Here is a 57,671-nt window from a genome sequence, read left to right as displayed (position 1 = left end):
TGCCTGTAGTTCCATCAGTCCTTTTTTAGCTTTAAGATCACTTGGGTCCCTGTTTGGTCTTCGTTCAAGTTTGTAATGGACACATCCACTTTGTTTTTGTACATATCGTTAAGGATTTGGATGCGTTTTTTGATATTCCCCATCCCCTTCGATTTTTGTTTCTTTTGATTTTGGGTCTTCAGCTCCGCGGACTTTTTTCTACCGATGCCATTATCGGCAATGCTTATTTCCAACACATTGGGCGTAAGTTGTTTGAGGGCTATTTTCAGAAAGCCTTTTTCTTCCTTGTACCGCAATCCGTGCCAAATGGCATTTTCAATATAGGGTTGCAACAGCATCGGTGGTATTTGAAAGGCTTCGACATCCACTTGTTGATCCACCTCAATTTCATAATCGAACTTATCCGAAAAACGGGAATGCTCCAATTTCACATAGAGTTCCAAAAGCTCCAATTCTTTTGAAAGGGGAATAAAATCCTCCTCAGAATTTTCCAGCACACTGCGCATCAATACGGAAAACTCACTCAAAAACCGATTGGCGCTCCGTTCATCGTTCTTGGCAATATAGTTGTTCACGGAATTGAGCGCATTGAAGATGAAATGTGGGTTCATTTGGGTGCGCAAAGATTTCAACGCCAAGAGATTGTTGGCCAGCTTCTGTTGTTTGCTGCTCCGGTAGTATAAAAATGCGGTGAGTGCGGTGAGCAACATTCCAAAAATCAAGGAGTAGATAATCCATTTTTGCCGTTTGCTGGTCTCCTCAAAGAGTTGTTGCTCGGTTACGGCCAAACTATATTTGCTTTGGGAGAGTTCCCGCTCTTGTTCCAGACTTGAAATTCGGTTTTGGGTGTTGGCAATCTCCCTGTTGAATCGGGCGGCTCGTGAAATTTCCTGTTCTTTTCGTACATATAAGCTGTCCACCACGGCCACATAATCTTGATAGGACTCCAATGCCTTTGAAAAATCGCCTTTATTGCGATAGACTTCGGACAATTTTCGGGTAGCATCCTTTTGCACCAGCAAATCGTCCTCTTCATCGGCTTCCACAATACTCTTTTCCAAATAGGGTATGGCCTCATCCAACTTATCTTGGGCAATATAGGCACTCCCAATTTTGTAGTTGATGCGTTGGGACGTAATGGTGTCTGAGCCCGAAAACCCACGACGCTCCGTACTTACCTTGGCTTGGGGCAGTTGCCGCAGCTCGTTCAGGCTTTTTTTGCGCATTTGGATTTCATCTTCATACCGGTTTTTCTGATTGTAGAAATCCGCCACACGCTCACTTTCCTGAATCAAGCGTTCCGGTGCCACCTCTCTTGAAAGATCTAAGGAATTTTGATAAAAGCCCTCAGCCTCAACAATTTTGTTTTCACTGGCATAGGCATCGGCTATTTTTGAGTTTAAATCGATGACTTTGGGGGATATTTGGTTCTTTTCGGCCACTTGGAGCCCTTCTTGATAAAAATCCTGGGCCTTTCTTGGATTGGACATGCCTTTATGGGCATCGCCAAGGGCTTCATACAATTCTACCCGTTTATAGGGAACCATATTTTTTGTATCCAGCAATGGCGATAATGTAGCCTCTGCATTTTCAAATTCCCCGTTCAGCACATAGGTCTTGCCCAGTAGGAGTTTTGTGTTGTTGGATGAACGGGCCGCAAGGGCATCCTTGAAATTGGCAATGGCAAGATCATATTGATTGTGGTGCATGTAGACTTCCCCCAAAGTACTCAGGGAAGCGGAGAGTTCAGTTTTGTTGCCCAATGCCTCCAAAGGCTCCATGGAACGGGCAATAAATTCGATGCTCTTTTCCAAATCCGTCTTCTTGTAGACATTGGCGGAGTCCAAAAAACGCTGATGGTCCCTAATACTTCTTGATCTGGAACTTTCTTCTTTCTTGATGGATTCTGCCTGATTGGCAGTGGAGCGCTTGCTCTTCTCCTGCGCAACGCCTGAGTATGCCAAAATCAAAAAAAAGAATGCTATGTATTTTCCTTTAGCCATGTATTCCTTTACTACGTAGTAAACTTACTCCATCCCAAGCGTATTAAAAAATGGCATTGACCTAAAAAAGAAGCGAAAGCATCCCTTTTTTACGCTTTTACAAAACCAAATGTGCCATTCCCTCATTGGAAGTGTCCTTTCCCTCATTTTGGATTTTTATTGGAAAATGTTGCTCCTACTTTTAGGGCATCATTCTAAAAAAATTGAATCATGAACTATTTGAAACATCTATTCGGAACAGTACTTTTTTTAACCGTTGCAGGAACCTCATACGGGTGTAACCTGAAGGCCAAAGAACCTACGAACAACACTGTGATTGCAAAATCCATCGCTGAAAAACCGGCAAAGCAATATGTAAAGATTGCCTTGCTATTGGACACCAGTAACAGTATGGACGGGCTTATCAACCAAGCCAAGGCCCAACTATGGGATATTGTAAATGAATTTACCCATGCCAAATGTGGAAATGACAGCAGACCTTTGTTGCAGATTGCACTTTATGAATACGGAAACGACAATCTATCCTCCAGGGAAGGCTACATAAGACAGGTCATTGGTTTTAGTAACGATTTGGATGAGATTTCCGAGAAATTGTTTTCCCTGACCACTAATGGCGGTGAGGAATATTGTGGTGAGGTCATTCAAACCTCCTTGAAACAGTTGGATTGGGGTAAAAATGCCGATGACCTTAAAATGATTTTTATTGCAGGGAACGAACCCTTTACCCAAGGTAAGCTCAACTATAAGGATGCGGCATATAATGCCAAGGAGAAGGACGTTATTGTCAACACCATTTTCTGCGGGAACTACGAGCAGGGCATTTCAACCATGTGGAAAAATGGGGCTACATTGACCGGGGGCGATTATATGGCCATTGACCACAACAGACAGGTAGTGCATATTGCCACCCCTTATGACGATGTCATTATCCGTTTGAACGCTAAATTAAACAACACCTATGTTTCCTATGGAAGTCTGGGCAGAGAAAAAAAGGCAATGCAAAGTGCCCAGGATAGCAACGCTGCCGAAATGGAAGCTGCTGTGGCGGTAAAACGCTCAGTGAGCAAAAGTTCGCGGTTGTACAAGAATTCGCAATGGGATTTGGTGGATGCTGTTGAAGATGATGAGGAAATCCTATCAGAATTGGTAGCGGAAGATCTTCCCCAAGAACTTCAAGGGAAATCTGAAAGCGAAATCAAAAGCTATGTGAAGGCGAAAAAAGACGAGCGGGAAAAAATTCAAAAGGAAATCCAAGAGCTAAATGCCAAACGTGAGGTCTACATTGCCGAGCATCAAAAAGAAGAAAAAGGGGAATTGGAAAATGCCCTGTTGACTGCCATTAAAACACAGGCTTCCAAGAAAAATTATAAGTGGGATTAAACTTTTGATAAAAATGTCAGTTCGAGCGCAGTCGAGAACCTTTAAGACATCTCGACTGCGCTCGATGTGACATCGAACATGCCACTAGTTATTGGCAGCCGGGCAATAACAATCGTATCGCTTGCCTTGATCGCTCTGTCCAAATTCATACCCCAAAGTAATTTGATGGAATCCTCCATTGTCAAAGCGGATATCGCCAGATTGGTAGGAATAGTTATAGGAGAACAAAAATCGGTTCACATTCACGCCAATGATCGGAGTAAACAACTGCAATCGCTGTTCCCCAAAACCACCATTGGTCTGAAATTGGGCACCATCAAAACTTCTTCGGTACGACAACCCGGCCCAAACGGTCCCAAAACTTACATCTTTATAGACCTTGGCATTCAAGTCGATGGTCTTTTCCTTGGTAAAATCGGTCATTTGAAACAAGATGGAAGGCTCTATCCGGGTGCTATTTCCAAAAACATAGCCCACGGAAAGCAAGTATCTCCGTAAATTATCAAATTCTGCTGCGGTATAGAGGTCACGCCCGCTTCCCAAAATATTCAAGATGGCGGCATGGGCATAGAACTCAAAAAGATTGTACGATGCACCCAAGTCCACATTAAAGTAACTTGTGGTATTCTTTACCCCGGTAATCACGGGATCGGGTATTACCGATTGAAACTCGGTTTCATCCAAACTGCTCAATATTACCCCGGCACTCAATCCAAAGGACAACTGGTTCAGGGTCCTAAAATCCCCTGCTAATTGCAAATGGTGGGCATAGGTGGCCTTAAACCCCGTTTGGGAATGGTAGCCGTTGGCATCGTTGAAAATAATCCCCCCGACACCGCTACGCGACCCCACTCTGGAATTAATATTGAATGTTTGCAAACTGGGAGCCTCGTCCACATTGAACCACTGTTTTCGTGCGGTAAGGCGTATTTTGGTTCCCTCGGCAATTCCTGCCATGGAAGGGTAGACCAAATAGTAGTTGTCCGCCAAATAATCAAAATAAACCGGGATACCTTCTTGAGCTTTGGCTGCTAGCCCAAAAAACAGGGTGATGACGATTGAGGTTAGGTAACGTCTCATGTGACGATTTTGGGCTAAAATTGAGGTTTGAATATAATTAAACACTTAAATAACGGTTCATGGGACACATTATTATATTATTTTGCAACGCAAGCTAACTATTGGTATTTTTGCAGGAAAGATTCGCCATGAAAGAATACAACATCACCATAATTGCCACCAACAACCCAAAGATCATAAAACTGGAGGCCAACCACTTTTTGGTAAAGGGCAATTATGAGTATAAAAATATAGATGAGGCCAAAAATTCACCGTTGGCCCAACAACTGTTCTACCTTCCGTTTATAAAGACGGTTTATATCTCAGGAAACTTCATTGCGTTGGAGCGTTATGATATTGTGGAGTGGGATGATGTAAAGGATGAAGTGGCCCAGCAATTGGTGGAATACCTCAATGCCGGAGAGCCAGTGGTCCATGAGGAACTGAGCCAGAAAAAGGAACCCATTACGGTATATGCCGAGGTAACCCCCAACCCCGCAGCCATGAAATTTGTCTGCAACAAGCGCATTGTGCCCACCACGTTCGAGTTCAAAAACATTGATGAGGCCAAAGATTCCCCCTTGGCCCAGGAGCTATTTCAGTTTCCTTTTGTAAAAGAGGTGTTTTTTGATGAGAATTATGTTTCCGTCTCAAAATACGAAGTTGCCGATTGGGAGGAAATCACCATGCAACTGCGTGAGTTTATCCGGGATTTTTTGGGCGATGGCAAGGAAGTCATTTCTGCTGAGGCCATAGAAAAAACCAAAGAAAGCACCGGTAAAGGTGCTGCCCAAACCCAGTATGATGACACTTCACAACAGATCATCGATATTCTGGAGGAATACGTAAAACCGGCTGTGGCCAGTGATGGTGGAAACATCATGTTCCAATCCTATGAAGAAGAAAGCCGAACGGTAAGTGTTATCCTTCAGGGTGCCTGTAGCGGTTGCCCTTCTTCCACCTTTACCCTCAAAAATGGTATTGAGACCATGCTGAAGAATATGATGGGTGACAAAATCCGGGAAGTTGTTGCGCTCAATGGCTGATTTTTAAGTCTTTCTTATCACTATTGTGGTCAATTTTTGTTAAATTGAATAAATTTAAAAATCACTACCATGGCAGTTTTAAAAGTAATTGAAGTATTAGCAAATTCCGATAAAAGCTGGGAAGATGCAACCAAAAATGCATTGGCCCAAGCGACTAAATCGGTGAAGAATATTCGTTCCGTCTACATCAACGAGCAAAGTGCTACGGTAACGGACGGAAAAATTGACAACTACAGAGTCAATGTCAAAATTACCTTTGAGGTGCAATAACCCAAGGGCAATGTACAAGATAGCGCCCGTAATGGGCGCTTTTTTTATGTTCAAAAAAAATCTATGCTGAAAAGAATCATAATTATATTGGTTTTGCCCCTTTTCTTTTTTGGTTGTAAGCAAAAATCCGACAACGTGACCCACAAACATACCAACGCCCTCATCAACGAGACCAGTCCATATCTTTTACAACATGCCCATAATCCCGTAAACTGGGAAGCATGGCATCCCGAAGTCTTGGAACGTGCCCAAAAAGAGGACAAACCTTTGCTCATAAGCATCGGTTATGCCGCCTGCCATTGGTGCCATGTCATGGAAAAGGAATGTTTTGAGGATGAGGAAGTGGCCCAAATGATGAACGAGAACTTTATCAACATCAAAATAGATCGGGAGGAACGACCCGATGTGGACCAAATCTACATGGACGCCATCCAAATGATGTCCGGCAACGGCGGTTGGCCCCTCAACATTGTGGCGCTGCCCGATGGAAGACCGTTTTGGGGCGCCACCTATGTTCCCAAAGAGAATTGGGTGAAATCCCTTCAGCAATTGACCGAACTCTACAAAAATGACCGATCAAGGGTCACCCAATATGCCGCCGACCTGGCCAAGGGCATCCATGCCATCAATCTGGTTGAAAATTCCGCAGATTCGGATGTATACAATCTGGATCAACTGGACGCAGCAGTTGCCAATTGGTCCCTGCATTTTGACTCTTTCTTGGGCGGATACAAACGTGCTCCAAAATTTATGATGCCCAACAATTGGGATTTTCTGTTGCACTACGCCACCATGAACGACAAACCGGAACTCATGGAACAGGTGAACACCACCCTTAGAAGAATGGCCTATGGAGGTGTTTATGATCATGTGGGTGGAGGATTTTCAAGATATGCGGTGGACACCACCTGGCATGTGCCCCATTTTGAAAAAATGCTCTATGACAACGGACAATTGACGAGTTTGTACGCCAAAGCCTATGCAGTGACCAAAAATGAGATGTACAAGGAAGTGGTTGATGAGACCATTGCATTTGTGCAGGAAGAACTTTGGGATGAAAATGGGGGCTTTTATTCCTCATTGGATGCCGATAGCCTTAACGAGCAGGGCGAATTGGAAGAAGGGGCCTATTATGTCTGGACCAAAGAAGAACTGACCCAATTGCTGGGAGGTGACTATGATCTCTTCCAAGCGTATTTCAACATCAATTCCTATGGTTTATGGGAAGACGGAAATTATGTCTTGATCAAGGACAAATCTGATGAAGAAATTGCTGAAAAATTCAATATTTCGGTTTCCGAATTGAAATCCAAAATGGAAAATGCCCTGAGCATCTTAAAAGCAGAACGGGCCAAACGTTCCAAACCCCGATTGGATGATAAAATACTCACCTCTTGGAACGGATTGATGTTAAAAGGGCTTGTGGATGCCTATCGCTATTTGGGCAAAGACGAATATTTGGACATGGCGCTGAAAAATGCACGGTTTATTGAAGCGGAAATGATCAAAGATGACCATTCGCTCTTCAGGAACCATAAAGAAGGGAAAAGCAGCATCAATGCCTTTTTGGAAGATTATGCGGCTGTGATTGAGGCATATTTGGCCCTTTACGAAGTCACTTTTGATGAAAAATGGCTCGATCATTCCAAAAAACTGCTGGACTATTCCAAGGTGCATTTTATGGATAAGGAGTCGGGGATGTTCTTCTTTACTTCGGACGAGGACCATTCCTTGATCCGTAGAAGTATTGAAACCAGTGATAATGTTATCTCGGCCTCCAATTCCATCATGGCCAAAAATCTGCTCAAATTCCATAAACTATATCCAAAAGAAGGGTATGGCGACATTGCCAAACAGATGGTCATCAATGTACAAAAGGACTTTGACCGGAGTGCCCAAGGTTTTGCCAATTGGTTGCACGTGGTTTTGTACGAAAACCAAAATTTTTATGAAATAGCCTTGGTGGGCGAAAACTACAAATCCCTGGGCAAAGAAGTAGCCAAGACGTATTTGCCCAACAGCATTTTGGTCGGGTCCAAGCAAGAGGGCAACCTTGAACTATTGGAAAATAGATATGTGGATGGGGAAACCTATGCCTATGTCTGTATTGAGGGGACCTGCAAATTGCCCGTGACCACTTCCAAAGAAGTCTTACAACAAATCCAATCCTTCAACTAAAAGGTTAACATTTGTTTAAAAAGGGCATTCTTGACTATTAAAGGATTTTCATTTAAGTTACCACAAAACATTACATTTTTATGGAAGAAATAAAAAATTACCAAGAGTATATCGATAAAGGTGTTGAATGGGCCATAGGGGTTTTACCCAATCTTGTTCTGGCCATTGTCATTTTTTTCCTTGGTCTATGGATCATACGGTTTATCAATAAGCTCATAAAACGCTTTTTTGAGAAAAAAGATTATGATGAAACCTTGGAAACCTTTTTGCAGAGCTTTTTCAGTATAGCTCTAAAAGTGGTACTCTTTGTGCTTGTAGTGACCCAGCTTGGGGTAAAAACCTCATCCTTGGTTGCCATTGTGGGTGCTGCTGGTTTGGCCATTGGTTTGGCCCTACAGGGTTCTTTGGCCAATTTTGCGGGAGGGGTGCTTATCCTCATTTTTAAACCTTTTAAGGTTGGGGATTGGATATCTGCCCAAGGTGTGGACGGAACCGTTAAGGAAATTTCCATCTTCAACACCAAATTGAACACTTTTGGCAATCAAGTGGCCATTATTCCCAACGGTCAGTTGTCCAACGGCAACATTGTCAACTACAACATGGAAAATATTCGGCGGGATAAATTTGATGTGGGTATTGGCTATGGTTCAAACATTAAGGAAGCTAAAGATATTCTATTACAGATATGTGCGGATAATCCAGACATCCTTACAGAGCCGGCTCCAGAGGTTTATGTGGGCGCATTGGGCGATAGTTCCGTAAACTTGACTTTACGTTTTTGGGCCACCAACGAAGTATTCTGGCCAGCGCATTTTTATGTGATCGAACAGTCAAAATTGCGTTTTGATGCTGCAGGAATTGAGATTCCATTCCCACAACGGGTCATGCATCAAGCTCCAACCGATTAAACTTTCTTTTTGGACTGAATGACGAAATCCTTTAAATAATAAGGTTCAAAATACGCTACATTCTCAAACTGGCCCTTTTTGTACTTTTCAAAGGCAATTGGGGCCATTTCTTTTGCTGATGGCACTATGGAAGCATCAAAATGAAAATAGGGAAACCCCAAAATCTCTTTGCACTTTTCGGCTCCACTGCCCACCACATATACGTTATATTCAGAAACGTAATCCGCAAAGGAATTCTCGTCAATGACCTCTGCACGGGTTTCCCTGATTTCTTGATACTGATGATCAAACACTGCGGAATAGACCTCCATACGCCGGGCATCCAAAACAGGGATGACCAACTCTCCCTCACCCAATTGTACCTGATGGGCCATACTTTCCAAAGTTGGAACAGAAATCAAAGGCAGATCTAACGAAAAACATAAGCCCTTGGCAGCGGAAACTCCTATCCGTAATCCGGTATACGAGCCTGGTCCTTTACTGATTGCCACTGCATTCAAGTCTGAAAATGACAAAGAAGCCTCCTGCAAGGCTTCTTTGATAAATAGGTGCAATTGTTCCGAATGCGAATAGCTCATCGCATTGTTTTCTTTCAGGGAAATCACCTCATTTCCTTTGGAAATGCTTACCGAACAATTGGTCGTTGCTGTTTCTAAATTGAGTAATATGGCCATGGCGGGCACAAAGATACTAGTTTAAGGAAATAGGAAGTCCAAAGTAGAACTCCAATATCTTTAAACGGAAAATGTAATCGTACTTGGTACGGATCACATCGGCCTGCGCATTGTCTACCCTGGCTTGTGCCTGACTAAAATCAAAGGCATTCATTAAACCAACATCATAGCGTTCCTTGGCGTATTCGTAGGCCAATCTCCGTGCTTCCAATGTTTTTTCTGCAGCTTCATAGGCTTTTTCGAAGGTACTCACATCCACATAGGCTTGTTGAATGTTGGTCTCCAAATCCAGTTTGGTCTGCTCAAATTGCAATTTGGCCCTCTCCAAACTGATTTGGGAACGCTTTACATTGTTCCTTGTGCTCCATCCGTTAAAAATGGGGATATTCAATTGTGCTCCATAGGAGATACCATCAAATATCCAAAGTTGGTCAGTGAAATTAGGCGTATATGGAACTCCATTTCCACCAGGGATCTGGGTTACATCTGAATACCGTGTTCCATATTGAAAAAATGCGGAAACGGTAGGATAATAGGCTCCCCTCGCAATTTTCAGGTCTTCTTTGGCCAATTCCACGTTGGATTCCGAAAATTTGATGTCGTTTCTGAAGCTCAATGCCTTGTCAAAAATCACCTTTGCGGAGTTGTCCAAGATATCAGAAGGTGGAATCAGAAACTCCTCTTCAGCGATGTCAAAATTCTCATAATCGGTGATCTGCAGCAATTGTGCCAGGTTCACTCTGGATATCAACACCATTCCCTCACCATTTACAATCTGTTGTTGCTGAGTGGCGGCCGTGGCCTCGATTTCCAATAGATCTCCCCGTGGCACCACTCCGGATTCCACCAATTCCTTGGTCCGTTTCAGATCTTGTTCCGTGACCGCATATTGCGCCCTAAATGTTTTCAGCTGTTCTTTATTGGAAAGCACCTGCAAATAGGCATTGGCCACACTCAATCGGATGTCATCCTTTAAATCGTCCAAACGATATTGATTGGCAATGGCATTGATCTTGGCCCGATTTATCTGATGAATATTCCGCAAACCATCAAACAGGGTTACGTTGGAACTAAGTCCCATGTTAACGTTTAAGGCCGTTTGGTTTGTAGGCAAGTTGTTCGTTGGATTAATGGAGAAACCTGTATTGCTCGATACGCTTGAGTTTCCATTAAGGCCAGGCAATAGATTCCCCAAAGCATCCGATTTGTCAATCTTGGCATTTTCCAAATCCAGTTCGTATTGTTCTATGGTCAAATTGTTCTCCACTGCATATTCCACACATTCCTGTAGGGTCCATTTGCGCATTTGCGCATGGGAAAGAACTATGGTGAACAGCAATAGTAAGGTCGTTATACTACTTTTCATTCGTTTCTTGATTTGTCGTTTTTTGATTTCAGTTACTGATTGGTTCATTAGCTATTGGAATCTCCTTCACTTTTCTTCTCGAGCCTGTTCCACACCTTGATCTTGTCATCTTCATCCAAACCGGAAAGAATCTCCACATCAATACCGTCACTGATCCCCAGCTCAACATCTCTTTTTTCAAACTCATTCTCACCCACTTGTACCTCAACATAGGGTTCATCGCTATCCTTGTCAAATTGTAAAAGGGCTTCTTTGATGGACAGGACATCTTGCTTTTCTTCAAGGACTATGGAGGCATTGGCGCTATATCCGGCTCTCACATTGGTACTATCGTTTACTACAAGGTCTCCTTCAATTTTAAACTGCACTGCGCCTTCTTCTTCAACACCTTTGGGCGCAATGAATTTTAATTTGGCCGGAAACGTCACCTTATCCAATGCACCCATGCTGATGACCAAGGGCATCCCAATTTTCAGCTTACCTACCTCTGCTTCATCCACTTCACCTTCAAAGATCATTTTGTTCATATCCGCAATGGTGGCAATGGTGGTACCGTCATTGAAGTTGTTACTCTGAATTACCTGATCTCCTTCCTCAACGGGAATCTCCAATAGGGTTCCACTTACCGTGGCCCTGATATTGGTGTTTGCACTGGAAGACCCACCTGCGGAACCTTTGCGAATGATTTGGTAATCTGCTCGGGCATTCTCCAATTCTTGTACGGCTTGATCATAGGTAAGCTTTAAATTATTGAAGTCTTGACTTGAAATGACTCCCTTATCAAACAAAGCTTTGTTTCTGTCGTACTCAATTTTGGTGTTGTTCAGGGCCAATTCTGCATTTCGAACCCTTCCTGCTGCTTGGTTCAGGGACTGCTCATTGGGCACTACTTTAATGACCGCTATTAAGTCCCCTGCATTGACATCGGCTCCTTCTTCCAAATAAATTTTCTCGATGATTCCCGAAATTTGAGGTTTGATCTCTATTTCTTCCTCTGGAATTACTTTGCCCGTTACCACTACTTTATTGGTAATGTCCTTTTTTTCAACGGTTTCGGTTTCGTAAAGTTTAAGTGGAGTACTGTTCTTCTTTAAAAAGTATACCACTGCGGCCAACAACACAACGACTCCAATTGTTATCAGGCCATATTTTACGTACTTGTTCATTATTTAAATTTTGATTGTTGTTTATTTATCATTTATTCTTCTCTCAACGCTTCTATGGGACGTATACGAACTGCCCTATTTGCCGGTATCAATCCAATTAACACACTCAGTCCCACCATTAAGATGAAAGACACCAAAAATTGTGGAATGCTGATCATTGGATTCAATAAGGGCACATTTTCCTTGCCTTCCTCTCCCAAAAAGCCATTGATCATCGCCAAAAAGCCAATGGCTATGGTAAAACCAATCAGCCCGGCAAAAACGGTAATTACAATGGATTCCAAAATAATCTGTCGGCGTACAATCTTGGGTGTGGCACCCAATGCCCTGCGCACCCCAATTTCCTTGGTGCGCTCCTTAACGGTGATCAATAGGATGTTACTGATGGCAATAACCCCGGCCATCAATGTGAAAAAGCCGATAAAGAATGAGACTCCTTTCAACACTGAGGTGAAGGTGGTCACATTGTTAAATATTTCCGACATATCAAAACTGCCGATGGCCCTATCATCATCCGGATGGATATCGTATTTGGTCTTCAATAATTTTTTGATTTTTTGCTCCACTACGGGCACTTTAACACCCTCTTTTACAGCAATGGCCATCCATCCCAATCGGTCACCGGAACCAAATGCCTTTTGAAAGGTGGTAAAGGGAATAAAAACTGCATTTTCCCCATCGATATTGACATTGTCATTGGGTCTATAAATCCCAACCACCGTAAAGAAAACTCCATTGATACGAACATCCGAGCCAATGGCATTTTCTCCTTTGTCAAAGAGGAGTTCATAGGTTTCCTCACCAATAACGCAGACCTTTTTTGAGGCCTCAATATCGGTATGGTTCAAAAATCGACCTTCCACCAACTTCTTTTTGGTGACCTCATCAATAACGGGGTAATCCCCATATACCGATGAACCACTGGTTTGCCCGTTCCTATAAACGGTTGTAATACCTTGATGGGATCCCAATTCTATCCGTGGGGCCAATACCTCAATCTCGGGAATCTGTTCTTTGATGATCTCCGCATCTTCCAAATGGAATTGGATTCTTCTACCCCTTTCAAAACCTTTGTAGGGTTCTGAGGTGCTTTGGCTCCATACAAAAAGACTATTGGAGGCCGTTCCTGCAAATACATTTTGGAACATATTGGACATGCCATTGGAACTTCCCAGCAACAAAATCAATATAATCATGGCAATGACAACCCCCAACATGGTCAAAATGGTCCGAAAAACATTTTTGCCCAGGGTATTGAACACTTCACTCCATAAGTCTCTGTCAAATAACCACATGCTATTTATCGCTTAATGCTACTATTGGTTTTACGTTCGCTGCCTTTATTGAGGGTATCAGCCCCGCCAAAACCCCGGACACCACCAAAATAATGGTTGCCGTAAGCACGGTTGAGATACTTACTGATGGATTGGAAAATGCCGGCGTATCAATATTTGGGCCGATGGCCGCCAATATCAAGGAGGCGAACAACATTCCCAAAAAACCGGCCAAAACAGTGGTAAACACGGATTCCAACAATACCAGTTTTATGATTTGCCACGGCTTGGCTCCCAAGGCCTTCCGCACACCTATCTCTTTGGTCCGTTCCTTGATGATAAATACCATGATGTTACCGATACCCACCACTCCGGCCAACAGGATCAATGCGCCTACAATAATGCTCATCATGCCCATTCCCGATGTAAAATTGGAAATATCCGAAAAGAACTGTGCGTAATTGAACACGCGGACTGCCGCTTGGTCGTCAGGGGCCACTTTATGCCTTCTTTTGAGCAGGTTTTCTATCCGTTCCGAAAAATTTAAGGCCTCTGTCAAGTCAAAATTGGGATTATAGGTCAATGAAATTTGATTGACTTCATCGGTTTGTCCATAAATCCGTTGCATGGTGGTGATGGGTGCAAAAATGGTCCTTTCGGCATTGTCGTCCCTACCATCTTCCTCAAAAATGCCCACCACCTTAAAAGGCAGCCCATTGACCTCTAAAAAACTGCCCAAAGCTGAATCTTTTTTATAAAGATCCTCTACTATTCTTTTACCTATTACGGCCACCTTGGCACTTTTGTACAGATCGTTATCGTTTATATACCTGCCCTCGGTAATTTTGGTCTTGTCAATAAAAAGATGTTCTGGATTGACTGCCCGGATAGTGTAGCTCCCAGTTTCGGATTTGTATCGTGTGGAAGCCCCCTTGTTCATTATTGGGGTGATGTATTCCACATCTTTTGGAAAGCTTTTGCTTATATATTCAACATCATCGTTACGAAGCTGAATCCTCCGATCAGCCTCAAAACCGGCATAGGCTATAGAGGTGGATCCTGTACGGATAATGATGGAATTATTGGCATCATCGGCAAATTGTCCGGTAAATCCATTCTTCATGCCATTTACCGAGCCCAACAACATCACCAAGATAAAGATGGCCCAGGCCACTGAGAACCCTGTTAAAAAGGTACGCAGTTTATTGTTCTTGATGCTGTGGAAAATTTCCTGCCAAATGTCCCGATCAAACATACTGTCCTGCCCTTACTTGTTCTATTTTCTTGTCCTCCACAATAATACCGTCCTTCAGGTGCACAATACGTTTGCACATGTGGGCAATGTCCTCTTCGTGGGTCACTACCAAGATCGTATTGCCATCATCATTGATTTTTTGGATCAAATCCATGACCTCATACGATGTTGTACTGTCCAAAGCCCCTGTAGGTTCATCCGCCAAGAGCACTTTGGGTTCCGCGGCCATGGCACGCGCAATGGCCACCCGCTGCTTTTGCCCTCCGGACAATTCGCTGGGCAAATGGTTGGCCCAAGGTTTAAGGCCTACCCTATCCAAATATTGCATGGCCTTCTCCTGGCGTTCTTTGCGGGGTACTTTTTGATAGTATAGTGGAAGCGCGACGTTCTCCAGGGCACTCTTGTAATTGATCAGGTTAAAGGATTGGAAGACAAAGCCCAAAAATTTGTTTCTATACTCGGCCGCTTTGGTCTCACTCAAGTTCTTGATCGGTACACCATCCAAGGTATATTCTCCTGAATCTGCTCCGTCCAACATTCCCAATATGTTCAACAAGGTTGATTTTCCCGATCCCGAAGATCCCATTATGGCCACAAGTTCTCCATCTTCTACTGTAAAGTTTATCCCTTTTAAAACATGGAGGGAATTGCTTCCCATTTTATAGGATTTGTGAAGATCTTTGATTTCTATCATGGTTGGTACTATTAGCTATCCAATATTTAACTTCTGCATGTAAGACATACAAGTTGTTAAAATGTTACAAGATATTGTTGAAATTTTTTGTTAAATGATTACTAATTGGCAGGTTCTTCTTCAATGGCGTTCCAGACTTTCACCTTATCGTCTGGGTTTACACCTGATTTAACCTCAACGTAAATGCCATCGCTAACGCCAAGTTCCACGTCCCTGCGCTCAAACTTCTGATCGGAAGTTTCCACCTCCACAAAAGGGTCTTTGGTGTCATCATCAAATTGGATCAAGGCTTCTTTTACGGCCAAAACGCTATCGGCCCGAGCCAAAATAATGGAGGCATTGGCACTGAGGCCCGCTCTAATGAAGGTAGTATCGTGCTTGGTAAGTGTTCCTTTTATCTCAAACTGGATAGCTCCATTCTCTTCTTTTCCCTTTGGAGCGATATAATCCAAAACGGCATCAAAGACTTTGTTCTCAATGGCACCCACCGTAATTTCCAAAGGTAGATCTTCCTTTATTTTCCCCACTTCGGATTCGTCCACCTTGCCCTCAAAGATCATTTTATCCACATCGGCAATGGCGGCAATAGTGGTTCCTTCGTTAAAATTATTGGCTTCAATAACTTGGTTTCCCACCTCAACAGGCACTTCCAAGACCATTCCGCTCACGGTGGCCCTGATCATGGTATTGGCGGCATTGCTCAAACCGCTTGTGGTCCCTGTCTGGACAATATCATACCGTTTATTGGCTGCGCCATAAGCCTGTTTTGCCTGATCGTAGGTGACTTGCGCCCGTTCCAAATCGGTTTTGGAAACCACACCCTTACTGAAAAGCGTCAATTGGCGCTCATAATTTCTTTTTTGATCATCCAGATTGATCTTGGCCTCATCAATGGCATTTTTGGCATCGTTCAATGCGGATAGGTTGGGCACCACTTTTATTTTGGCCAAAAGGTCACCGGATTTCACATAATCGCCACCCTCAACAAAGATTTCCTCAATCACACCCGAAATGTTGGGCTTGATCAATACTTCTTCCAAAGGAAGGATGCTCCCCGTAGCCACTGCTTTTTTCACAATGGTTTGTTTGGAAGGCTTCTCGGTTTCATATACCACGGGGTCCTCAGCATTTTTTGAGTACAAATAGTACATGGAGCCCCCGAATACGATGACTATGAGCAACAGGATTATGATGGTTACTGATTTTTTCATGTTTGTCTATATAATTTTGATTGATTGATTTTATTCTGTTCGTAATGCTTCAATGGGACGGACCCTGATGGCGCTCTGGGCCGGGATAAATCCTGCCAAAAGCCCGGATATCATCAGAATGAGCAATGCCCCGCTCACCACTCCCACACTTACGCTGGGGTTCATGAACATATCCACAGGCCCCACACTGTCCAATAAGGAGTTGATTCCATATATCACCAAGGAACCGAAAATAATCCCCACCATCCCGGAAATGATCGTCAAAAAAATGGATTCCATAAGTATCTGTTTTTTGATGGACCATGGCTGTTCACCCAAGGCCCTGCGTATGCCAATTTCCTTGGTACGTTCCTTGACCACAATGAGCATGATGTTACTGACCCCAATGATTCCCGAGAGCAATACCATGATTCCCACAATGTAGGCCACTCCTTTCAGGGCCCCAAAAAGACTTTCCACTCGATTGTACTGCTCATACAGGTCAAAATAGCCTATGGCTCGTGTGTCCTCGGGATGCACCTTGTGCCTTTCCTTCATCACTTTAATGATCTTGTCCTTTAGTTGGGAGATGGAGCTTCCGTCTTTGGCCGTGATCGCCATCCACCCAACATTCTCACCTCTATTGAACGCTTGGGAAAATGCTGTGAAGGGCACAAAAATTTCCTTTTGTCCTTCTTCCCCTCCTCCACTATCGTTCTTTTTATAGGTCCCTATGACCATGAAATTGACCCCTTGAATCTTAATATAGGTTCCCAAAACTTCTTCATCCTTATCATAAAGGTCATTTTTGACCCCTTGGCCAATGATGGCCACTTTTCGCTTATCCTGAATGTCGTTGAAATTCAAAAATCGGCCGGATGTGACCGTCATGGGATCCTGATTGATAATTTCCGGATAATCCCCATACACATTATATGCCCCTGTACGAATACCGCGAACCACATTGTTTGTTCCCCGAAATCCCCCCAATTGGTTTCTGGGCGAGATATACCTCATATTGGGAACGTTATCCTGTATGGCCTGCACATCGCTGATCTTGAATTCAAAGCTTCTGCCCTTGGGCAGTCCTTCATAGGGTTTGGTGGTGGCCCTTGTCCACATGAACATGGTGTTGGTGGCAATGTCGCCAAAATCCTGTTTTATACCGTTTTCCAAACCTTTTCCCGCTGCTAACAGAACAATCAGGATAAAGATGCCCCAACATACCCCAAAAGCCGTGAATATGGTACGCCACACATTGCTGGTGAGCACTTCCAAAATTTCCCGCCATCTATCTCTATTGAACATGGTATCCCCTTTTCTTTTTCTTATTCATCACGTAATGACTCAATGACCTGCACTTTGGCGGCTCTCCACGCAGGCACAAATCCGGCCAAGGTTCCTGCCAAGATCAAGACCAATACCGTTGAAAAGGCCACATTAAAGTTCACGGACGGGTTCAACACATAATCCACCTCTATATGGGGGCCCACCAATTCCAATAAAGCCATACTGAAAATGAGTCCCGTAAAACCGGAAATGGCGGTCACAAAAATGGACTCGTGCAAAATCATGGCAATAATGGACCACGGTTTGGCCCCCAATGCCTTTCTGATCCCTATTTCCCTGGTGCGTTCTTTGACCACGATCAGCATAATATTGCTCACTCCCACCACTCCGGCAATAATGGTGCAAATGCCCACAAACCAGAAAAACAATTTAATATTGTTGGTCAGCCCGTAATAGCGTTTGGCCTCTTCCAAGGCACTCCAAACCTCTATGGCTCCTGTATCATCTGGAGCGATGGTATGTGCCTGTTGCAAATATTCCCTAAGATTATTCTTGAAGGTGATGGACTGTGCCACGGCCTCATCAAAATTTTCTACGGGTGGAAGCGTGTAGGACATATTATTGATGCGGTCCCCTCCATTGAAGACGCGTTGGGCCGTTGTAATGGGAATGTAAATGCGTTCCTCTTCCCGTTCTTCCATTTCCTTGAACACCCCAATGATCTTAAAGGGAATCCCAGAAATATCGATAAACTCCCCAATGGGGGAATCCACCTCATTAAAAACATCCTTTTTGATCTTATTTCCGATAATGGCCACTTTTCCTGTGGACACCTCATCTTGATAGTTGATAAATCGGCCTTCTACCATAGAGGCATTGTCAATAAACTGAAAGTCCGGGCCCACGCCCTGAACCCCATAAATCAAGGCCTCTTTACCATAGTTTACACTAACTCCCCCAACATATATTCGTGCGGATTCATATTCTATGGTTTTATTGAACATGGCACTGGCCTTTTCAAAGTTCTCGTTCGCCAACTGAATCCGTCTGCCGGGATTGAGTCCTTTATATTCCTTTGAGGTAACACCGGGCCACACCCAGACACTGGTAGAGGCGTCTTGTTTAAATTCCTGCTCAATACCGTTTCGCATACCTTGGCCAAAGCCCAATAAAATAACGAGAATGAATATTCCGGAGGCAACGGATAGTCCGGTCAAAAAAGTGCGTAGTTTGTTCTTGCGGATGGTATCAAATATTTCTTGCCATCGTTCAATATCGAACATAGGTTGATTTTTTGATTGATGAAGTACGCTTTCGTACACATATAGGACTGCACTACATCCAATTTGTTACACTTTTGGGAAAGAAATTTTCCTCAAAATTTTACCCGCGCATCCTACGATAAATAAAATAGAATAGGCCTCCCACCAAGACATAGGGTATGGCCATAAGGTACACAATACCATTGTTGATACCTTCCGCGGTACTTCCGTCTGCCTCACTTTCCACTACTGCCCGGCACATGGCACATTGGGCTTCCATGGTAAACGGAAAAACCAAGAGCAATACAACTATCCAGAAAAGTTTAGTTTTCATAGGTTATCCTATTAATAATAGGGTGAAATCATAACGTAAACGATGACCCCGGTCACCGCCACGTACAGCCATATGGGAAAGGTGTACTTGGCCCACATTCTATGGCTTTCAAAATCATCAAGATACACTTTTGAATAGGTAATCAAGACCAATGGAATTACCGATATGGAAAGTACGATATGGGTCATCAAAATAAAGTAATAGACATACTTTATATTTCCCTCACCTCCATATAGGGTGGTTTCGGAAGTCATGTGATATGCCACATACATGACCAAGAACAAGGCCGATAAAAAAATACAGGTGGTCATCAACTTTTGGTGCAACGCCCTTCTGCCATTCTTGATGGCAATGACAGCAACCACCAACAAAATGGCCGTGATACCGTTTATTGTTGCATAAATGGGCGGTAAAAAGCTCAAAGGTTCTGTATTGGGTATTTTGTAGGCAAACAACAATGCCACAACCAAAGGGATTGCCACGGATATGGCCGTGATCCACTTATTAAATTTCTTCTCTCTAATAGAAGCTTCTTCCATTATTCCGCCAGTAATTTCTTAATGTCCTCTTTTAGTATGGTTATCTGCTGCGCCTCGCCATCAGCGTTTACCCCTTGTTTTTCGGTTATGGTTCCCCGGTAGTAAATCAATGGGTTGCCATGCTCATCTTCACGGGAACGAATATACCCATTTTTATCGATCAGAGCGAACATTCCCGAGTGTTCAAAGCCTCCTGGGGCACTCTCATCTTCTTGGGCAAAGATATAGAAGCCCTCTTGCGCCAAACGATATATTTTGTCCTGATCGCCCGTCATTAAATGCCAATCCTTATCGGTAATGCCGTATTTTTCCGCATATTTTTTAAGCACCGATGGGGTATCATATCTGGGGTTGATGGTAAAGGATGCCACACCAAAATCCTCATTATCCTTAAACGTCTCCTGTAGCTCCACCAAATTCTGCGTCATAATGGGGCAAATGGTGGGGCAGGTGGTAAAGAAGAACTCAACTACATATACTTTTCCAAGGTAATCCTCATTGGTGACCAAGGTGCTGTCCTGGTTCAAAAATGAGAAAGCGGGCACTTTTCGCTTTTGCCCCTGGTTTACCACAAAACCTACGCTTTGTTGTTGTGCGCCAACGCTCATGCGGTCATTCTCCACAACGGTTCCGCTCTTGACCCTTTTGGTTATTTCATAGACTGCAAAAATCCCGAAAATCAGAATGATGGCTGACACCCAAATATAGGTGCCTTTTTTCTTGTTATTTGCTCCTGTCGGCATTGTTCTTTTTTAAGGCGAGGCGATATTCTGCCAAAATTATTTTGACATCGTCCTCCATTTTATTGTTCAGTTCTGCTACGGATGCCGTGTTGAACCCATATTTGGTCCCTTCATCTTCATCATCCTTTCTTCCCCTTAGGTTTCCGTCCTTATCAATAATAAAAACATAGGGGGTGGAAAAATTGCCATCCAGATCTAAATCTGTATTCAACCCTTTGAAAAAGGATTCTATTTGATTTTTATTTCCATAGACAAAATTCCATTTGTTGCTATTGGATAGATCATCGAGTTCTTCTTTCAAGGCTTCCACTTTGTTCTCATTTCCTTCTTGCACCACCATCAGCATTTGAAAATCATGGAACTCACTAAACCGTTTGTAGATTTTTTGGTTTAGATTGAAGGCATTGCCCTTTTTACCATCAATATCGTTCCCCAAAAAACCCAATATGGTAATCTTTCCCCTTAAAGTGGCAGAAGGATCCATTTTGGAAACATCAGGGACATTCTCGGTTAGAATGGGCAATTTTCCAAAGTTGTTGACCCCTGAGGCAAAAAACAAATAGGCCACCAAAGGGAAGATGAACAGAATTACTAAAACGAGGGTTTTTTTCATAGCATTCTAAACCTTACAAAAATAAAAAAAGACGGTTGGAAAACCGTCTTTTATTCTTGTTAATACTTTCCTAGAAGTTCCAGGCCATGAAGCCATCCTTGAAGACGTTATAAATGTAGTCTGCTTCAAAGAGCAAAATGAATATCAAATAACAGACCAAGAAAATGGGTGTCCAGACAATTGCCCTCCTCAAAGAACTTTTTTCATCTCTCAAGTGCATGAAGTCCCAAGCAATGTAATAGGCCTTTACCAAGGTTAGTATAATGAAAATCCAGTTAAGGAGCTTCATCCCAATAAAGTAATTGTGGGTCAAAACCCGTGGTTTTGTAATACCTAGTGCAACTTCAATTGCCGTTACAATGGTAAGGAAAATCAATACGCCCCATATCTTTTGGGTGTTCGACTTAAACTTTAGCAGTCCTCTAAAAATTTCAAGTTTATGATCGTGTGCCATTATATCATCAATATTTTATACCAAATAAAAGAATGTAAATACGAATACCCATACCAAATCCACAAAGTGCCAGTACAGACCAACTTTCTCCACCATTTCATAATGTCCCCTGCGCTCATAGGTGCCCAAAATGACATTGAAAAAGATAATCACATTGATCACTACTCCAGAAAATACGTGGAATCCGTGGAATCCAGTAATGAAGAAAAAGAAATCTGCAAAGAGTCTACTACCATACTCATTGTGGATGAGGTTTGCGCCTTCCACCACTTGTGTGGCATCCAATAGTTTGGTCAAGGATTCTTGTCTGTTCAATAGGGTTTTCTCACCTTCTTCGTTGATGGTTTCAGTACGGATAAGAATATTTGGAGTGGCCTTAAAGCCTTCTACCACTTCATTCAAGGAAAACGAAGTTTTGTATCCTTCCTGCTCAAACCAAATCCCTTCGCTCTTCAAATGTTTTACCCGGTCTTCAGGTAAAGTCGTGGCAAAATCGGCCAAGGCTACCCTTTCACCGGTCTCTGCATTGACAAACTGGAGAATTCGACCTCCCTTGGTCTCTACCGCTCCGTAATCTCCTTTGATAAAGGTTGCCCATTCCCATGCTTGTGATCCAACGAAAATGGCACCACCAATAATGGTAAGGAACATATACAGAATAACGCTCTTTTGTTTCATTTTATGCCCGGCATCCACGGCAAGTACCATGGTCACGGAGGACATGATCAGAATAAAGGTCATAAACGCCACATAGTACATGGGATAGTTTCCATGGAAAAAGGGCACGTGGGTAAACACCTCATCGGCAATGGGCCAAGTCTCTATAAACTTGAACCGGGAAAAGCCGTAAGACACCAAAAACCCAGAAAAGGTCAAGGCATCCGAGACTATAAAAAACCACATCATCATTTTTCCATAGCTTGCGCCCAGAGGTCTATTTCCCCCTCCCCAAACGCTGTCTTCTGTACCGGTAGTCACCGTCGTATCCATATAAAAGGTCGTTTTATTAAAACTTTCACAAATTTACACCTTTTGACGTATTCAAAAAGATAAAGTTGAATGAAAACTGATTGAACAAAGATTTATTTCACGAAATACATAAATAGTATTAAATACACCCAAAGAAAATCCAAAAAATGCCAAAACGTGGCACCCAATTCCATCCCCAACATATCGCCTGGCATATATTTTCCGCGCAGTTGCTGCACCAGTACCACCAAAAGAGTTATCAATCCGGCCACAACGTGGGCGATGTGCACCGCTGCTATCAAAAAAACATAGGACATTTTAATGCTGCTGGTGGGGCCGGTAAAATAATATCCGTTTTCCAGCATTTGGGAAAACCCATTGAACTGGAGCACTATAAAGGATATCCCCAAAACCAAGGTGGCCAACAAAAAGATGGTGCCCATTTTCTGGTCATTTCTACTGACAAATTTTTTGGCCACAAAATAGGTGACACTGCTTAAAATAATGATTGCCGTACTGATAAAAAAGGCCTGAGGCAGTTCCAAATCACTGATCCAGTCATCGCGTTTGCTGCTCACAATATAGGCGCTGGTCCAACCGGCAAACCCCATGATAAGGCTTACGATGCCAAACCATAGCATCATTTTCTTTGCCCTTCTATTCTTCTCCTCCGCTGTTCCTTGGGTTAAATCCATTTCAATTAAATAAATTTATCTACTACGTAAATTATTTGAATCAATGATATATAGGTGACACTGGCCAACATCAACCGTCTTGCGGTGCTATTGTCCCGTTTCTCATATAGTCTAAAAGCAAAAAAGAGCATCACCAGCCCGGCCAACAACACCAATATGGCCGCTGTGACGGACAGGCTCAACCTTCCCGTAATGCCAAAGACCGGCATAATGGAGATAACGATCATCCAAATGGTGTACAATATGATCTGCATGATGGTGCCTTTATCTTTTTTTCCAGTGGGCAACATTTTAAAACCTGCCTTCTTGTAATCCTCGTCCAGCATCCAGCCCAAAGCCCAAAAATGAGGGAATTGCCAAAAAAACTGAATCATAAAAAGGGTTCCGGGTTCAATACCAAAGTCATCCGTGGCGGCCACCCATCCCAACATAAAAGGAATGGCCCCGGGGAAAGCACCCACAAAAACCGCCAAAGGGGTTTTCGTCTTCAATGGCGTGTATACACTGGTATACAGAAATATGGAAATTGCCCCGAACATAGCGGTCTTTGGACTCAAGGCAAATAAGGCCACCACACCAAGGACGGTTAAAATTATGGCAATGGTCAATGCTGTTTTCACAGACATACGGCCTGAAGGAATGGGGCGATTTTTGGTGCGGTTCATCAAGGCGTCCAAGTCCTTTTCAATAATTTGATTAAAGGCATTGGAGGCTCCAACCATACAATATCCGCCAAACGTCAACAACAATAAGGATACAGCATTAATTTGATAGGCGCCCAGAAAATATCCGGCTATGGATGAAAAAACAACACTGACTGCCAGCTTGGCCTTTGTAATCTCCTTGAAATCGGAAAAAATCAAGGAAAGGGAAGTATTTTTAACGGAACCTACGGCAGATTTCATCCACAAACATAATTGGCTGGCAAAGATAACGCCAGCTTGTATCTTTTCCAACCAAATACAAGGTTTTATGACAGTTATGAAAAACCTTGGTCTAGAAAAAAAGCCCTGACGTTTCCATCAGGGCTTTCTCTATTCCCGCCTCGACAGGAATATTGGGTATTTTATTACTGAAGCTTAAATGTAATTGGAATACTGAAAGGTACTTTTACAGCTCTACCTCTTTGTTTTCCGGGAGTCATTTTAGGCAATTTTTTGATGATACGCATTGCCTCGGCTTCCAAGTTCTTGTCTGGTCCACGCATTCTAATGTTTCCGATGCTTCCATCTTTTTGGATGACAAAAATTACGTTCACCCTACCTTGAACGCCCATTTCTTGGGCAATTTCTGGATATTGGAAGTTTTTACGAATGTGCTTCTGCATCATTTCCTGGAAACATGCTTTCTTGTCGCTGGCTCCTTCGCAACCAGGGAAAACGGGTACATCCTCAATAACAGCAAATGGAACTGAAATATCTTCTTCTACCTCTTCAACTACCACTTCTTCAATTTCAACAACCTCTTCTTCTTGGCTGGTTTCGGTAGACTCGATTACGGTTTCCTCAACTTCTTCTTCATCTTCAACAACCTCAATTACCTCAGGCGCAGCAGGTGGCGGTGGTGGCGGTGGAGTCTTTATTTGTTCGGTCATTGGCACTTCTTCGTCCAATTGGTCCTCAACGTTCAGGGCAATGTCATAATCATTTGCCTTGTCATATTTTTTCCATTCCATGGCTCCATACACCAATGCCAAAACAGCAGCCAGCCCTACAACAAAATAGAGCGAACTGTTTCTTCCTACATCTGCTTTTGGATTCTTTTTTAGTTCCATCTTTTTGAATTTAGTGTTCGCTAATTTAATTATTAATTCGCTAAATAAGCAATTAAAATTTCCATTTTAACGGCCTTTCCTTGGAAAAAAGCCATCGAATAAGGCCAATTCCTACAAATGCTCCCAAAATATTTGCAAAAACATCGCCCAGTTCCGCCATGCGATCAACGGTCATGGTATACTGTAAAACCTCAATAAGTATGCCATAGACAATTGCCCCCAACAAAACATAAATAGTTGTCTTTCCCATTTTCAGATTGCCCCGGGTGCGTTCCCTTACAAAAAAACATCCCAAAAACGCAAAGACTGTATAAAATACAAAATGGGTCATTTTATCGGCGTAGGGAATATCCAGTTTTCCGGTATCCAAATCCACCTCGGAAAAAGAAAATAAGCTGAGCATTGTTATGAGCAACACCCAGCCTATAAATAATAAGGTATAACTATTTTTTTTAAGCACCTATCAATGCCTTGTAATCCTCATCGCTCATTAAATCGTCCACCTCCGAAGCATCGCTCATTTTTATCTTGATCATCCAGCCTTCGCCATAAGGGTCGGTATTCACCTTTTCCGGTTCATCTTCCAAAGATTCATTGAACTCGATAATTTCTCCACTGAGGGGCAAAAAAAGATCGGAAACGGTCTTAACGGCCTCCACGGTTCCAAAAACCTCTTCTTTATCCAAGGTCTCATCCAAAGTTTCCACCTCTACATAAACAATGTCACCCAACTCTCCCTGGGCAAAATCCGTGATTCCTACTGTGGCAATATCGCCATCTATCTTGACCCACTCATGGTCCTTTGTGTACTTAAGTTCAGCTGGTATGTTCATTTGTCAAAATTTGTAATTCGTCGATGGACAAATGTAACGGATTGCGGGTTGTATTCAAACAAACCTTTCAATTAAATCAGGGAAAAATCAAATCCCTTCTTAACTAGTTTCCGAAGTTGTACCGTATAGTGAACCCCGTATTGATAGTGGTTTGGGGAAATGCTGTGGAGACCGCAAATTTGGAAAAGGAGTGGTCGTAGAAGAAAAGTGCGTTCAAGCTTTTGCTCAGGGCATAATCTGCAGTAAACTTGACGGACATCAGTTTTTGGCCCGATGTAATCTGGTTGTTGTCAATATCCAGATTTCGTATAATGGTGATATTATCCCGTAGGGATAGATCGGCCTTTAAGTTCAAATCTCCCTTCAATCTAGTTTTTTCCCCACCAATATTGGTCACAAATTTTACATCCTTGAAGCGGTACCCCAATCCGAGTGTATATTCCTTACCATTGATCTCAGTGAGTAGGTTGTTATCAAAACTGAGGGATAGGGTCCTATCGGTACGAACCTCAGCCAAGAAGCTAAAGGAGTTGGTCATTTCAAAATCCACACGCATCAATGGATTGAACTGGTCCGTCAATACCACATTATTGATGATGTTATCCGGTAATACATCCCCTGTTTCGGGATCTGTGGTGGTATTCCGTTTTTCCAAATTCGTCTGGAAGGAGTTGATGCTATAGGCTGCTCTATATCCATGGCTCAGTGAAAAACGCTTGAATTTTTTTCTGAACCACTTGTTCTTCATCAATCCCGTGTATTTGATGTTCCAATTGGGGATGGGAATTTGCCTGAAGGCATCTAAGTTTACCCGATTCACATCCTGACCGGTGTACGCGGCAAAGAACGCTGGAAGCAGCACCTCTTGTTGGGTTTTTCCATAACGCTCGGGAAAGCCATCTTCATCCAAGGTGCCCGGGCTCTCTCCCCTATCGGAAACCAATCTATTGGCAATGGTGATCCTGTTTTGTTTGAAGGTTTCAAAAGTTTCGGAATCAAACTCATCACTCTTATTGAACACTGTTCCGATCATCAAGGTGGAAATACTAAAATTTCCAAAGGTATTGCCCAACAAGGTCTCATACTCCAATTGGCCTCCACCCAAATCATTCACCCTAAAGTTTTCTTGATAGCTATTGGTCAATTGACGGTCTGCCGTTAAGTCTATGGTGATATCCTGAGTGGGTTGGGCCGTGGCTGTTATGTTCAGTTGTTTGGTTGAATTCTGCATAAATTGCGAATTGAACTCCGGAAAAGTGGTCAACCAACCGTTTCGGGCTGCTTCGTAACGTACATCAGCCTGACTTCCAAAGACAAATCCCAAGCTTGGACGGGCTGTTCCGATAAACCCGATGGATTGGGTATATCCCGGGAGTACTTTACCTCGATTTTCACTATAATTCACATTCACCCGTTTCACCATGGTCAGAACATCTACCAAGGTGTTGAAGCCCTTGCTGGTCTTTTTGGGTGCGTTTTCATCCGTATCGCTTGCCGGATTGCCCGCTTTATCCCTACGCACTGCGGCTTGGGTTGCGGTGACCTTGCCATCCCGCTTCTTCAATCCCAAGAAATCGTAAAAGCGTTGCATGCTCAAATTGGCGGTCAAATTGTGGGTACTGGCATTTTGCACGGTATTGATTTGGGCATTGGGATCGTTAAGCGCCTCTTGAACCACTTCTGCCAAGGCATCACCACCGCGTTGCCAATCAAAATTACTGGTATAGGTGTATTGGGCATTGATGAAATCCAAGAACGGAAACTTACTGAACGGCAATTCGTAGTTCAACTGCATTTGTTGGGCATGTCTGTTGGGCTCCCCAATATCAAAGAAACCATCCCATAAATCCAATGCTTCGTTGATACCTGAATCGGGGTTATCATCCACATTAAAATAATTACGAACGATATTGTTGTTGGACGCCGTCAAATTCAAACGAAGGGATTTACTGAGACTATAATTTAAGGTATACTGCCAATTGAACAGATAATTGCGTTGTTGCAACAAAGGCAATTCCAACAAATCTGCATTATTGTCATTTGTAACCGAGCGAAATCTTTGTTGATTGAAAGAACGGATATAGTTTGCATTTAGGGACAGGCTTGTGGGCAGCGCATTAAAATTCAAATCCTTCAGCCATTTCCAATATTTGCTCATAAAAAGTGAATCCTTCTTGGCAAAAGGCGCAACGGGTGCAGGTTTAAAATTATGGTTATAGACAAATCCGGTGTTCACATTCTGATCACGGAGGTCCGCAACTTCAAAATCCCTGTGATTGGTCTCATTATAGGAGTAATTGAACGTAAAGTTTTCAACGTCAAAGAAGTTGGCTTCAGCTTCCTCCCCTCTATTTTTTCGTACTCCAATTAAGTTGATACTGGTACGCTTGGTATAATCCTCTGCCCTTTTCCTTGTTTCTTCAGCTTCTTCAGGAGTATTCGCTGCGGCTACAAGATCTTCCAATTTGAGGTCATCGTAGACAGGATCAAATTCGGGTGTGATCAAGGTTTCAGAAATTCCGTAGTTGAACGGCAACTGAAGGTTCCATTTCTTCGGAAACAATTGTCCTACGTTGACATTGGTGACCACATCATAGGAAACGGCATCCTCCCTAGATCGCTCATTGGGCATTTGGTCTATGGAACCAAACCCCGAGGTGCTCTTGCTTCCAGTTGCCGAAACATTGGCAAAGTCGGCCATGTTGGCATCCATGGCTGCAATGGCTGCCCATCCCCCGTTGTTGTCCAATCCGGCCAACCGAAGTTCGTTGAACCATACTTCCCCTCGGGCGGGCAAGTCGTCAATGTTCTTGATCCCCACCATCATTCCCCGGATACTTCCCAAGGAAGGGTTACCCCGTATTCCAATTCGGATCCTGCCCAAAGTCCTTGGTGCAAATTCATCAACGGGAATCACTTCGCCATCCACTATTTCGTAGTAGTTGATTTGATTCAGGGTCTGTTCGGCAATACCTCTTGATTTTACTTTGTTTAGGTCATCCAAAGCAATATCGATTTGGTTGACATCCGGCCAAATCTGATCCGCCGAGGTCACATTGAAAGGTGTAAACTGTAACGGCAATTCTATCTGATAGAAGTTTTCCGAAAAATCCGTCCCTATCCGAAGAAAACCGACCAAAGGGGTATCATCATCCGAATAATCCCCATTCATAATTTTTTCTGCGTGCATGAACATCTTAATCCGTTCATACTGGCGCACGTCAATGTTCACATTTTTAAAGACTCCACGGGAATCCTCAGATTCCAAGTTGTCCACCACAAAGGACAAGGATTGTTCATTCTGGCGGATAATGGTGTTATTGTTGTTCAACTGCTCCCGAACCACACCCGGAGGCAACACATAGGGTATGGGCTGTCTTCCAAAATTCTCTTCAATGTTCACCGTATTCACATCGGTTACGGTACCATCATCCGAAGGATCATTGTCCACATCGGGCTGGAGTGATCTGGCATAGGTACGCCAATCGCCCCGAACCAAATCCAAAGTGGCAAATCGCAGTACCACATCATCCGAGAATCCGGTGAGGTACATCCTCATAAAGCTGATGGACCTGAAATCGGTTATGCCACCCACTGCATCGGTAAAATCACTTAACGGAATTTTATACTGGATCCATCTTCGGTTGAGTTGGGTCCCATTGGGCAATGAGGGGGTCTGCCCTTCACGGATATCCGTCACATACTTATCATCAATGGTGGTATTGGGCTTGATCTGGATACGATACTCATAATAACTGTTTACCGTGTTCATCGTCAAATCCCGGTCAATATCCTCTACATCGGGCAAGGTGGTAGATCCCCGGTTGGTGTTGGTCACGGCAACGGGCGAGTTTCCATCCGTGTTGTTGAAATTCGAATACCGCTGCAAAATGCTGCCCTCCCTATTCAAATAATATTGGTAGTTATCCAAAGCAGGGTCTTCTGCCGGACCATTATAAATAGATTGCTCGGCAGCATCGTCCAAACCATCCAAACCTACATCCTGTAAAGTCCTATTGGCCTCATCGGCATCAAAGGCATATACCAAGGATTGGGTAGAGGGAACCTGTCCCCAAATGGTAGGTCTTGGCACTTCAGTGTTGGTACTCGCCGGCAATCCGTTTTCATACTGCTTACGACCATCCCGTAGAATGTCTTCGGAAATGTTACCCAAATTGAATACAAGCTCTCCGGCATTGGCATTCGTGGTCTGCCCGTCCACATAAGGATCAAGCACCCAAAATTGCACGAATTCCACGTTGGACTGTTCAAAATTGGTGCTGCTGAGGGGACGCATGATTCCTGCCCATTTATCGTCTGGGGTTTCCGCATCAAAACTAGGGTTGGCGTTATAGGGCCCTTTTTGGTTGGGATAATACACAATATCCAAAGTGCTCTGCACCTGGGTCTGCCCTTGGGCGATATCCGTCTCGGTGAACACCTCATCAATGAACACCCTTCGGGTGGAATTCAATGAAATATCATTATCCGATAAGCCCGAAGGTCTTTGATTGGTGTAAAAAATGGGGTCGATGGTATACCACGCCATTTTTGCCCGTTCGTAACCTACGTCAATATCCGTTCGATCTTCCAAAAACTCAACGGGTGGACTCGCCAAGGTCCATCCCAAGGAAGAGCGGATATCTATCAAAGCCTGTGCGCCTTCAAAATCATCCAAATAGGTTGTGGTTTCGCCTTGGAAATCGGCATTTTTGGGAGAGTTGGGCTTTAAAAATGCCACTTCACCCCTCAAAGATAGGTTGGAAGGAACATCGGTATCAATGTTCGGTAATTTGTTGGCCAATCGGGTCAAAAACGGAATTTCGGTACTGAAGTTTCCGTTCAGACCAAAAATGGTATTGTTCACGGGTTCTATCCCATAGTTGGATTTTTGGGTCAGGGGTCGCTCATTCAGATTGAGAAGCGTTCCACCCAACACAAAATTCTCATTAAACTTATGTTCGACATTGATTCCCGTAAATCTTCTTGTCTGTTGCCCAAAAACGGCATTGTTTTCCACCGAAATATTGATGGGCGTATTGGAAGCTTGCAAACTGGGGTCCAAAATCTGCACGGTTCCCGCTTGATAGTTCACCGTGTAATCAATCCCCTCTTGAAGTTGACGGCCACCCGCCGTTACCCTTACTGAACCTCTTGGCACATTAAAGGCCCCAATTGGAATACCGTTGTTTCCTTGGGATTTGTACCGTCCTTTTATTTGGAACCGATTCTTTTCGGCATCTTGCAAAGAAGCGGCCTTGGTTTTGGCGTACATGTTTCGGAACACATAGCGCTGCTGATTGACATTATAGCCTTGATCGTTCTCCACATCATAGGTTCCACCACCCAATTCATCGAACAAATATTCCCCAAAAGGTTCCACCTTGGTGAAGATAATTCGCCCGGATTGTGGATCTACGGTAATGCCGGGCACATAATCAAAGAAGCCATCACCACCGGGTTGCACATCATTGTAGACATTAAGGCGGTCCAAGTTGAAGACATTGATCAAAATACGGTCCTCCAACCCAGATGGCCAACCTGCATTGGGATCTACCGGCGTAATATAGTTCCTCGGCGTGGGATCGGAATAGAGAATGTTCAGTTTAAAATCCTCTTCGCTCAACTGAAATGCTCCAGTAGAGTAAATATTTTTCATCATCAAATCCCAAATGGGATCATCCACATTGGTGATGTTACTCTTCAATAATTTTAGGATCAAGGTATTGTTCTCAATAATGGGATTAACACCCCCAGAAACCGTAGTGGCATCCACGCCGCCATTGGCAAACTCCCCAACTTGGTAGACTTCTCCATTATACGTATACTGGAAAGCAACTCCCAACACCTCATCATTGCTCAACCGTTGATTCAGCGAAATATACCCCAATTGGGAATCGAATTGGTAATCACGTCCCTGTTCCAGTTTTCGGGCATTTTCCAAAATGGCATAATCAAAACCTTGGTTGACTTGGTACCCCGGAACATTGAACCCGGCTTCCACTGTTGCAATATCCCGGATAGATGGGGTCAATGCCCCAGAACCAATCTGGTTGGGGTTATAATCGTTGGCAGCATTTTGCGGAAGTCCCGTTGCAATTGCGGTTGGGTTAAAGAATCCTGCTGGATCTCCATTATTGTTCCCTATTCGGGTCTTATCCGACAATGCTTCCCCCAAATCCTGGATGGCCACCACGTTCCTCACGTTCAAGGTCTGTTGGTTACGGTTGGTCACCCAAACCTCCAATCGGGTAATCTGTATTTGACTTCTGATAAAAGGGTAGTTTTGTAAGGCATCATCATAATTGTCCCTAAAGTAGTGTGCCAAGAAAAAGTGTTTGTCCTCATCATAGTCCAATGCAGTGAGCGCAAACTCGTTCAAGGTTCCCCCGCCTTGGGCCACAACGGTATTGTTTTGGGACCGTTGCTCGGAAAAGACGGCGGTGACCGTGGTTTTTCCAAATTGCAATTGTGTTTTTACCCCAAAGAGACTTTGTGCCCCTGTAATCAGGGAACTGTTCAACGGCATGTTCACATTACCGACCTCTATTTTTCGAAGAATATCGTCCTCAGTAGGTGTGTACTCCAACTTGACCAAATTTTGGAAATCAAACGTGGCCTCCGTATCATAATTGGCGGTCACTTGGAGTCGCTCCCCCACTTTTCCCAATAAACTTAAGCTGATGCGTTGGTCAAAATCGAACGAAAGATTGGTTCGGTTTCGAGGTGACAACGCTGGATTATCATTTTTTTGCCACAGAACACCCAAATCCATGGCCACGGAACCCTGGGGAATCACTTCTATGGTATTTCCGCCAAAAATGGACTCAAAGAAGTTGCTGTTCACATAAAAATTGGGCAACAGGTTCTTTCTGGCCTCTTCACTACCTTCCTTCCGGCCAGTAAAGGCATCGATTTTTTCTTTGAAATAGGATTTCATCTGCTCCTTTTCCACCAACTCATAATACTGTTCCGGGGTAAGGATAAGTGGATAGCTCACATCGAAATCGCCAATGCTCTCTGTGTAGATGTATTGGTCGGTATCGGGGTCGTAGGTATATTTGGAAATGATGCTATCGGGGTTCTCCAATATCAAGCGTCCAAGCGCTACGCCCGTTTGCACAGAATCTTGAGCCTGCTCATTGGTGTCCTGCCCTCTCATGGTGGTCACGGTCACGAAACAAGCAAACAAGAAAATGTACTTAAAACTTGATGGTTTAAGTATTGGTTTTGCCCCTCTTTTCAAACTAGTTACAAATTTTTCAGCGCCAGTTTTATAGTGTTCTCAACGCTTAGTGAAGGGTCTTGCGAAAGCACCTTGTCAACCGCCTTTTCAGATTGTCTTCTGGTGAAACCAAGAACCTCTAAAGCAGATAACGCTTCTTCTTTACTTGTATTGTTTGATTGAGGGGAAACTTCTCCCATATCGTAGACTTTCAAAATCTTGTCCTTCAGGTCCAAGATTACACGCTGGGCCGTCTTGGCCCCTATCCCCTTGATTGCCTGAATGGAAGGCACATCGCCATTGGCAATGGCATCCCGTACTTCAGTGGGCGAAAGTGAGGACAACATGGTCCTTGCAATGCTGGAGCCAACCCCTGAAACCGAAATCAGCAACCTGAATATCTCCCGTTCCGATTTCTCTGCAAAACCGAACAGGGTATGCGAATCTTCCTTGACCAAAAGATGGGTGTACAAATGAATGTTCTCCTCGTCTTTCAACAAGGAAAAGGTATGCAGGGAAATATGAAGAAAGTATCCCACCCCATTGCATTCCACAATGGCATAGGTGGGATTCTTTTCTACTAGTTTTCCTCTTAGGTGGTTGATCATTACTCTAGCCTAAGCTTCTTTTAATATCAAATTAGGATTCCATCCGTGCCTTTCTTCGTTTTTCCCGTTCTTGGGCATCGATTACCGCCACGGCCACCATGTTCACCATTTCATCCACACTGGCGCCCAGCTGTATGATATGGGCCGCTCTGGGCAAACCTACCATAATGGGGCCTATGGAATCTGCTTCGTGCAATCCTTTGAGCAATTTATAGGTAATGTTGGCCGATTCCAAATTAGGGAAAATCAATGTGTTTACTTTCTTCCCAGAAATTTTTGAAAACGGGAAATTGTTGTTGCACAATTCCTGGCTCAATGCAAAATCAGTCTGAATTTCACCATCTACAACCAATTCGGGATTTTTCTCATGAAGGATCTTTACGGCTTCCCTTACCTTTTGGGCATGTGGGTGACCGGACGATCCAAAATTGGCATAGGACAACATGGCCATAACTGGATTGAAACCAAAGGTTTTGGCCACATTGGCGGTCATTTGGGCTATTTCAGCCAGTTCTTCTGCATTGGGATCAATATTGATGGAGGTATCCGCCAAAAAGAGGGGACCTCTTTCCGTAATCATAATGTTTACCGTGGAGGCATTTTTCACCCCTTTGGCACGGCCCAAAACCTCAAAAACAGGTCGTAATACTCTTGGGTATGCTCTTGAATACCCAGAAATCATTCCATCGGCATCCCCTTCTTTAAGCATCATGGCCCCAAAATAGTTTCGCTTGCCCATATTTACGCGGGCACTGTATTTGGTCTCTCCTTTCCGCTTTCTGGTCTCCCAAAGTTTTAAGGCGTATTTGGTCCGCAGTTCGCTGGTCTCATCCGCCCTGGGATCTATAATGGGCACCTCGGCATCAAAGTCAAGCTCTTCCTTTAATTTCTCAATGGTTTCCTTATGCCCTAAGAGTATGGGGATGGCAATGCCTTCGTCATGCACAATTTGAGCTGCTTTCAACACGTCCAACAACTCAGCTTCTGCAAAAACAATACGTTTTGGGTTGAGCTTGGCCCTATTGTGCATCAATCGAACCACTTTATTGTCGTTGCCCGATCTTTGGTAGAGTTCCTCCTCGTACTTTTCCCAATCCTGAATGGGAAATTTGGCCACACCACTTTCCATGGCGGCCTTCGCCACCGCAGGTGGAATCTTGGTGATCAACCGTGGGTCGAATGGTTTTGGGATGATATACTCTTTTCCAAAGGCCAATCGGGTGGTATCGTAGGCTATGTTCACCTGCTCGGGAACAGACTCCCGGGTCAGGTCGGCCAATGCCCTCACAGCAGCCATTTTCATTTCCTCATTAATCTTGGTGGCCCTTACATCCAGTGCTCCCCTAAAAATAAAGGGAAAACCCAGTACATTGTTCACCTGGTTGGGATGGTCGGAACGCCCTGTGGCCATAATGACATCTTTCCGGGTCTTGCAGGCCAAATTGTAGTCGATTTCCGGGTTTGGATTGGCCATGGCGAACACAATGGGGTTCTCTGCCATGGATTTGAGCATTTTCGGCGTCACGATATCGGCAATGGAAAGCCCGATGAACACATCGGCATCTTTCATGGCCTCTTCCAAGGTGTCGATCTTCCTATCGGTGGCGAACTCTTTCTTTTCCCCACTCAGGTTTTCCCGGTCACTTCGGATAACCCCTTTGCTATCCAACATGACAATATTTTCGGCCCTGGCCCCAAAGGCCTTGTATAATTTGGTACAGGAAACTGCGGCAGCACCTGCTCCACTGACCACGATCTTGACTTCTTCAATCTTTTGATCGGTCAATTCCAAAGCGTTCAACAAAGCGGCGGCGGAAATAATGGCCGTTCCGTGTTGGTCGTCGTGCATTACGGGAATGTCCAATTCCTCTTTCAGGCGGCGTTCAATCTCGAAGGCTTCCGGGGCTTTGATGTCCTCCAGATTGATTCCTCCAAAAGTTGGCGCTATGGTCTTGACCGTTTCGATGAATTTTTCAACATCCTCCGTATCCAGTTCAATATCGATTCCATCGATATCCGCAAAAATCTTGAACAAGAGGCTCTTTCCCTCCATGACCGGCTTGGAAGCCTCTGGGCCAATGTTGCCCAGTCCCAAAACTGCGGTTCCATTTGAAATTATGGCCACAATATTTCCTTTGGCCGTGTATTTATAGACATCGTCCTTGTTCTTTGCAATCTCCAGACAGGGTTCGGCTACCCCCGGAGAGTAGGCCAATGCCAAGTCTCTTTGCGTGGAATACGGTTTGGTCGGTACTATCTTTATCTTTCCTGGCTGTGGCTTAGCGTGATAAAGCAACGCTTCCCTTCTTTGTTTTTCCTTACTCATATAGTAGTTAATGAAAGGGTAAAGGTAGGGGATTCATTGGTTTTTAGGCAATACCATAGACACCAATTTTGATATTAAAGTTAAATGTGAAACAATAATGTCCGACCCCTATTGCTTTTCTACATTTTATGGTATTTCTGTATCCAATTCAGAATCTCTTTTGTCTTTTGGAAGGTTAAGACGCATGGCCAGTACTCCCGCAATGATGAAGAATACCCCTCCAAACAAAATGGCATTTATGGCGCTGTTGTTCATCCAATTCTTGATGATGGGACCAAAACTCACGGTTTGAATCAGCATGGGAATTACAATCATCATATTTACAATCCCCATGTAAACGCCTCTACGTTCCTCAGGAATCACTTTGGACACCATGGCGTAGGGAATCCCCATCATAGCGGCCCAACCTATTCCGAACAAGACCATGGGTGCCAGCAACAACCATTTGTCCGTAATAAAAGGCATCATCAGCATGGCCGCACCGGTCAGGAACAAACAGAGTACATATACCAATTTTGAACCAATCCGTGAAGCAATGGGCACCAAGGCCAAGGCCACCAACATGGTCACAAAATTGTAGGTTCCGTTCATTAAACCGGCATGACCCAATGCCTGTTCAGCCAAGGATTGAACCTGCTCCGCGAAAGACATATCTTCTGCACTGATCTGGGCTCCTTCCCTAAAGGACGACATTATGGATTCAAATCGTGCATTGTCCTCATTGGTTATGCCAAAAAGGCTACTTCGCAACATGGGTGGCATAAACTGCCAATAGACAAACAGGGCATACCATTGAAACAAATAGACTGCCGCCAATTTCCATAAAAATCCGGGCATCACCCCAATGGCTTCAGCAGCTTCCAACAAGGGGTTTAAAGTATCCCCCAGTTTTTTAATGGTGGGGTTGCCAGTATTTTTTTTGATAACTCGGTAGAGCATATACAACCATAAAAAGGCAAAAATCAATACAATGATGACCCAGAGATTGATATTGTCCCATAATTGTGGATACAAACCACCAACCAGATATCCCAATAGAAGTGGAGCGGAAAAAATAACAAAGAGCACGCTCAATATTTGTACGATGGGTGCCGGCGTGTTTTCATTGAGTCTTTTGATTTCCTCAAGCTCTTCAGGTACGGGTGGAATTTCCGGTGTTTTCCAAACGGACCACATTACGGTTCCAATGGAGGCCAAAGCTCCTAAAAAGAAAGAGTAATATACCCAAGTGGGTATGGATGATACACTCTCTGTGGAGGTATCAAAAAGCCCACCAGCCTCAGCCGGGACACTAAACCAATGTTGAAATATAAAGAGCGATAGATTGGCCAGCGTAATCCCGGCCCCAACGAAAAGACTCTGCATCTGGTAGCCAAAGGTCAATTGACTATCTGGAAGCTTATCCCCCACAAAAGCACGATACGGTTCCATGGCCGTGTTGTTGCCCGCATCCAAAATCCATAAAAGTCCCACAGCAAACCACAATTCTGGACTGAACGGAAAGGCAAAAAGGCACAAACTGGCCAAAATGGCACCGATTAAAAAGAAAGGTTTACGCCGTCCTCCCCATTTGGGCGACCAAGTTTTATCAGAAATGGCCCCAATGATAGGTTGAATGAGCAGACCCGTCACAGGACCGGCCAAATTTAACAGGGGGAGCTCATCATGATGGGCGCCTAAAAACGAAAAAATTGGGCTTACAGCGGTTTGTTGTAGCCCAAAACTGAATTGGATCCCAAAGAATCCAACGTTCATATTCCAGATTTGCCAAAAGCCCAATCTGGGTTTAGTGATCTTCATTATTGTGTGAGTTTAGTTAGTTGTCGATATAGAGACGGAATAAATACGAATTCCGCAAAAAATATGCCTTTAAGATACTATTTTTTAGTATTGACCAACAAAATTATTGCCCAATGCCTCTTATCAAGGCGGTTTTATTCTTTGATAAAATCAATATTTCGCTTGAGACCGGACAATTTGGTCCGTTTTACCGCTGATTTCTGGAACACTTTTTTGAAGACATCCTCGGTGATTTCCTCCCAGTCCTTTTTGGTAAACGACAACAGTTCAGGATTTGGGCTGAACAAGGGTTCGTTATGGGGTTTTGAAAAGCGGTTCCAAGGGCACACATCTTGGCACACATCACATCCGAACATCCACTCATCAAACTTTCCATGGAATTCTGTGGGAATCTCATTTTTCAACTCAATGGTAAAATAGGAAATACATTTACTGCCATCCACCACATACGGTTCCACAATAGCTTCGGTGGGGCAGGCATCAATACAAGCCGTGCAGGTGCCGCAATGGTCCGTGACGGGAGCATCGTACTCCAAATCCAAATCCAAAATGAGTTCTGCGATAAAATAAAAAGAGCCTACCTGCTGGGTAAGGAGGTTGCTGTGTTTGCCCATCCATCCCAGACCACTTTTGGCCGCCCAAGCTTTGTCCAAAACAGGGGCGGAGTCCACAAAGGCCCTACCATATACTTCCCCAATCTCCTCTTGGATAAAGTGCAGTAAACTTTTGAGTTTGTCCTTTATCACAAAGTGATAATCCATTCCATAGGCATATTTGGAAATTTTGTAGGAATCTGGGTTCTGTTGTTCGGAGGGATAATAATTCAGCAATAATGAAACCACGGATTTGGCCCCATCCACCAATTTGGTGGGATCTAACCGCTTGTCGAAATGGTTTTCCATGTACTGCATCTCCCCATGCCTATTTTGGTTGAGCCATTTCTCCAATCGAGGTGCTTCCTCTTCCAGGAATTGGGCCTTGGAAATGCCACAAGACAAAAAACCGAGGCGCTTGGCTTCGGTTTTAATCATGTTGGTATGCTTTTGTTTAGAACCCATCTGTCATGCTGAGCGCAGTCGAAGCGCTTACTTGTCTAAAGGTTGATATTTTGAGTGTGTTGCGTTTCTGCATTCCGATAAAATCTTCAACATATTGTAATCACCATTTATCAAAGCTAGCTTTTTTGCCCTAGTCCACCCTTTGATTTTTTTCTCAAAATAAATAGCCTGCAAAACATCATTGAACCCTTGTTGAAATTTCAACGCAACAGGCCTTTTTTTATAGGTGTAGCAGTTTTTGTTAAAACCCGATTGATGTTGTTGCAAGCGTAGCTCAATATTATTTGTTATTCCTGTGTAAAAGGAGTTATCCGTACACTTTAAAATATAGACATAATAGGTAAACACAAAATAAATTTAAGCATTTGCCCCAATAAAGGGCTTCGACTGCGCTCAGCCTGACATTGAAAATAAAAAACCGAGGCACTTGGCTTCGGTTTTTATTAGTTCCGTGTTTTTACTACGGCTGTACATTTCCCTTCCTAAGTGAGGAACTAAGTTACCATTTCAAATCTAATTTGCAGTTTTTGGACCAATCACAGAGCCGATTTCCATTATTGAGGTTACCGGAAACCCGGCTTTTTCCGCATGCTCCTTAATCAAATCTGTATCGTTGGATTGGTAAACACAGAATACTTTATCACCAGTAACATAGCTGTTTACCCACACAATTCCTTTCATTTTTTCCAAAACCGAACAGGATTTCTGGGAAATTCCCTTTAAGTCGGCTTCGGTAAATTCACCAGCTTTTGGGATATCCCTTTCTATGAGGAATGATTTCATTTCCTTGTCAGATGAAGTTTCTTGTGCACTTGCGGATACTAAACTGAAAACGGTCACCAATACTAGTACGCCTTTTGTCTTTAACTGTTTCATACTTCTTGTTTTTTAGTTATGACCCAAATCTATTGTGAATCAACAAGTAACACTTTAACAGAAAGACCTGATTTTATTACTTTTAAATCATCCCTTTAGTTTTTTTAAATAGGATAATGGTGCAATGCCAAATTGTTCTTGGAAACATTTGGTATAATACGAAGGACTGGCAAAGCCGACATCAAAAGAGGTTTGGGTCACATTTCGCTCTGTTTTGAGCAAATCCAAAGATTTGAGCAGCCGATGCTCACGTATCAATTCATTCGGTGATTTCCCAATTATTTGAGTGCATTTACGATATAATTTGGATTTACTTACCGCCATTTCAAGGCAAAAATCCTTTATGCCCCAGTTCGGGTTTTTCAAGTTGTCATACAGTAAATCCATTATGGTTTGAAGAAAGGTTTCTTCCTCTAGTTGAAGACTTTTAAAAAGCCCATCATTGTATGATTCCTTGGTGTGGTTCTTGTAAATTTCGTCAATCATCGATGCTGCCATTATTTGATTTCCCCCTGCGATACTGCATAAATATTGGGCCATTTTTATGGTTTCACCAAAAACCACTTTACTGTTGTCCACAGGCATGCCTGCCTGAACACCCTGTCTTAAATCAATCAGTTCCCCGGCAACATGCAACTCTTTTTGGATAGCCTTGGCGCACCCCACCGCTTGCGTAACCGATAAAAAGGATGTTATGAACCCATTCTCTGTAGACTCCACTTCCCTTCCTTCATATTTTTGAAGATTTTCCCTAAATATCTCATGAAATAGAGATATTAATTTCCCCGCCTTTTCCTTTCCCAACCCTTCTTGAAGCAACACTATGTTTTTGATCTGGGAAACCAAAATAATCCGAAATGCAGGATCATTAAAAATTTTGAGGTTGGGGTCGTCATTATCATAATACCCTTCAGGGTCGGTTATTCTGCCCAAGAAGGCTTCAACCACATTGCTATTGACCTTTACAATCTCATGTGGAATCAACCCATGGGCACGGTTATGCATTTCTATCACTGCTTCCTTGGTCGGTGCATCAATGAGGCAAAAAGCGGAATCCCGGTCCTCATCCACCCAATAGGTCATGCATCTACATCCATATTCATCCTGGATCAATACATCTTCCCTGTGTGCTTTTGCGGCATGCTTGGCTTCAATACCAGGTACGATATGTCGGTCCATGTAAATGGGCATAATTCTGTTTTATATTTTAAAAGAACACATAAATCTTCTCTTAAAATATAAAAATCGAATCAAAAAATATCAAAATAGATTCAAAATGAAGGGATTAGAACAACCCTCCTTGGGTTCCGCCCTTTATTCTCCCCAAATGTTTATAGGCCAATTCCGTCACTTCACGGCCCCGCGGGGTGCGCATGATAAATCCTTGCTGAATCAGAAAGGGCTCATAGACCTCCTCAATGGTTTCTGCGCTTTCGGAAACGGCAGTGGCCAAAGTGGTGATGCCCACTGGACCACCTTTGAACTTATCAATAATAGTGGTCAAAATTCTATTGTCCATTTCATCCAGACCGTAGGCATCCACATTCAAGGCCTTTAGGCCAAATTGCGAAATTTCTATATCGATGTTCCCATTTCCCTTGATCTGGGCAAAATCCCTCACCCTGCGCAGCAAAGCATTACAGATTCTTGGGGTGCCCCTACTTCGCCCTGCAATTTCTATGGCAGCATCCTGACTGATGGGCACTTTTAAAATTTCGGCACTTCGTTCCACAATGGTGGATAGCAGTTCGGTATTGTAATATTCCAACCGACTTTGGATACCAAATCTGGCCCGCATGGGAGCGGTGAGCAATCCCGATCGGGTGGTGGCCCCAATCAACGTAAAAGGACTTAGATTGATCTGCACGGTTCGGGCGTTGGGTCCCGATTCAATCATAATGTCAATCTTGTAATCCTCCATGGCCGAGTAGAGATACTCTTCCACAATGGGGCTGAGCCGATGGATTTCATCAATGAACAGAACATCCCGTTCCTCCAGATTGGTCAATAGTCCGGCCAAGTCACCGGGCTTGTCCAAGACAGGGCCTGAGGTCACTTTGATGCCGACCCCAAGTTCATTGGCCAAAATATGGGCCAAGGTGGTCTTTCCCAATCCGGGAGGGCCATGAAAAAGGGTGTGGTCCAAGGCTTCTCCCCGCAAATTGGCAGCCTCCACAAAAACCTTCAAGTTTTCCAACACCTGGGCCTGACCTGTAAAATCGTCAAATGTAATGGGCCTGAGCGCTCTTTCGATATCCAGCTCTTCTTGGGAAAAATTCTCGGCAGTTGGGTCTAAATTTTCATTCATTGCTTAACAAATATAGTTGAAAACCCCATCAGCTTGAAACCATTTTCCTTAAAATGATCTTGTGTGCACATCTTAAAAATCTAAGTCTTACCTTAGTTATATCAAAAACACTCGATCATACACAATTGTACCAGTGGCCAATTCAAATGTCACATCGAGCCTGCCTTTGTCGGCAGACAGGCGCAGTCGAGATGTCTTTGTCTGCCTTTCGACTGCGCTCAAGAGGACAAAGACAAAAATATTGACACAAACTATCAAGCCATTGGTACAATTAAGGATATACAACTAAAACATAATTGTTCACCCCAACAAAAAAACCATCATGGTCAGCATCGATTATTCGCTGGGAATTTTACAATACATCCCATTTTTCTATGTCATTTGGTCCGATGACCTGCTATCTGCCTCTGAAATTTCTGTTGTTGCAAACACTATCGACCAAGATGCCTCCTTGGACCCCAATGAAAAGGAACAGCTCTTGTTTTGGCTCAATCGCGAAAATCCTCCTACGGACGATGAGATAAAAACTTGGAAACAGACCATTGCAACCTCTGGGGTTAAACTAATTGAAAGTGATACGTATCCCTTGACATCGCTCAGCCAGCGTTTGGCCAATTTACAATCCAATGGTTTTGGCTTCAATGACCACCTAAAACACATCGAAATCAATTTAGGGATTCAACCCAACCATTACAATCATTTGTTTGAGGTTGAAGTTGTGCATGAAAAAACATCTGACCAGTATGATGCCAACGTTTTGGATAAGCTTTTGAAAGGCCCTCATGTGTTGGTGGTTGACGAATTTCGAAACTTTTTGGACCAGCCCATCTTTACATGGGACATCCGAAGAAACAAAGGGGAATTCCGGACCAAGGTTTTGGAGCAAGTGCAGGTTTTGGCCAAAAAGGGCTATGGGGCCATGGCCTATCCTCCTGAATATGGCGGCACGGGAAACATGCCTGCCTATGCGGCCATTTTTGAGCACTTGATGTTTGTTGAAGGCAGCCTTGCGGTAAAATTCGGGGTGCAGTTTGGACTTTTTGGGGGAAGCATTCAAAAATTGGGCACCAAAAGACACCACGACCAGTATCTATCCGATGCGGGCAAAACAAATCTATTAGGTTGTTTCGCCATGACGGAAACGGGACATGGTTCCAATGTAAGGGGCATCAAAACCACAGCTACGTATGATGCATCTACGGATTCCATCATTGTCCATACCCCTGGCAAAAATGACAACAAAGAGTATATCGGAAATGCGTTGCATTCCAAAATGGCCACTGTTTTTGCCCAATTGATCGTCAATGGAAAAAATGAAGGGGTACATGCCGTTTTGGTTCCTCTCCGAAATGAAAAACATGAATTGCTTGAAGGCATCACCATAGAAGACAACGGGTACAAACTCGGCCTGAATGGTGTGGACAATGGAAAAATTTGGTTCAATACGGTTTCGGTTCCGCGGGAGAATCTTTTGGACAAATATGGTGAAATCAAACCGGATGGCACTTATTTTTCGTCCATAAAAAATCCCAGTAAACGCTTTTTTACGATGCTGGGCACCTTGGTGGGCGGACGAATCTGCGTGGCCCGAGGCGCTTTGGGAGGGGCCAAGATGAGCTTGGCCATTGCGGTAAAGTATGCCCTGAACCGAAGACAATTCAATGACAGCATTAAGGTTCAGGAGGATTTGATCATGGACTATCCCACACACCAACTGCGATTGACGCCCAGAGTGGCCAGTGCCTACGTGTACCATGTTACCTTGGAGGAAATGATGAAGCGCTACAGTGATGAATCGCAACCTGACAAACGGGAGGTTGAAACCCAAGTGGCGGGGTTGAAATCGGTGATCACTTGGTTTGCGAACGAGACCATTCAAGAGTGCCGCGAAGCTTGTGGCGGGAAAGGGTACTTATTGGAAAATAGAATTGCCGACCTAAAGGGCGATGTGGATATTTTCACCACTTTTGAGGGAGACAATACCGTTTTATTACAGCTTGCTGCCAAAGGTGTCCTGTCCGATTTTAAGGCGGAGTTCAACAGTGCGGGGTTTGCCTCTGTGCTCAAATTGTTGCAAACCCAACTTTCGGATACCTTAACGACCATCAACCCCCTTTATTCCAACAAGGTGGATGCGGAGCATTTGTACAATCCAAAGTTCCACAAACACGCGTTTAATTACCGAACCCGTAGACTGACGTACACCTTGGCGATGCGCATCCGCAATTACATTAAAAAGGGTGTGCCTTCTTATCAAGCTTTTTTAAAGGTGCAGACCCATTTGTTGGCACTGGGAAAAGCATACAGTGTGGAACTGGCGTATTCAATATTCACTGAATTTTGCGCAGGTGTTTCTGATGAAGAATACAAAAGTTTATTGGAAAAGGTGGGAGCGCTTTATGCATTACATCAAATTTATTCAGATGCCCGATGGTATTTGGAACAGGGTTATATAGGCGGAACCAAATCCAAGGCTATTCGGCAACGGGTGGAGCGCTTGTCCACGGAACTACGCCCTCATATTGAGGTTCTGGTGGATGGGTTTGGCATTCCGGAGCATTGTTTGACCGCACCGATTGCAAAATAAGGTCAATCGTCCTTTTTAATCAATTGGGCGGTATCCAAAAATTCCAAAATCGTGACTTTGGGTGTGCCGTGAAGATAAACCCTAGATCTTCCTTTTGCACTCAGTTCAAAATCGCCATGGGCATAAATGTGGGCTGTTGGGTCATCTTCCAGGGTTGCTTTAACCGTTCCTGCCTCCATAGTCTCACCTTTGTATTTGGAATTCCCGATCAAACGTAACTGAATTCTGTTGGATGTCCCTTCCAGTGTAAGGGAGGCATCTCCATCCAAATCCACCAAACTGGTTTCATTAACGGCATACACATAGGCATCGGCCCTGTTTCCAATGGTAATGTTCAGGGAGTCAACATCCACATTAAAATCACCATGGCTGGTATCCTCTAAATTGATGTCCATTACGGATGCACTGGCCTTAATGTCCAATCTGGTATTGTTGAACCCATCCACAAAGAGTTCATCGCTTTGAATAACATCCATGGAACGTATGCTTCCATCTTTAAGGGTAATCGCTCTGATATCGGTGTAGTTTACGGTAATGTCGAACTGCTTTTTGGCGGTGACATCATAATACGAACTGATGACCAAAGTGCCATCCTGCACCTCAAATTTAAGGATGTCGATAAGGTTATCATCAGCCACAATCCCATAGCCTGGACCGAAGGATTTTTTGAGCACAATATCCAAGTTATCATTGAGGATAACGGCGTTGAAGGCGGGTAACTCCTCATTGACCTCGGTTACAATCCGGCTTCCTTTTATTCTAGGTTTCCGTTGCGACAAGGCGATTATGGGAACTATAAGCAGTAGTACGACAAGTATTTTTTTCACGGTTGTTTTTTTGGGGAATGGTGTTCTAAAGATATTACAAATATGCATACTCCCCCATTTCTCCATCAAATCGATTTAAGTTGAGGTGCTTTTGCCAACCTTTCGACTGCGCTCAAGGTGACAAAACTTTGATTTAATTTCACTCCGAAATTCCCAAAAACAAAAAAGCCCATCCTAAAGGATGGGCGGTATATATCTCTTAACAGACACTCATTAATGATTGAGTTCTTCTTCGTTTTCTTGTAAGGGTACATTCTGCGGCACAAAATCCTGATCGGCAATGATGTACTCACCATTTTCGTAGGTCTTACTGTAATCGTAAGCCCATCGGTATACGTGTGGAATTTCACCGGGCCAGTTGCCATGGATGTGCTCTTGTGGCGCTGTCCATTCCAATGTGTTGGAACTCCAAGGGTTCTGTGGCCCCCTCTTTCCGTAGAAAATACTGGAGATAAAGTTGTATACAAAAACCAACTGGGCCAATCCTGCGATGATGGCAAATACCGTCATCAAGACCTGAACGTTTGTCAATTCATCAAACATGGGGAAGGCCGTGTTTTGGTAGTAACGTCTTGGTACTCCCGCCATACCCACAAAGTGCATGGGGAAGAATACTCCGTAAGCACAAACTGCCGTGATCCAGAAATGGACGTACCCCAAGTTCTTGTTCATCATTCTACCTTGGAACATTTTTGGGAACCAATGGTACACCCCTGCAAAAAGTCCGTATAAGGCCGAGATACCCATTACCAAGTGGAAGTGGGCCACTACAAAATAGGTGTCGTGCACGTTGATGTCCAAGGTACTGTCACCCAAAATAATCCCTGTTAGACCTCCTGAGATAAAGGTAGATACCAAACCAATGGAGAATAACATTCCAGGATTCAATTGCAGGTTACCTTTCCACAGCGTGGTGATATAGTTGAAGGCCTTTACCGCGGATGGGATGGCGATCAACAGTGTTGTAAATGTAAATACAGAGCCCAAGAATGGGTTCATCCCGGAGATGAACATGTGGTGTCCCCATACAATAGTGGACAGGAACGCAATGGCCAAAATGGAGGCTACCATCGCCCGATAACCAAAGATGGGTTTCCGTGCATTGGTGGACATTACTTCGGAAGTAATACCCAATGCCGGTAATAATACGATGTATACTTCGGGGTGACCCAAGAACCAGAACAAGTGCTCATATAGTACGGGTGACCCTCCTTGGTAATGCAATACTTCACCTTGGATAAAGATATCGGAAAGGAAGAAAGATGTTCCAAAACTTCTGTCCATGATCAGCAACAAGGCTGCTGAAAGCAAAACAGGGAATGAAATCACACCGATAATAGCGGTTACAAAAAAGGCCCAAATGGTCAATGGTAAACGTGTCATTGACATTCCTTTTGTCCTTAGGTTGATCACCGTTACGATGTAGTTCAATGAACCCAATAAGGATGAAGCGATGAATATGGCCATGGAAACCAACCAAAGCGTCATACCAGCCCCAGAACCGGGCTGTGCCATGGGCAATGCACTCAAAGGTGGATAGATGGTCCATCCAGCTGCTGCAGGTCCTGCTTCAACAAAAAGGGAAATCACCATGATTACGGATGATACGAAGAACATCCAATAGGAAAGCATGTTCAAAAAGCCTGATGCCATATCCCTGGCGCCAATCTGCAATGGAATCAACAGGTTACTGAAGGTACCACTCAAACCTGCTGTCAATACAAAGAACACCATAATGGTTCCGTGAATGGTTACCAATGCCAGATAAATATCAGCATCCATAACCCCATCAGGAGCCCACTTTCCAAGCAAGGCTTCAAAAATGGGGAACGATTCCCCTGGCCAAGCCAATTGCATTCTAAAGAGCAATGACATAGCAATACCAATGAATCCCATGATAAGACCCGTAATGAGATACTGCTTGGATATCATCTTGTGATCCTGACTGAAGATATACTTGGTAACAAAGGTCTCCTTATGATGATGCCCGTGATCGTCGTGTCCGTGTTCGTGTGCAGTAGCTGACATAATCTTCTTCTAAATTTTGTTTTGGTTCTTTTCCTAGCCTATATTATTCAGCAGGTGCAATTGTTTCCTTGAATGATACCTGCTCTTCCATCCATTTATTAAATTCCTCCTCGGTCTCCACTATAATCTTCATTTGCATATTGTAGTGCGACTTTCCACAAATTTTGTTACAGAGGAGGACATAATCAAACTCCCAAGGTTCGGAGTTTGGTCTTCCTTCCGCTGCCCATTCGGCCCTTAGGGCATTGGTTCTTTTTACTTTGTCCACCACATCAGGGTTTAACCGCATTTCTTCTGTTGTGATTGTTGGTGTGAACGAAAACTGTGTGATCATTCCGGGAACACAGTTCATCTGCGCTCTAAAGTGGGGCATGTATGCAGAGTGCAATACATCTTGTGACCGCATTTTAAAGTTGACCTTTCTGCCCACAGGAAGGTGAAGTTCCTTTACGATGATATCGTCCGCGGCGTTGGGGTCTGATTCGTCCAAGCCCAATACATTGGCTCGGTCAATATCAATTAAACGAACGCTGGCGTCACCTAAAACATTGTCATCTCCACCATAGCGCGCGGTCCAGTTAAACTGTTGGGCATAGAGTTCCACGACCAACGGGTCATCCTCGTCATTTACATCCATGATATTGGTCCAGGTATATAGTCCCCAAAGGATCAATCCTGCCAAAACAATTACAGGAATAATGGTCCAGATAAATTCCAATCGGTCATTATCAGCAAAGAAAAGTGCTTTTTTTCCTTTCTCGCCCCTGTACTTATAGGCAAAGTAGTGCAACAAGGCTTGGGTAATGGTCTGAACAAAAAAGATAATGGCAAAAGAAACCCACATCAATTGGTCATAATCCCCACCGTGAGCCGATGAAGCTTCGGGAAGCAACATCTTGGAATATTTTGCAAAACTAAATATGGTGATTCCGTAGATAAAAATCAGGAAACCAAACATAAGATAGCCATTGTTCTTATTGTCATTGTCAGTTGCTATCTCAGCGTGCTCTGTTTTGAGTTGGGACAATTCAAAAATCTTGGTCATTTGCCAAATTGCAATCGCCACCAGTACTAAAACAGTCAAAGTTAATAATGCAGTCATCGTGTATCTATCTAAGACTTAAATCGTTTAATAATGAAAATGTCTACTTTCTTCAATAAATGGGTTGCGTTTTGGCAACAACGGAGCCTTGGTCAGTGTATTGAACACCCAGAATACAAATAATCCTCCAAAGAACAATATTCCACCTATTTCGGGTAATCCTATATGCCATTGGTCTCCCACGGTAGCCGGCATTACCATAATGTAAACATCCAAATAATGGCCCAACAAGACCACTATACCGGCCATGATAACAAACCAGTTCACCCTCTTGTAATCGCTATTCATCAACACCAGCAATGGGAAAACAAAGTTCATGACCAACATGCCAAAAAATGGCAATTTGTAGTCTTGGAAACGCGCTACGTAGTAGGTAACTTCCTCTGGTATGTCCGCGTACCATATCAACATAAACTGGGCAAACCACAGGTAGGTCCAGAAAATACTGATACCGAACATGAACTTGGCCAAATCGTGGATGTGGCTGTCGTTCACCACTTCCAAATAGCCTCTGGATTTTAGGTAGATGCTCACCATGGCAATTACGGTAATACCCGAAACAAACATGCTGGCAAACACATACCATCCGAATAGGGTGCTGAACCAGTGTGGGTCTAAGCTCATGATCCAATCCCAGGACATCATGGACTCGGTCACTAGGTAAAATACCAAGAACGCGGCAGACCATCTAAAATTCTTTACAAAGTTTGAGTTGTCATCAGATTCATCTTGTGCCAAGGACAGTTTTCTTGAATATTCACGGTAGAAAATCCAACCGCCCAAGAAAATAGCGGCACGAATGAGGAAGAAAGTGGGGTTCAAGTACCCGGCTTTTCCTTGAAGCAATTCATCATGTGCCACAACTTCAGCATCCATCCAAACAAACATATGGTTCATGTGCAATACGGAAAGCACCAATATTACAAAAACGATTATCCCTCCGGGAACCAAATAGGCCGTGATTCCTTCCATGACCCTGAACAAGAGTGGTGACCAACCGGCTTGGGCGGCACGTTGAATGGCATAAAAGGCCAATACCCCCAAGGCAATCATAAAGAAGAAAAATGCAGCTACATACAATGCGGCCCATGGTCTGTTCTGTAATTGATGCAACAAATGCTCGTCATGTGCGGCATCGTGACCTTCATCATGGGCGGCTTCTGTGCTATGGGCAGCAGCTTCACCGTGTCCTTGTGACCCTCCATGTTCTTCAACGGCTTCTGCATGACCTCCGCCATGTCCATCGCCGTGGGCGGATGCCACAATGGCCTTTGCCTCTTCCACTGTTGATGGTGCGGATACAAAACCTATTGCCAAGAAAATAAGCCCAAGCCCCATGGCTATGAAAGATCCTATTTTTAATCTGTTTGAAAAGGTATACATAGTTTCTTCTTATCCAATTATTTTGTTAGGTCCTCCTTTAATTTCATCACATATTCGGATACCTGCCACATCTCTTTTTCATTTGCGAACTGAGATGCGTAGGATCCCATGGAATTCAATCCGTAGTAAATGGCATGGTATGTCGTGCCCACGGTAATGTTACGTGCCACATCATCATAGCTGGGAACACCCAATATTTTTTCACGTTTTACCAAATTGCCCTGTCCATCTCCCTTGGGTCCATGGCAAACAGCACAGTAAATGGCGTACAATTCTGCGCCTTTGACCAAGTTTTCCTCCATGTCCAATGAATCCAAAGGACTGGTGTTCAACCGTGCCAATTCTTTTCCTTCTGGAGTGTTTTCAAACTCATAGGGCATATATCCCCTGGAGATGGTTCCTTCAACGGGAAGCATGGCTGCTGTTCCATCGGGGAACAACCCATTGTCCACACCTTGATAGGTTTCATAGCCCACGGGTTCGTACATGTTTGGCATATATTGGTAGTTGGGACTGTTTTTATCGGCGCAAGCTGCAACCAACAGTACCAAGACCAAGACAACACTTATTTTACCTAAATGCTTCATAGTTTTAAGACTCCTTTTCTGTAACATTTATTTCCACCGCACCTGTTTCCCACAACAAATCGGTCAGTTCCTTTTCGTTATCGTGCACTCCAATTTCCATCAAAAAATGGTCATCGGTAGTACGCTTATCCGGATTTTCCGCTTTCTTAAAGGGCCACATTCTACTTCTTAGGTAAAAGGTGATCACCATTAAGTGGGCCGCGAAGAAAACCGTCATCTCGAACATGATCGGCACAAAGGCGGGCATATTCTCCAAATAGCTAAAGCTTGGCTTACCTCCTATATCTTGAGGCCAATCCTCGATCATGATGTAGTTCATCATCACTATGGCAACGATCAATCCCAAACATCCATACATAAAAGAGGTGATGGCGATACGGGTATCTGCCAATCCCATGGCCTTGTCCAGCCCGTGAACGGGAAATGGAGTGTACACTTCCTCTATATGATGGTGCTCTGCCCTCACTTTCTTTACGGCATGCATCAACACATCGTCATCATTGTAAAGCGCCTGAATAACTTTTGATGCCATAACTATTTCTTATCGTTTAATTTTTTTGCCTGACCTGCCCAATCATCACGTTGTGCCCTTCCGGGGAAGGAACCGGTGATGGAATCCAACAAGTCGTATTCTTTTTCGGTCATTTTACTTACCTGTGCGAAAGTAAAGATGCCTATCTGGTTCAAGGTCTGTTCCATTTGCGGACCGATGCCTTTTACTTTTTTCAAGTCGTCCGGAGTTTCTTTTGATGCATCAAAAGTTCCGATGGAATCCAACAGTGTGGCCACTTGTTTTTCATCCATTTTCTCCTTTGGAGCTTCGGCCACTTTTTTGGCACCGCCTTTTGCCGGCATTTCATACAATGGCTTACCGGCTTCGCGAAGTTTCTTGTACTTCTCACCTGATGCCTTCAAGATGGATTTTACCTCTGCCTGCGCAATTACAGGGAAGGTTCTGGAATACAACAGGAACAACACAAAGAAGAATCCTATGGTTCCAATAAAGATTCCGATATCCACAAAGGTTGGGGAGAACATGGTCCATGAAGATGGCAAATAATCCCTGTGCAATGAGGTAACGATGATCACAAAACGCTCAAACCACATTCCTATGTTCACAACGATAGAGATGAAGAAAGAGAACATGATACTGGTACGCAATTTTTTGAACCACATGAACTGCGGTGAGAACACATTACAGGTCATCATGGACCAGTAGGCCCACCAGTAAGGTCCCGTGGCCCTGTTCAAGAAGGCATATTGTTCGTACTCAACACCGGAATACCACGCAATGAACAACTCCGTGATATAGGCACATCCCACGATGGAACCTGTGATCATGATAACGATGTTCATCAACTCAATATGCTGAACGGTGATATATGCTTCAAGGTTGCACACTTTACGCATAATGATCAAAAGCGTGTTCACCATGGCAAATCCGGAGAAAATTGCACCCGCAACAAAGTACGGTGGGAAGATGGTGGTGTGCCATCCTGGAATCACCGACGTGGCAAAGTCAAAGGATACAATGGTGTGTACGGAAAGTACCAAAGGTGTTGCCAAACCGGCCAAAACCAAGGAAACTTCCTCAAAACGTTGCCAGTCTTTGGCTCTACCTGTCCAACCGAAGCTCAACAGGCTATAAATTTTCTTTTGGAACGGTTTTACGGCCCTGTCACGGATCATGGCGAAATCGGGCAGCAGCCCTGTCCACCAGAATACCAACGATACAGAAAGGTAGGTTGAAATCGCAAATACGTCCCAAAGCAAGGGTGAGTTAAAGTTCACCCAAAGCGACCCAAATTGGTTTGGAATGGGAAGTACCCAATAGCCCAACCAAGGGCGACCCATGTGAATCACTGGGAACAAACCTGCCTGGATAACGGAAAAGATGGTCATCGCTTCAGCGGAACGGTTGATTGCCATTCTCCATTTCTGTCTGAAGAGCAACAATACAGCCGAAATCAGGGTCCCTGCGTGACCAATACCTACCCACCAAACAAAGTTGGTAATATCCCAGGCCCAGTTAACGGTTCGGTTTAGACCCCAAACCCCAATACCTGTGGAAATGGTATAAATAATACATCCTAAACCCCAAAGGAATGCTACCAAAGCAATGGAGAATACAATCCACCATTGTTTGTTGGCTTTTCCCTCTACCGGAGCTGCAATATCAACGGACACATCGTGGTATCCTTTATCTCCAAGTACTAAGGGCTTTCGAATAGGTGCTTCGTAATGCGACGCCATAATTTATCTTCTAGTTACTTCTTATTATTGATTAAGCCTCGTCGGTGTTTCTTACCTTAACATGATAGAACACATTGGGTTTCGTCCCTACATGCTCCAACAAGTGGTACATTCTATCATCTTCCTTCAATTGGGCAATCTTGCTCTCTTTATCATTGATGTCACCAAATACCATGGCTCCACTGCTACATGCTGCTGAGCACGCTGTTTGGAACTCCCCGTCCTTAATGACCCTGCCGTCCCTTTTGGCATCCAAAATGGTTTTTTGGGTCATTTGGATACACATGGAGCATTTTTCCATTACCCCTCTGGATCGTACATTGACGTCTGGGTTGATGACCATCTTGCCCAAATCATTGTTCATGTTGAAGTTGAACTCATCATTGTCGCTGTACAAGAACCAGTTGAATCGACGTACTTTATATGGACAGTTGTTGGCACAGTATCTTGTACCTACACAACGGTTATAAGCCATATGGTTTTGACCTTGTCTACTGTGCGATGTTGCCGCAACGGGACAAACGGTTTCACAAGGTGCATGGTTACAATGCTGACACATTACAGGTTGGAATGCCACCTGGGGATTGGCCGATGGGTCTTCCATTTCGCGGAATCCTCCCAAAGAGCCTTTATCGCCCCAAAGACCTTCCATTCCTTCTTTCTTCTCATTATCCTGCTCAAAGGTCTCCTCGGAAGAGTAGTATCTATCGATACGCAACCAGTGCATATCACGTGAGCGACGGATTTCCTCTTTTCCAACCACGGGAACGTTGTTTTCGGCGTGACATGCAATTACACAAGCCCCACATCCGGTACAAGCGTTCAAATCGATGGACAAATTAAAGTGATGCCCAATGGAACGATCAAAACTGTCCCAAAGGTCTGCATCTGGGGAAGTCACTGGGATTTCCTGATGGTTCAACGACACATGCGGCATGTGGTTCCATTCGGCATGGTCTTTTGTATTGAAGATTTCCAAGGTGGTTTCCTTGATGATATCTCCCCTACCCATCAATGTTTTATGTTGCTGTACACAGGCAAATTCATGTTCCCCTGCTGCTTTTTCAACAGTCACGGATTGAACATCCGAGAAATCCTTGTACAGTGTATACGCATTTACCCCTGTGGCCATTTCATCCTGCATTCCGGCCTTCTTTCCATAACCAAAAGAAAGTCCCACAGTACCCACGGCCTGACCGGGTTGAACGATTACAGGAACGTTATCCAATACCTTTCCATCAACGGTCAACTTTGCATAGCTTCCATTCACCCCGCCATTGGCCACAGTGAAATTTTCGAAGCCCCATTTTTCGGCATCTGCTTTGGAAACGGTCACGTAGTTATCCCAAGAAACCCTAGAAATGGGATCGGGGAATTCTTGCAACCATGGGTTATTGCCTTGTCGGCCATCTCCCATACCTACTTTGGAATACAATACCATTTCCGTGCCCGTGCTGGTTGAATTCACCAAAGAACGGATGGCAGAAGCTATTGGAACAATGCTGGGCTCAACCTCTTCCCCCTCTTCTGCACTGGATACAACCGTAGGTTGTTCCTCATCCTCGGAAGGAGCAGGTGCTGCAAAAACACCATCCTGAAGCGCTTGGTTCCAAGACTCTCCCTGAAGGATATCGGCATTCCATGTTTCCTTTATATAATCGTAGTACGTTTTTTCGCTACCCATCCAAGTCAATAGGGCTGTTTGAAACTGTTTGGTATCAAACAACTCACGGATGGCGGGTTGCATCAAACTATATTGTCCCTTTTTAAATTGTGCATCGCCCCAAGATTCCAAATAATGGGATGCCGCAGCAACGTATTGTGATGATTGTGCGGTTTCATCATTATTGAAGGCAAAAGCCACAGAAAGATCTACATTTTCAAGTCCTGAAACAAACTCTTCGGAATTGGGAAGCGTGTACACAGGATTCACACCAGCCATGATCAAAGCTCCAACGCGACCAGCATTCATATCAGCAACCAACTTGGTCACTTTTGCGATATCACCTTGACGTACATATTTTGGGTTTTCGGCATCAAATGCTTCGCTGGCCAACAATTTGTTAATGGCCAATACTACGGTTTGTGCATGAACATCATTCAATCCCGTTACCACAACGGCCTTGCTTCCAGCCTTTTTGATTTGGGCCGCTACATAATCAACCGCTTCATCCACATCGGATGTTCCCCCACCTACGCTACTGCCATTCAACTTGCCATACAATTTGGCCAAGGCAATCTTTTGTTGGGTTGGCGTCATGGGATAACGTTTATCGGCATTCGCTCCGGTCAATGACATATTGGACTCCAACTGGATGTGCTTGGACATTTTTCCATGCTTGGGCACACGTCCTTTGGCATATCCACTATCATAGCCTCCTCCTTGCCAATCTCCCAAGAAATCAGCACCGAAAGAAACAATCAAATCCGCTTTCTCAAAATCGTAATCGGCCAAAGCTCGCTCACCATAAGCAGCATTATAGGCATTTAAGGCAGCATCTTCAGAAATGGCGTCGTAAACCACGTGGCTTACATTTTCACCATATTCCGCTTTGAACTCGGCAATTAATTTATCCGTTGATGGACTGGCAAAGGTTTGGGTCAAAAGCACCACTTGTTTGTTGCCGCCTTTTAAACTGCCCAACTTGGCCTTTACCGTAGCATCCAACACTTTCCATTCAATGGGTTCACCATTGGCCATTGGCCCTTGAACCCTCTTGCTATCGTACAAGGTCAACACGGACGCCTGGACACGGGCATTGGCCCCGCCATTGATTTTGGCATCGGTATTGTTTTCTATTTTGATGGGCCTACCCTCACGGGTCTTTACCAAAATACTGGCAAAGTCAAATCCATCAGCAATGGTAGTGGCATAATAGTTTGCCACACCGGGAACGATGCGATCTGGTTGGACCACATACGGAATGGATTTACGCACCGGACCTTCACACGCTGCAATGGTTGCTGCTGCCGTACTGAATCCAACATATTTCAAGAAATCCCTTCTATTGGTGCTTGAGGCCGACAGATTCTCCTTGTCGCCCAAGAACTCATCCACAGGAATCTCTTCGGTAAATTCGTTATTTTTTAGCGCCTCAACAATGGAATCGTTCGGATTTAACTCCGCCTCGCTTTTCCAATATTTTTTGTTTGATGCCATACGATATATCTGAGATTATCTTCTTTTAATTCTTAATAGTGACACTTACCACATTCTATTCCACCCATCATGGCAACAGTCAATTCCTCAACCCCATACTTTTTGGATAGTTCTTCATGAATGTTAGCGTAGTATTCATTGCCCGCAACCTTAACATTGGTTTCCCTGTGGCAATTTACACACCAACCCATGGTCAATGGGGCAAACTGCTCCACAACTTCCATTTCTTCAATGGGACCGTGGCAGGTCTGACATTCAATTCCCGCTACAGAAACGTGCTGTGAGTGGTTGAAATAGGCAAAATCAGGAAGGTTGTGAATCCTAACCCATTCCACAGGCTGGCTTTCGCCCGTATATTGTTGGTTCTCCTCGTCCCATCCCACGGCTTTGTACAATTTCTTGATTTCGGCGGTATAGAATTCGTTGGTATGTCCAGCGGCTATATCTTCTGCTGATGGCCCTTCTGGGTTTCCGGTGTATTCATAAATGGACTTGTGACAGTTCATACAAACATTCAAGGAAGGAATACCCGAAGTTTTGGAAACTCTAGCCGAAGAGTGGCAATATTTACATTCAATCTTGTTATCGCCTGCGTGGATCTTATGTGAAAAATGTATCGGCTGTACGGGAGCGTATCCTTGGTCAACCCCAACTTGCATCATCCATCCATAGGCAAAATAGGCACTGGCCAACAAAAGGAAGATGACACTCACCAAAACCAAGAATTGGTTCTGCGCAAAGGCCTTCCACAACGGAAGTCGCTTCTCCGCTTTTTCTTTTTCCAGAACAACGCCATTGGCCTCAGCAATACGGCGCAAGGTCTTGTTCACCAAAATGAGCATAATGACCAATAGGCCAAAAACCAAAGCGAGTGCCCCCAGGATTATTTCATTGGATATTCCGCCAGAAGATGATTGGGCACCATCCGTACCCCCGGTAGGAGCTGCTGCTTGTGCGGGTGCGGGTGGCGGAGCCGCTGTATACGCCAAAATATCGTCAATATCTTGATCGGAAAGTGTTGGAAAAGGCGTCATCGCCGCCTGATTGTACTCTGCATAAATTTTGTTGGCATAGGCATCCCCGGAAGCAATCATTCCCGGACTGTTCTTAATCCATGTGTAGAGCCACTCTTTGTCCAAACCTTCATCATCAGCCAGACGTTGTTCCACATTGGCCAAGGCAGGCCCGGTCATTTTACGGTCCAAAGCGTGACATGCGGCACAGTTTTGATTGAAAAGCTGTTTTCCTTTTGCAGGGTCACCCCCAGCGGTATCGGCGGCAGCCTGTTCGGTAGTAACCTCCGCAGCCGCGTCGGCAGCTTCCTCCTGCGCATAAAATGAAGTGGAAAAAAGTAAAAGAGAAAAACCTAAAACTTTAGAAAATAGATGGCGGTATAAAACCTTTTTCATATTATCGAAATTTCTGTCGAAACCTTTGGTACGATTATTTCTATTGATATTGAGAACAATAGCTTTTCATCCACCAAAATTGGTGACAAAAGTACGACATAGAGTCATTTTTTGAAATGTTAAGGTATTGATAACATCTAATTTATAAAGATTCTAAATAATAGG

General features: G+C 43.9%; 47 protein-coding genes (1 of these 47 running past the window's edge). 6 read left to right on the top strand and 41 right to left on the bottom strand.

What is annotated here, in order from left to right:
• Positions 1-15, bottom strand: the start of a protein-coding gene (locus A7D14_RS09930) for a LytR/AlgR family response regulator transcription factor (protein WP_067033696.1). The gene continues 717 nt to the left of window position 1, outside the view; 15 of the gene's 732 nt are visible here — the first part of the coding sequence; it begins with the start codon at positions 13-15; its stop codon lies beyond the left edge, outside the window.
• Positions 15-2,003 carry a histidine kinase gene (locus A7D14_RS09925; RefSeq protein ID WP_067033693.1) on the bottom strand — a complete coding sequence of 663 codons (1,989 nt, stop codon included), beginning with the start codon at positions 2,001-2,003 and terminating at the stop codon, positions 15-17. The genes A7D14_RS09930 and A7D14_RS09925 overlap by 1 nt, the downstream gene beginning before the upstream one ends.
• Positions 2,004-2,213: 210 nt before the next feature.
• Between A7D14_RS09925 and A7D14_RS09920 the strand changes: the two genes are divergently transcribed.
• Positions 2,214-3,383 (top strand): vWA domain-containing protein, encoded by a 1,170-nt coding sequence (locus tag A7D14_RS09920; RefSeq protein ID WP_067033690.1) that lies wholly within the window; start codon positions 2,214-2,216, stop codon positions 3,381-3,383.
• Positions 3,384-3,467: 84 nt separating this feature from the next.
• Here the strand turns inward: A7D14_RS09920 and A7D14_RS09915 are convergent, their stop codons facing one another.
• A complete protein-coding gene (locus A7D14_RS09915; protein ID WP_067033687.1) occupies positions 3,468-4,463 on the bottom strand; it encodes a type IX secretion system membrane protein PorP/SprF in 996 nt (331 codons plus the stop codon).
• A 128-nt stretch (positions 4,464-4,591) separates the two neighbouring features.
• On the opposite strand from A7D14_RS09915, the gene A7D14_RS09910 reads away from it, so the two are divergent.
• From A7D14_RS09910 to A7D14_RS09895, 4 genes are all read left to right on the top strand, one after another.
• A complete protein-coding gene (locus A7D14_RS09910; RefSeq protein WP_067033684.1) occupies positions 4,592-5,488 on the top strand; it encodes a NifU family protein in 897 nt (298 codons plus the stop codon).
• A 69-nt stretch (positions 5,489-5,557) separates the two neighbouring features.
• Positions 5,558-5,758, top strand: coding sequence for a dodecin family protein (locus tag A7D14_RS09905; protein ID WP_067033681.1), 201 nt, complete (start codon positions 5,558-5,560; stop codon positions 5,756-5,758).
• A gap of 135 nt (positions 5,759-5,893) precedes the next feature.
• Complete coding sequence (locus A7D14_RS09900; protein WP_313790841.1) at positions 5,894-7,936, top strand: thioredoxin domain-containing protein; 2,043 nt, start codon at positions 5,894-5,896, stop codon at positions 7,934-7,936.
• Between the two features lie 80 nt (positions 7,937-8,016).
• Complete coding sequence (locus A7D14_RS09895; protein WP_067033674.1) at positions 8,017-8,844, top strand: mechanosensitive ion channel family protein; 828 nt, start codon at positions 8,017-8,019, stop codon at positions 8,842-8,844.
• Here A7D14_RS09895 and tsaB read toward each other — a convergent pair.
• The 29 genes from tsaB to ruvB form a co-directional block, all read right to left on the bottom strand.
• Complete coding sequence (gene tsaB / locus A7D14_RS09890) at positions 8,841-9,518, bottom strand: tRNA (adenosine(37)-N6)-threonylcarbamoyltransferase complex dimerization subunit type 1 TsaB (RefSeq protein ID WP_067033712.1); 678 nt, start codon at positions 9,516-9,518, stop codon at positions 8,841-8,843. The two genes, A7D14_RS09895 and tsaB, sit on opposite strands and share 4 nt — an antisense overlap.
• 16 nt (positions 9,519-9,534) lie before the next feature.
• Complete coding sequence (locus A7D14_RS09885) at positions 9,535-10,884, bottom strand: TolC family protein (protein ID WP_067033708.1); 1,350 nt, start codon at positions 10,882-10,884, stop codon at positions 9,535-9,537.
• Positions 10,885-10,931: 47 nt separating this feature from the next.
• A complete protein-coding gene (locus tag A7D14_RS09880) occupies positions 10,932-12,050 on the bottom strand; it encodes an efflux RND transporter periplasmic adaptor subunit (protein ID WP_067033671.1) in 1,119 nt (372 codons plus the stop codon).
• Between the two features lie 32 nt (positions 12,051-12,082).
• Positions 12,083-13,345 (bottom strand): ABC transporter permease, encoded by a 1,263-nt coding sequence (locus tag A7D14_RS09875; protein ID WP_067033667.1) that lies wholly within the window; start codon positions 13,343-13,345, stop codon positions 12,083-12,085.
• 1 nt (position 13,346) lies between these two features.
• Entirely contained in the window at positions 13,347-14,579 is a 1,233-nt protein-coding gene (locus A7D14_RS09870; RefSeq protein WP_067033664.1) for an ABC transporter permease, read from the bottom strand.
• Positions 14,572-15,273 carry an ABC transporter ATP-binding protein gene (locus A7D14_RS09865; RefSeq protein ID WP_067033656.1) on the bottom strand — a complete coding sequence of 234 codons (702 nt, stop codon included), beginning with the start codon at positions 15,271-15,273 and terminating at the stop codon, positions 14,572-14,574. Before A7D14_RS09865 ends, A7D14_RS09870 begins: the two co-directional genes overlap by 8 nt.
• 101 nt (positions 15,274-15,374) lie before the next feature.
• Entirely contained in the window at positions 15,375-16,484 is a 1,110-nt protein-coding gene (locus A7D14_RS09860; RefSeq protein ID WP_067033653.1) for an efflux RND transporter periplasmic adaptor subunit, read from the bottom strand.
• Between the two features lie 30 nt (positions 16,485-16,514).
• Positions 16,515-17,771 (bottom strand): ABC transporter permease, encoded by a 1,257-nt coding sequence (locus A7D14_RS09855; protein ID WP_067033650.1) that lies wholly within the window; start codon positions 17,769-17,771, stop codon positions 16,515-16,517.
• Between the two features lie 20 nt (positions 17,772-17,791).
• Entirely contained in the window at positions 17,792-19,036 is a 1,245-nt protein-coding gene (locus A7D14_RS09850) for an ABC transporter permease (RefSeq protein WP_067033647.1), read from the bottom strand.
• 100 nt (positions 19,037-19,136) lie between these two features.
• The gene (locus tag A7D14_RS09845) at positions 19,137-19,349 is read right to left on the bottom strand and encodes a hypothetical protein (RefSeq protein WP_067033644.1); all 213 of its coding nucleotides are present in this window, start codon (positions 19,347-19,349) and stop codon (positions 19,137-19,139) included.
• An 11-nt stretch (positions 19,350-19,360) separates the two neighbouring features.
• Positions 19,361-19,888 carry a DUF420 domain-containing protein gene (locus tag A7D14_RS09840; protein ID WP_067033640.1) on the bottom strand — a complete coding sequence of 176 codons (528 nt, stop codon included), beginning with the start codon at positions 19,886-19,888 and terminating at the stop codon, positions 19,361-19,363.
• A complete protein-coding gene (locus A7D14_RS09835; RefSeq protein WP_067033637.1) occupies positions 19,888-20,631 on the bottom strand; it encodes an SCO family protein in 744 nt (247 codons plus the stop codon). The genes A7D14_RS09840 and A7D14_RS09835 overlap by 1 nt, the downstream gene beginning before the upstream one ends.
• Entirely contained in the window at positions 20,612-21,244 is a 633-nt protein-coding gene (locus A7D14_RS09830) for a hypothetical protein (protein WP_067033634.1), read from the bottom strand. The genes A7D14_RS09835 and A7D14_RS09830 overlap by 20 nt, the downstream gene beginning before the upstream one ends.
• 70 nt (positions 21,245-21,314) lie before the next feature.
• Positions 21,315-21,698 (bottom strand): cytochrome C oxidase subunit IV family protein, encoded by a 384-nt coding sequence (locus A7D14_RS09825; RefSeq protein ID WP_067033632.1) that lies wholly within the window; start codon positions 21,696-21,698, stop codon positions 21,315-21,317.
• Positions 21,699-21,713: 15 nt separating this feature from the next.
• Positions 21,714-22,688 carry a cytochrome c oxidase subunit 3 gene (locus A7D14_RS09820; RefSeq protein ID WP_067033628.1) on the bottom strand — a complete coding sequence of 325 codons (975 nt, stop codon included), beginning with the start codon at positions 22,686-22,688 and terminating at the stop codon, positions 21,714-21,716.
• Positions 22,689-22,780: 92 nt separating this feature from the next.
• Positions 22,781-23,362 carry a heme-copper oxidase subunit III gene (locus tag A7D14_RS09815; protein WP_067033626.1) on the bottom strand — a complete coding sequence of 194 codons (582 nt, stop codon included), beginning with the start codon at positions 23,360-23,362 and terminating at the stop codon, positions 22,781-22,783.
• 5 nt (positions 23,363-23,367) lie between these two features.
• Positions 23,368-24,267 (bottom strand): heme o synthase, encoded by a 900-nt coding sequence (cyoE, locus tag A7D14_RS09810; RefSeq protein ID WP_067033623.1) that lies wholly within the window; start codon positions 24,265-24,267, stop codon positions 23,368-23,370.
• Positions 24,268-24,431: 164 nt separating this feature from the next.
• The gene (locus tag A7D14_RS09805; protein ID WP_067033620.1) at positions 24,432-25,136 is read right to left on the bottom strand and encodes an energy transducer TonB; all 705 of its coding nucleotides are present in this window, start codon (positions 25,134-25,136) and stop codon (positions 24,432-24,434) included.
• Positions 25,137-25,188: 52 nt separating this feature from the next.
• A complete protein-coding gene (locus A7D14_RS09800) occupies positions 25,189-25,539 on the bottom strand; it encodes a VanZ family protein (protein WP_067033617.1) in 351 nt (116 codons plus the stop codon).
• A 49-nt stretch (positions 25,540-25,588) separates the two neighbouring features.
• Positions 25,589-25,969, bottom strand: a complete 381-nt coding sequence (gene gcvH / locus A7D14_RS09795) for a glycine cleavage system protein GcvH (protein ID WP_067033613.1) — start codon at positions 25,967-25,969, stop codon at positions 25,589-25,591.
• A 103-nt stretch (positions 25,970-26,072) separates the two neighbouring features.
• Positions 26,073-33,215 carry a cell surface protein SprA gene (sprA, locus tag A7D14_RS09790; protein ID WP_067033610.1) on the bottom strand — a complete coding sequence of 2,381 codons (7,143 nt, stop codon included), beginning with the start codon at positions 33,213-33,215 and terminating at the stop codon, positions 26,073-26,075.
• A 5-nt stretch (positions 33,216-33,220) separates the two neighbouring features.
• On the bottom strand, positions 33,221-33,802 hold the full coding sequence (gene ruvA, locus A7D14_RS09785) for a Holliday junction branch migration protein RuvA (RefSeq protein ID WP_067033607.1): 582 nt from the start codon (positions 33,800-33,802) through the stop codon (positions 33,221-33,223).
• Between the two features lie 31 nt (positions 33,803-33,833).
• Positions 33,834-36,128 (bottom strand): NADP-dependent malic enzyme, encoded by a 2,295-nt coding sequence (locus tag A7D14_RS09780; protein WP_067033604.1) that lies wholly within the window; start codon positions 36,126-36,128, stop codon positions 33,834-33,836.
• A 126-nt stretch (positions 36,129-36,254) separates the two neighbouring features.
• Positions 36,255-37,928 carry an MFS transporter gene (locus A7D14_RS20395; RefSeq protein WP_067033601.1) on the bottom strand — a complete coding sequence of 558 codons (1,674 nt, stop codon included), beginning with the start codon at positions 37,926-37,928 and terminating at the stop codon, positions 36,255-36,257.
• Positions 37,929-38,062: 134 nt separating this feature from the next.
• The gene (queG, locus tag A7D14_RS09770) at positions 38,063-38,986 is read right to left on the bottom strand and encodes a tRNA epoxyqueuosine(34) reductase QueG (protein WP_067033598.1); all 924 of its coding nucleotides are present in this window, start codon (positions 38,984-38,986) and stop codon (positions 38,063-38,065) included.
• Between the two features lie 27 nt (positions 38,987-39,013).
• Positions 39,014-39,334 (bottom strand): GIY-YIG nuclease family protein, encoded by a 321-nt coding sequence (locus A7D14_RS09765; protein ID WP_067033595.1) that lies wholly within the window; start codon positions 39,332-39,334, stop codon positions 39,014-39,016.
• Between the two features lie 165 nt (positions 39,335-39,499).
• Entirely contained in the window at positions 39,500-39,862 is a 363-nt protein-coding gene (locus A7D14_RS09760; protein ID WP_255307429.1) for a DUF4242 domain-containing protein, read from the bottom strand.
• 87 nt (positions 39,863-39,949) lie between these two features.
• Complete coding sequence (locus A7D14_RS09755) at positions 39,950-41,053, bottom strand: nickel-binding protein (RefSeq protein ID WP_067033591.1); 1,104 nt, start codon at positions 41,051-41,053, stop codon at positions 39,950-39,952.
• Between the two features lie 94 nt (positions 41,054-41,147).
• Positions 41,148-42,170 carry a Holliday junction branch migration DNA helicase RuvB gene (gene ruvB, locus A7D14_RS09750; RefSeq protein ID WP_067033588.1) on the bottom strand — a complete coding sequence of 341 codons (1,023 nt, stop codon included), beginning with the start codon at positions 42,168-42,170 and terminating at the stop codon, positions 41,148-41,150.
• A 322-nt stretch (positions 42,171-42,492) separates the two neighbouring features.
• On the opposite strand from ruvB, the gene A7D14_RS09745 reads away from it, so the two are divergent.
• Positions 42,493-44,757: an acyl-CoA dehydrogenase gene (locus tag A7D14_RS09745; RefSeq protein WP_067033585.1), complete on the top strand. Its 2,265-nt coding sequence runs from the start codon at positions 42,493-42,495 to the stop codon at positions 44,755-44,757.
• A gap of 2 nt (positions 44,758-44,759) precedes the next feature.
• Here A7D14_RS09745 and A7D14_RS09740 read toward each other — a convergent pair whose 3' ends face one another.
• The 9 genes from A7D14_RS09740 to A7D14_RS09700 all read right to left on the bottom strand — a co-directional run bounded on the left by A7D14_RS09740 (position 44,760) and on the right by A7D14_RS09700 (position 57,506).
• Positions 44,760-45,584 carry a GIN domain-containing protein gene (locus A7D14_RS09740; protein ID WP_176712400.1) on the bottom strand — a complete coding sequence of 275 codons (825 nt, stop codon included), beginning with the start codon at positions 45,582-45,584 and terminating at the stop codon, positions 44,760-44,762.
• A gap of 213 nt (positions 45,585-45,797) precedes the next feature.
• The gene (locus tag A7D14_RS09735; RefSeq protein WP_067033578.1) at positions 45,798-47,612 is read right to left on the bottom strand and encodes a cbb3-type cytochrome c oxidase subunit I; all 1,815 of its coding nucleotides are present in this window, start codon (positions 47,610-47,612) and stop codon (positions 45,798-45,800) included.
• 43 nt (positions 47,613-47,655) lie between these two features.
• Entirely contained in the window at positions 47,656-48,714 is a 1,059-nt protein-coding gene (locus A7D14_RS09730; protein WP_067033575.1) for a cytochrome c oxidase subunit II, read from the bottom strand.
• 27 nt (positions 48,715-48,741) lie between these two features.
• Complete coding sequence (locus A7D14_RS09725) at positions 48,742-50,097, bottom strand: quinol:cytochrome C oxidoreductase (RefSeq protein WP_067033572.1); 1,356 nt, start codon at positions 50,095-50,097, stop codon at positions 48,742-48,744.
• A 17-nt stretch (positions 50,098-50,114) separates the two neighbouring features.
• Positions 50,115-50,684, bottom strand: a complete 570-nt coding sequence (locus A7D14_RS09720; RefSeq protein WP_067033568.1) for a c-type cytochrome — start codon at positions 50,682-50,684, stop codon at positions 50,115-50,117.
• Positions 50,685-50,688: 4 nt separating this feature from the next.
• Positions 50,689-51,216, bottom strand: coding sequence for a DUF3341 domain-containing protein (locus tag A7D14_RS09715; protein WP_067033564.1), 528 nt, complete (start codon positions 51,214-51,216; stop codon positions 50,689-50,691).
• Between the two features lie 2 nt (positions 51,217-51,218).
• Positions 51,219-52,937 carry an NrfD/PsrC family molybdoenzyme membrane anchor subunit gene (nrfD, locus tag A7D14_RS09710; RefSeq protein ID WP_083158051.1) on the bottom strand — a complete coding sequence of 573 codons (1,719 nt, stop codon included), beginning with the start codon at positions 52,935-52,937 and terminating at the stop codon, positions 51,219-51,221.
• Positions 52,938-52,968: 31 nt separating this feature from the next.
• Positions 52,969-56,097 (bottom strand): TAT-variant-translocated molybdopterin oxidoreductase, encoded by a 3,129-nt coding sequence (locus tag A7D14_RS09705; RefSeq protein ID WP_067033560.1) that lies wholly within the window; start codon positions 56,095-56,097, stop codon positions 52,969-52,971.
• A gap of 32 nt (positions 56,098-56,129) precedes the next feature.
• The gene (locus A7D14_RS09700; RefSeq protein WP_067033556.1) at positions 56,130-57,506 is read right to left on the bottom strand and encodes a c-type cytochrome; all 1,377 of its coding nucleotides are present in this window, start codon (positions 57,504-57,506) and stop codon (positions 56,130-56,132) included.
• Between the last annotated feature and the right edge of the window lie 165 nt (positions 57,507-57,671).

The organism is Allomuricauda sp. CP2A (assembly GCF_001683915.1).
Taxonomy (GTDB): domain Bacteria; phylum Bacteroidota; class Bacteroidia; order Flavobacteriales; family Flavobacteriaceae; genus Flagellimonas.
The sequence above is the reverse complement of the archived record's forward strand: the minus strand, read 5'-3'. Positions and strand labels throughout refer to the sequence as shown.

What these genes read in the sequence shown, in the direction of transcription:
- A7D14_RS09925 (WP_067033693.1), bottom strand. Translation starts at nt 2,003, where the DNA reads ATGGCTAAAGGAAAATACATAGCATTCTTTTTTTTGATTTTGGCATAC.
- A7D14_RS09920 (WP_067033690.1), top strand. Translation starts at nt 2,214, where the DNA reads ATGAACTATTTGAAACATCTATTCGGAACAGTACTTTTTTTAACCGTT.
- A7D14_RS09915 (WP_067033687.1), bottom strand. Translation starts at nt 4,463, where the DNA reads ATGAGACGTTACCTAACCTCAATCGTCATCACCCTGTTTTTTGGGCTA.
- A7D14_RS09910 (WP_067033684.1), top strand. Translation starts at nt 4,592, where the DNA reads ATGAAAGAATACAACATCACCATAATTGCCACCAACAACCCAAAGATC.
- A7D14_RS09905 (WP_067033681.1), top strand. Translation starts at nt 5,558, where the DNA reads ATGGCAGTTTTAAAAGTAATTGAAGTATTAGCAAATTCCGATAAAAGC.
- A7D14_RS09895 (WP_067033674.1), top strand. Translation starts at nt 8,017, where the DNA reads ATGGAAGAAATAAAAAATTACCAAGAGTATATCGATAAAGGTGTTGAA.
- tsaB (WP_067033712.1), bottom strand. Translation starts at nt 9,518, where the DNA reads ATGGCCATATTACTCAATTTAGAAACAGCAACGACCAATTGTTCGGTA.
- A7D14_RS09885 (WP_067033708.1), bottom strand. Translation starts at nt 10,884, where the DNA reads ATGAAAAGTAGTATAACGACCTTACTATTGCTGTTCACCATAGTTCTT.
- A7D14_RS09880 (WP_067033671.1), bottom strand. Translation starts at nt 12,050, where the DNA reads ATGAACAAGTACGTAAAATATGGCCTGATAACAATTGGAGTCGTTGTG.
- A7D14_RS09875 (WP_067033667.1), bottom strand. Translation starts at nt 13,345, where the DNA reads ATGTGGTTATTTGACAGAGACTTATGGAGTGAAGTGTTCAATACCCTG.
- A7D14_RS09870 (WP_067033664.1), bottom strand. Translation starts at nt 14,579, where the DNA reads ATGTTTGATCGGGACATTTGGCAGGAAATTTTCCACAGCATCAAGAAC.
- A7D14_RS09865 (WP_067033656.1), bottom strand. Translation starts at nt 15,273, where the DNA reads ATGATAGAAATCAAAGATCTTCACAAATCCTATAAAATGGGAAGCAAT.
- A7D14_RS09860 (WP_067033653.1), bottom strand. Translation starts at nt 16,484, where the DNA reads ATGAAAAAATCAGTAACCATCATAATCCTGTTGCTCATAGTCATCGTA.
- A7D14_RS09855 (WP_067033650.1), bottom strand. Translation starts at nt 17,771, where the DNA reads ATGTTCAATAGAGATAGATGGCGGGAAATTTTGGAAGTGCTCACCAGC.
- A7D14_RS09850 (WP_067033647.1), bottom strand. Translation starts at nt 19,036, where the DNA reads ATGTTCGATATTGAACGATGGCAAGAAATATTTGATACCATCCGCAAG.
- A7D14_RS09845 (WP_067033644.1), bottom strand. Translation starts at nt 19,349, where the DNA reads ATGAAAACTAAACTTTTCTGGATAGTTGTATTGCTCTTGGTTTTTCCG.
- A7D14_RS09840 (WP_067033640.1), bottom strand. Translation starts at nt 19,888, where the DNA reads ATGGAAGAAGCTTCTATTAGAGAGAAGAAATTTAATAAGTGGATCACG.
- A7D14_RS09835 (WP_067033637.1), bottom strand. Translation starts at nt 20,631, where the DNA reads ATGCCGACAGGAGCAAATAACAAGAAAAAAGGCACCTATATTTGGGTG.
- A7D14_RS09830 (WP_067033634.1), bottom strand. Translation starts at nt 21,244, where the DNA reads ATGAAAAAAACCCTCGTTTTAGTAATTCTGTTCATCTTCCCTTTGGTG.
- A7D14_RS09825 (WP_067033632.1), bottom strand. Translation starts at nt 21,698, where the DNA reads ATGGCACACGATCATAAACTTGAAATTTTTAGAGGACTGCTAAAGTTT.
- A7D14_RS09820 (WP_067033628.1), bottom strand. Translation starts at nt 22,688, where the DNA reads ATGGATACGACGGTGACTACCGGTACAGAAGACAGCGTTTGGGGAGGG.
- A7D14_RS09815 (WP_067033626.1), bottom strand. Translation starts at nt 23,362, where the DNA reads ATGGATTTAACCCAAGGAACAGCGGAGGAGAAGAATAGAAGGGCAAAG.
- cyoE (WP_067033623.1), bottom strand. Translation starts at nt 24,267, where the DNA reads ATGAAATCTGCCGTAGGTTCCGTTAAAAATACTTCCCTTTCCTTGATT.
- A7D14_RS09805 (WP_067033620.1), bottom strand. Translation starts at nt 25,136, where the DNA reads ATGGAACTAAAAAAGAATCCAAAAGCAGATGTAGGAAGAAACAGTTCG.
- A7D14_RS09800 (WP_067033617.1), bottom strand. Translation starts at nt 25,539, where the DNA reads ATGCTCAGCTTATTTTCTTTTTCCGAGGTGGATTTGGATACCGGAAAA.
- gcvH (WP_067033613.1), bottom strand. Translation starts at nt 25,969, where the DNA reads ATGAACATACCAGCTGAACTTAAGTACACAAAGGACCATGAGTGGGTC.
- ruvA (WP_067033607.1), bottom strand. Translation starts at nt 33,802, where the DNA reads ATGATCAACCACCTAAGAGGAAAACTAGTAGAAAAGAATCCCACCTAT.
- A7D14_RS09780 (WP_067033604.1), bottom strand. Translation starts at nt 36,128, where the DNA reads ATGAGTAAGGAAAAACAAAGAAGGGAAGCGTTGCTTTATCACGCTAAG.
- A7D14_RS20395 (WP_067033601.1), bottom strand. Translation starts at nt 37,928, where the DNA reads ATGAAGATCACTAAACCCAGATTGGGCTTTTGGCAAATCTGGAATATG.
- queG (WP_067033598.1), bottom strand. Translation starts at nt 38,986, where the DNA reads ATGGGTTCTAAACAAAAGCATACCAACATGATTAAAACCGAAGCCAAG.
- A7D14_RS09760 (WP_255307429.1), bottom strand. Translation starts at nt 39,862, where the DNA reads ATGAAACAGTTAAAGACAAAAGGCGTACTAGTATTGGTGACCGTTTTC.
- A7D14_RS09755 (WP_067033591.1), bottom strand. Translation starts at nt 41,053, where the DNA reads ATGCCCATTTACATGGACCGACATATCGTACCTGGTATTGAAGCCAAG.
- ruvB (WP_067033588.1), bottom strand. Translation starts at nt 42,170, where the DNA reads ATGAATGAAAATTTAGACCCAACTGCCGAGAATTTTTCCCAAGAAGAG.
- A7D14_RS09745 (WP_067033585.1), top strand. Translation starts at nt 42,493, where the DNA reads ATGGTCAGCATCGATTATTCGCTGGGAATTTTACAATACATCCCATTT.
- A7D14_RS09735 (WP_067033578.1), bottom strand. Translation starts at nt 47,612, where the DNA reads ATGTCAGCTACTGCACACGAACACGGACACGACGATCACGGGCATCAT.
- A7D14_RS09730 (WP_067033575.1), bottom strand. Translation starts at nt 48,714, where the DNA reads ATGACTGCATTATTAACTTTGACTGTTTTAGTACTGGTGGCGATTGCA.
- A7D14_RS09725 (WP_067033572.1), bottom strand. Translation starts at nt 50,097, where the DNA reads ATGTATACCTTTTCAAACAGATTAAAAATAGGATCTTTCATAGCCATG.
- A7D14_RS09720 (WP_067033568.1), bottom strand. Translation starts at nt 50,684, where the DNA reads ATGAAGCATTTAGGTAAAATAAGTGTTGTCTTGGTCTTGGTACTGTTG.
- A7D14_RS09715 (WP_067033564.1), bottom strand. Translation starts at nt 51,216, where the DNA reads ATGGCATCAAAAGTTATTCAGGCGCTTTACAATGATGACGATGTGTTG.
- nrfD (WP_083158051.1), bottom strand. Translation starts at nt 52,937, where the DNA reads ATGGCGTCGCATTACGAAGCACCTATTCGAAAGCCCTTAGTACTTGGA.
- A7D14_RS09705 (WP_067033560.1), bottom strand. Translation starts at nt 56,097, where the DNA reads ATGGCATCAAACAAAAAATATTGGAAAAGCGAGGCGGAGTTAAATCCG.
- A7D14_RS09700 (WP_067033556.1), bottom strand. Translation starts at nt 57,506, where the DNA reads ATGAAAAAGGTTTTATACCGCCATCTATTTTCTAAAGTTTTAGGTTTT.